Origin of the sequence: Plantactinospora alkalitolerans, assembly GCF_015690345.1 — a bacterium.
In the GTDB taxonomy this organism is placed as follows: Bacteria; Actinomycetota; Actinomycetes; order Mycobacteriales; family Micromonosporaceae; genus Plantactinospora; species Plantactinospora alkalitolerans.
This window is the reverse complement of the sequence record NZ_JADPUN010000102.1, coordinates 1-46,820: the sequence shown is the minus strand read 5'-3', so window position 1 is coordinate 46,820 and position 46,820 is coordinate 1. Positions and strand designations below refer to the sequence as shown.

Below are 46,820 nucleotides of genomic sequence, written 5' to 3'. Positions count from 1 at the left end.
GGTCAGGTCAGCGAATCCGACGCCCTCGGCATCCTGGCCGCCGCCGTCGACGCCGGAGTCACCTTTCTGGACACCGCCGACGTCTACGGAGACGGGCGCAGCGAGCAACTGATCGGCAGGTTCCGAAAGGAGCGGCCGGACGCCACGCTCACCGTGGCCACCAAGATGGGGCGCCGGGTACCGCAGGTTCCGGCCGCGTACGTGCTCGACAACTTCCGGGCCTGGACCGACCGGTCCCGCGCCAACCTCGGGATGGACGTGCTCGACCTGGTGCAACTGCACTGCCCGCCGACCCCGGTGTTCCACAGCGATGCCGTCTTCGACGCCCTCGACACCCTGGTGGCCGAGGAACGCATCGCCGCGTACGGAGTCAGTGTGGAGACCACCGACGAGGCGCTCGCCGCCATCGCCCGGCCCGGCGTCGCCAGTGTCCAGATCATCCTCAACGCACTGCGGCACAAGCCGATCGAGCGCGTACTGCCCGCCGCCGCCACCGCCGGAGTCGGCATCATCGCGCGGGTGCCGCTCGCCAGTGGCCTGCTCTCCGGCCGGTACGACGAGAACACCACCTTCCCGAGCGACGACCATCGCAACTACAACCGGCACGGGGAGGCGTTCGACGTCGGCGAGACGTTCTCCGGGGTCGACTACGAGACCGGGCTGCGGGCCGTACGCCGGCTCGGCGCGCTGGTGCCGCAGGGCGCCACGATGGCACAGTTCGCGCTGCGCTGGATCCTCGACCAGCCCGGTGTCACGGTGGTGATTCCGGGCGCCCGCAACGCCGAGCAGGCTCGGGCGAACGTTGCCGCCGCCGACCTGGCGCCGCTGTCCGCCGAGGCGACCGCCACGGTGAACGCCGTCTACGACGAACTGATCCGACCCGCGGTGCACGACCGCTGGTAGGCCGTCGACCGCCGGTAGACCACCGCTCGACCGTCGACCACCGTTCGACCGTCGCCGTACCGCTCGACCGTCGCCGTACCGTCGACCGCCGGCGGGGTGCCGTGACGGGAGCCGGGTGCCGCGCGTAGCGTCGCATCGGCTGCGATCGTTGAGACAGCGGGAGAACGGCGTACCGGATCGGGTCGTCGTACCGGATCGGGTCGTCGTGGAAAGGAGTAGCGGATGAAGGGCTGGCTTCCGCTCACGCTCGGCCTACTGGCCGTCGTCGTCGGCGCCGTGTGGACCCTGCAGGGGCTGGGTCGGTTGGGTGGCAGTGCGATGACCGGCGAGACGGTCTGGGCGGTCATCGGGCCGATCGTCGCGTTGGCCGGGCTGGTCCTGCTCGGCCTGGGCCTGCGCGCCCGGAACAGGCATACGCCGTCCTGAGCCCGGATACGCGTCGAGCCCCGCGGGGCGCGGGGCTCGACGTGGATCCAAAGGAATCGTCACTCTAGGCCGGCGGACCGGCCGTCACCGGAATCAGATGGGGCGAACCTGCTCAGCCTGCGGCCCCTTCTGGCCCTGAGCGATCTCGAACTCCACCCGCTGGTTCTCCTCCAGCGTGCGGTAGCCGCTGGTCTGGATGGCCGAGAAGTGGACGAACACGTCAGCACCCCCGCCGTCGACGGTGATGAAGCCGAAGCCCTTGTCTGCGTTGAACCACTTCACGGTTCCCTGCGCCATGTGTATCTCCTTCTAAAACTGGCGGCCGAGCACGCCGTGCGGCCGGTTGGCCGTTTTCGAGCAGCGGCGCCTTGAGTGGCCCCCACGAAGGAGGACTTCCCCTCGACCCACGCCATCTCTCAACAGCGTGGAACAGCAAACCACGTACGCAAAAACTTCGCATAGCCTAGCCGACGAAATTCTCCGACATGTGACCTGAGGAGCCCGGAAACCGGGTCCCACGCATCGACGAATCGGTGCGGTCACAGCACCGCCAACCGGGCAAAAACGGATCAGGCAGACGGATTTCGCGACGTGTCACCGGAGGCCGCACGACCGCCCAGTGCCATCGCCAACACCGCGCCCAGCAGGCAGAACAGGGCGGCACCGGTGAATATCTCCGCGTACTCGACCCGCAACGCCGTGCGTACGGCGTCGGCGTACTCGGCAACCCTGCGCGGGTATTCGGCACGGTCCACACCGAACGGCAACGGGGTCACCAGGTCGGCGGTGAGCCGCTGGAACCGGTACAGGCCCCAGGCCGTCAACCCGGCGACACCCAGCAGCATCCCCATCATCCGGGCCACCACCAGTGCGGCCGACGCGACACCGTGCTGCACCGCCGGAACCGCGCGCAGCACCGCGGCACTCAGCGGCGCGATGACCAGCCCCAGACCGGAACCGGCCAGCACCAGGTCGACATCGAGTCGGGACAGGCCGATCGGGCCGATCGCGTACCGGGCCGAGAGCGGATCCGCCGGCCAGCCCGCGATCAGCAGGTAGCCGAGCACCGCCAACGCCAGACCGCCGACGGTCAGTCCGCGTTCGCCGAGACGGCGGGCGAGCAGCCCACCGACGACCGCACCGACCGGCAGCGCCACCAGGAACCGGGTGAGCAGCAGCGCGCCGCCCACCGCGTCCCGGCCGAGCACCGTCTGGGCGAACAACTGCACGTCCACCAGCGTCACCATCAGGGCCGCGCCGGCCAGACCGCTGACCCCGAGCGCGACCAGGAAGGGCCGCATCCGCACCCCGGTCGGATCCAGCAGTCGGGTCCGGGACCGGGCCTGCCACCACAGGAAGGCGGCGAACACCGCGACCCCGCCCACGATGCTGGCCGGTCCCCAAGGGGGCAGCAGAGACCGCGCCGGATCGGGGTTGTAGAGGCCGACCACGAGCAGCCCGAGGGCGACGGCCAGCAGCGTCCCGCCGACGACGTCGACGCGTTGCCGCGCCGCACCGGTCCGCCCGCCCGCACCCGGCAGGGTCAGCCGGACCACCACGGCGGCCGCGAGCGCGAGCGGAAGGTTCACCCAGAACACCCCGCGCCAACCGACCAGGGCGGCGATTCCGGCACCGTAGAGCGGACCGAGCACGCTGCCCAGTTCCTGCGCCGCGCCGACCAGCCCCAGCGACAGTGCGCGGCGCCGGGCCGTGCCGAGATCGGAGACCAGGGCCATCGTCACCGGCAGCAGGGCACCACCGGCAAGGCCCTGCAACGCCCGACCGGCGACCAGCAGCGGCAGGGTGTCCGCGACGGCGGCCAGCACCGAACCGGCGGCGAATCCGGCCAGGCAGCATTCGATGACGATCCGTCGACCGTACCTATCGGACAGTCGGGCCAGCAGCGGCATTCCGGCGACGTATCCCAGCAGATAGCCGGTGACCACCGGGGTGGCCCGTTCGAGCCGGTTCACCGGCACCCGCAGGTCGCCGAGTATCTCCACCAGCAGGGTCACCACCACGTACGCGTCCAGCGCGGCGAGCAGCACCGCCGCGCCGCCGACGCCGATCGCGACCCGGCTACCGGTCCGACCCGACGTCGCCGCGCGAGCGGTCGGCGCCGCTGCGGATGTCACGCCACCGTCCGACAACACCGCCGGCACTCCACCGTCCGACGACACCGCCGGTCCTCCACCAGGCGTGGCGGAGTCAGGGGACACGGATGGTGACCGGCACGTCGTACTCCGAGAAGGTGACCGTCACGGTGCCGGTCTGACCCGGCACCGGGAACAGCGCCCGGTGCAGCAGCGGCCGGTCCGCGCCGATCCAGAGGGTGCCGGTGACGTCCTCGCTGACGCCCGGCACGAGGGAGCCGAGCGCCGAACCGGGCAGCGTCCCCTTGATCCGGTACGTCTCGACGCCGTCGAGGGTCTCCCGGGCCTCGGTCGCGCCGCTGGACTTGCTGACCAGATTGGCGATCCCGCGGTCCGGCGAGAGCAGCGCGGTCGGGTCGTAGATCGTCGCCGCGGTCGAGAGTGGCAGCTTCTGCCAGCCGCCGGTGAGCCCGTTGACGTGCAACGTGCCGTCCTTGACCACGAACTGGAGTTCGAGGGGCAGGCCACCCTGCTCGATCCGGGCGCTTCCCTGGGCCTCACCCGTCGCGGTGATCACCCCCTCGGCGCCGCTGATCCCGAGGGATTCGGCCGCGCCCTGGGTGGTGATGGCGAATCGGGCGGTCTTCACGGTGGCCAGTTCCGTCGCGGCCGAGCGGAGCAGCCCGGCCGCCTCGGGCAGCGGTGTGGAGCTTCCGGCGCCACCGGCCGGGTCACCGTCGGCACCCCGGTCGGTACAGCCAACGGATACGGCCAACAGCAGGCTCAGCACACCGGTGAGTACGAAGGGTCGACGCATACCCGAAGGGTACTCACGACCGTCGCCGGCCGGCGCTCATCCCGCTGCCCGTACCCGCCGTGCCCGCCACCGGTGCGGAGGTCGCGTCCGGTCAGTCGGGCCAGCGGCCGGTGACTCGACGGACCCCGATCGCGCCGCCCCGGTCCACCGCGGCCCGGACCACCGCGAAAATGGCTCCCTGCAACGCGGCGGCGGCCAGGATCTCGCCCCAGCCCCGGTCCTCGTCGATCGCGTCGGGCGCCTCGCCGTCCCCGGCGGTGAGTTTCCAGACCTGCCGGAACACCGCGCCGGCAGCCACACCGGCCGCCATGCCCAACAGGATGCCCACCGGACGGTAGGCAATCTTGCTAACTGCCCTGCTCACCCACGCCTCCCTCGCGCCACCAGTACCACGACCGCCAGAGCCAGTGCCCCGGCGGCGATCACGGCCCACGGCACCGGATGCCGCAACGCTACCGACCCGGCGTCGTGTACGGAGGACCGGACTGTCGCCGTCGTCTGTCCGGCCCGCTCACGCACCCGGTCCCGGGTCTGTGCGGCCGATCCCTTGATCCGGGCCTTCACGTCCGCCTTGGCGGCCAACGCCTGCACCGTCTCGCCGAGTTCGGCCCGGGTCTGCCGGATCTCCGCCCGGAGTGCCTCCGGATTGCCGGATCCGTTGCTGCGGGTCATGCCTGTCCCCTGTCCCGAACCGCCGACGCCACCGTACGCACGTCGGCGCGCACGCTGTCGGCCGTGGCGCTGGGCATCGGCGGTACCGCCCGGCGTACCTGCCGGCGACCGATCAGCGCGAGCACCCCGGCCATCAGGAAGAGCGCCCCGGCCACCACCAGCGCCGCCGCCCAGGCCGGAATCACCAGGGCGAGGGCCAGCACAGCCGCGGCCACCAGCACACCGAGCCCGCAAAGCGCCATCGCGCCGCCGCCGCCGAAGAGTCCGACCCCGATCCCGGCGTGCCGACCCTTCTCGGCCAGCTCGATCCGGGCCAGTGCCAGTTCGTCGCGTACCAGTCGCGAAAGCTGCTCGGTCGCGCGCTGTACCAGCTCCGCGGTGGACTGCTCGGTAACGGGTCGAGCGGAATCACGTACGACATCGGCCATGGTGTCCTCCTTCCCGGTCCCTGGGCTGTATGCCCCGGTCGCCCGCCGTTCAATCCTGTTCGTCGGGACCCGACACGCCCACGGGCGCACCGACCACCGCCCGAGGCCCCGGCGTCCCGGCAACGGCCCAGTCACCCGGAGGAACGGCACGGCGGGCGCACCGTCGGGCTCCGTTGTCGTTAGTGTCCGCCACCTGCCGGTCCGATGACGGCCGATCGGGCAGGTCAAGCGGGGCAAGGCGGTCCGAGGCGGTCCGACGCCGCCGGGGCACGCCGCCGGGGCACGCCGCCGGGGTGGCATCGCCGCTTCCGGCGGGCGGACTCAGCGCGGCGGGGCGTCGACCGGTTCGTCGGGGCCGACGAAGTCGTGGCTGCGGGCCTCGCCGTCGTCGTCGCCACCGAAGAGTCGGGCGTCGTCGGGGGGCTCGTGCGGCCCGGACCGGGAGGCGGCGGACGGGCGCTCCGGCCGACCCGGTGCCGGCCAGGTGGGCTCGACCGACTGCCAGGGCAGGGTGCCGGAGGCGTCACCGATCTCGGCACGCAGCCGGGGCAACGCCGTGGGTCGCTGGTCGCGCAGCCAGCCGACCAGATGCTCGCGCACCTGGCAGCGCAGGTCCCACAGTCTCGGCGCGTCGGCGGCACTGACCAGTGCCCGCAGCCGGACCATCCCACCCACGGCATCGGTGACCTGTAGTACGCAGGTCCGCCCGTCCCACAACTCGGTGCCCTCCACCAGCCGACGCAGTTCCTCCCGCATCGCCTGTACGGGCACCGACCAGTCGACCTCGAACTCGGCGGTACCGAGCACGGCGGCCTGGGTACGGGTCCAGTTCTGAAACGGCTTCGTGGTGAAGTACGAGGTGGGCAGGATCAGGCGCCGATCGTCCCAGATCTGCACCACCACGTAGCTGAGGGTCAGCTCCTCGATCCGCCCCCACTCCCCCTCGACCACCACCACGTCGTCGAGCCGGACCGCGTCGCTGAACGCCAGTTGCAGTCCGGCGAAGACGTTGCCGAGCACGCTCTGCGCGGCGAGTGCGGCGACCACGCCGATCACCCCGGCCGAGGCGAGCACGCTGGCGCCGACGCCCCGGACGCTGGGGAAGGTCATCAGCATCACGCCGCCGGCCAGCACCACGATGACGGCGATGGTGACCCGGCGCAGCATGACGATCTGGGTCTTGATCCGCCGGGCCTGCCGGTTGTCCGGCACGTCGACCCGGAACCGGGCCAGCGCGGTGTCCTCGCTGACCACGAGCAGGGAGGCGACCAGCCAGGCGGTCGTCGCGATGACGGCGAGGACGAGGAGGTGCAGCAGGGTCTGCCGCCAGGCGGTGCCGATGCCGTACTCGGTGCTGAACCGGACACCGAACTGCACGGCCAGTACGGTCGCGGCCACCTGGAACGGACGGTGCGAGTGTTCGGACAGCTCGCTGAGCAGGATGGACCGCCGGCCGAGCCGGCGCACGGTCCGGTGCACCACCTCCACGACGAGCAGCGCGACCGCCGCCGCGCCGACCGCGACGATGATGGTCCACAGATAGCTGTCCACCAATGTTCCTCCTCTCATGCCGAAGCCGGGCGTCGCCACGGGATGGTCCCGAGCGAGCCCGGCAGGGCGTGAATCGGTATGGGAGATATGGAGTAAAGAGCGGGTAAATGCCCAGATAGCCTCGAACTATCGATACTAGACCTTCCGGTACCTCGCCTGGACGAAGCAGAACACGCCGAACGCGCCGATGCCGAGCGCGACCAGGGTGAGCAGGATCGCCCCGTACGACTGCTCCCGCAGCGTGTGCAGTGCACCGTCCAGCCCCCGGGCCTGGTCCGGGTCGTAGTTGATCGCGGCGGTCAGCAGCAGCAGCCCGGCGATGCCGTACGCGACGCCCTTGGCGATGTAGCCGGCGACGCCGAGCCGACGGGAGACGTTCCGCATCCGGTGATCCATCTCGCCGGTCCGCAGATGCCGCTCGAACCGCTTGACGGCGCCGTACCAGATCAGCCCGACGCCGAGCGCGGCCAGGCCCAGGCCGGCCAGCCCGACCAGCAGCCGCCCGCCGGTGGATCCCATCAGCTGCTCGGTCAACGCCTGCTGCTTGTCCGCACTGGACGAGTTGGCCTTCTGGACCACCTGGTACGCGGTCCAGGCGAAGTAGAGGTAGACGAGGGTACGCCCGGCGGAGGTGAGGCGCTCGACCATCCGCTCCCGCCCCCGGTACTCCTGATGCCCGATCGCGGCCTCGAAGGCCTGCCAGATCGCCATCGCGAGCAGGCCGACACCGATCGCGCCGACCAGGAAGGTGCCCAGCGGTTGGGCGGCAAGGGTCCGCAACGCGCCGGACTGGTCACCGTCGTCGGCTGGCCGGCCGAACGCGATCTGCAGGGCCAGCCAGGCGAAGAGGAGGTGGACGAGCCCGTAACCGACAAAGCCGGCCCGGGCCAGAAGTTCGAGGGATCTGCTGTTGGCTGCGCGGGCTGCGCTGGCTCCGGCGGTATGAGTCGCTGACATGACCCTGTCAATGACCGATCGGCATGATTTCCAAACTTCCAGGCCCGCCGCCGCCGGTGCGCCGGGGCGGACCGGGGGGCGGGGCGGCGCCGGCCGATCGCCACCACCGCCCCTGGCTCCGGCTGCCGGCTATCCGGCGTTACGGCCGATCCGGACCACCACCTGCTTCTCGTCCGCGCTCTGGACCGTGGCGTACAGGCCGCCCACCTCGGTCGCCTGCTGGCCGACGGTGAGCGTCAACTGCTCGCCGCCCACCTCGATGGTCGCCTTGTCGCCGTCGACCCCGATCAGCTTGGCCTCCACGCCAAGGATGCTCGTCTGGGCATCGACACCACGGTCGAAGGTCACCGTGCAGGCGTCCAGCCCGCAGTCGGTGGTGGCGCCCTCGGAACTGCAGCCGGCCAGGACGGCCGCACCGAGGGCCAGGCCGGCGAAAAGACCGGCGGCGCGACGGACGGGGGTCAGGTGGCGGTACGCGGGGGGATTCGTCACCCGACCAAGGGTACCGGGGGTGATCCAGACAACTGATCTTGTCGAGTACGCGGGGGCGCCGGTTATGGTGCCCGGCATGCCGTTCGACATCGCCCGGGTCCGGGCCGCCTACCCCGCCCTCGCCGAGGAATACGCGCACTTCGACGGGGCTGCCGGCACACAGGTGGCGGCCGGCGTCATCGAGGCGGTGACGGCCACCATGCGTACCGCGGTGGCCAACCTGAGCGGCGCGCACGTCCCCGGCCGGCGTTCCGGCGAACTCGTCGCGGCGGCCCGCCAGGCGGTCGCCGATCTGGTCGGGGGGACGCCGGACGGCGTGGTCTTCGGGCCGAGCGCCACCGCCCTCACCTACACCGTGGCCCGGACCCTGAGCCGGAACTGGCGGCCGGGCGACGAGGTGGTGCTCTCCCGACTCGACCACGACGCCAACGTCCGGCCGTGGGTACAGGCGGCCGAGGCAACCGGCGCGGTGGTGCGCTGGGCCGCGTTCGAGCCGGAGACCGGAGAGCTACCGGCCGCGCAGTACGCCGAGTTGGTCGGCCCCCGCACCCGGCTGGTCGCCCTCACCGCCGCCAGCAACGCCATCGGAACCATGCCGGAGCTGGCCGAGATCGCCGCCGTCGCACACGGGGCCGGTGCGCTCGTGTACGTCGACGGGGTGCACGCCACCCCGCACGGCCGCACCGACCTGTCCACGCTCGGTGCCGACTTCTACGTGACCAGTGCCTACAAGTGGTCCGGTCCGCACCTGGCCGCCGTGATCGCCGACCCGGGCCGGTGGGAGGGGCTGCACCCGGCCAAGCTGCTGCCGTCGCCGGACGGGGTTCCCGAACGGTTCGAGGCCGGCACGCCGAGCTTCCCGCTGCTGGCCGGGGTCCGGGCCGCCGTCGACCACCTCGCCGGGCTCGATCCGGCCGCGACTGGCAACCGCCGGGACCGGGTGCTCGCCGGCATGGCCGCCGCGTACGCGCACGAGGAACGTCTCTTCGACCGGCTGCTGACCGGCCTGACCGGGCTGCCCGGGGTGACCGTCTACGGCGCGGCCCGGCGCCGGTGCCCCACGGTCTCGTTCCGGCTCGCCGGCCAGTCGCCCGCGCGGACCGCCTCGGCCCTGGGCGAGCGGGGCGTCTGCGTCTCGGCCGGCGACTACTACGCGTACGAGTACTTCACCGCGATGGGTCTACGGGACACGGGCGGTGCGGTCCGAGCCAGTATTTACCACTACAACACCGATTCGGACGTCGACCGGCTGCTGACCGAACTCGACCGGCTGATCACCGGCGCGGTCCCGCACGCCGCCGGGCTGACAGGTGGAGAATTGCTCCGGTGAACCTCCTCGTCGAAGACAATCCGGCCCGCCGACGCTTCGAGATCCTCGCCGACGACAGCCTGGCCGGCCACATCGCCTACCAGATCGAGTCCGGGACCATCGTGCTCGTACACACCGAGGTCGACGCCCGGTTCGAGGGGCAGGGGGTGGGCAGTACGTTGGCTCGGGGCGCCCTCGACCAGCTCCGTGAGCGGGGCGATCGGGTACGGGTGACCTGCCCCTTCCTGCTCCACTTCATCGAACGGCACCCCGAGTACGCCTCCGTGGTCGCCGACGCCTGACGCACCGCACCCGGGCCGCCCGCACCGCATCCGGTTCGGTTGCCGCCGACCGGCGGGCGTACGGGACGGTCGCCGGTACCGGGCGACGGACCCAGCGGCTACCTTCGTACCCGTGGCGGAGCCGGCGGTGCGCACGACGGGACGAACGGGTCGACTGGTCATCCTGGTGGCCGTGGTGGCGGCGCTGGTCGCCGCCGGAGTCGGGGTCGGGCTGTGGCGGGGGTGGTTCGCCGACCCCTCGGTCTCGGACGCGCCACGGGCCCGGGCCGGCACGGTGGAGACGGTGGTCGGCGACCTGGCCGCGCCCTGGGGGCTGGCCTTCCTGCCCGACGGATCGGCGCTGGTGACCGAGCGGGACACCCGGCGGATCCTGCGGGTCTCCGGCACGACCGCCCGCGAGGTGGCCCGGATCGACGAGGCGGCTCCGGCGGGCGAGGGTGGACTGCTCGGCATCGCCGTCTCCCCCGACTACGCCCAGGACCGCTGGGTCTACGTCTACTACACGGCGGCCGAGGACAACCGGATCGCCCGACTCCGCCTGGGTGAGCGCCCCGAGCCGCTGCTGACCGGCATCCCCCGGGGCAGCCGGACGCACAACGGTGGACGGCTGGCCTTCGGACCCGACGGGATGCTCTACGCGGGCACCGGCGACGCGGGGCAGCGTGACGCGTCGCAGGACCGGGACAGCCTGGCCGGCAAGATCCTCCGGATGACCCGGGACGGTCGGCCGGCGCCCGGAAACCCGTTCGGCTCGCTCGTCTACAGCTACGGCCACCGCAACGTGCAGGGTCTGGGCTGGGATGCCGCCGGCACGATGTACGCGTCCGAGTTCGGGCAGAACCACTACGACGAACTCAACCGGATCTCGGCCGGCGGCAACTACGGCTGGCCGGAGGTCGAGGGCGACTCCGACGACTCCCGGTACGTCGCGCCGATCGCGACCTGGGGCACCGACGAGGCATCGCCCAGCGGTATCGCGGTGGTCGGCGACCGGGTCTGGCTGGCCTGCCTGCGCGGCCAGCGGCTCTACCGGATCGGCGCCGGCGGGCAGGACCCGGAGGCGCTGCTGACGGACGAGTACGGCCGACTGCGGCACGTCGCCGCCGCCCCGGACGGATCGCTGTGGGTGCTCACCTCCAACCGCGACGGCCGCGGCTCGCCGAACGACGGCGACGACCGGATCCTGCGCCTGGTGCCGTGACGCCCGGCCCGGGTCGGACCGCCCGGGTCAGACCGCCCGGGTCAGACCGCCCGGGTCGGACCGCACGGGTCAGACCGCGTGTTCCGGGGCCGGTAGCTCGGTGAACGGAAACCGGAGCCGGAAGTCCGGCCACGGGACGGTGAGGCGCAGAGAGTCGTCGCCCCGGTCGACGTCCACCCGCAGATCCGCGATCTCACCCAGGTCGGCGAGTGACCGGCGGGCCTGCTCCACGGTGACTCCGGCGTTGCCGGCCAGGCTGGCCAGGCTGGTGCTGACCACCCGGCGGCGCCAGCGCCGTCGGGTCCGCAGGGCGAGCCGGCGGACCTCGATGGCCACCAGGACGGCCTGGTCGTCCCGCTGCGCCCGGACCTCCAGCTCCTGTTCCTCGATCGAGAGCGGCAGCACGTCCAGCGGGTCGCGGTCCAGCCGGGGCAGCACCCACGGATCCTCGTCGCCGGTCTCGGTGGGAACGTCCTCGGCCATCTCGAACAGTCCGAACCCGGCCAGGCAGAGCAGCAGCTCACCGACGGTGTGCGGGACGGGCAGCCCGCGTCGCCGGCACATCTCGGCGAACAGTTCGATCCGGGTCGCCCGTACCCGCACCATCCAGGCGTAGTGCTGGCGTGCGTGCAGTTCGGCCTCGTCCGCGTCACGTCCGGCGCGACGCCGTCGAGCACGGGCCACCCAATCGTCGACACTGCCCGGATCGCACCACGCCGAACTGTCCCAGGGCACCACGCTGGTCCAGGCCGAACGGCGGAACCGGGACTGCCCGGGAACGACGGTGAGGTAGACGAAGGCGCAGGGTAGCCACCGGGTCCAGGACGGCTTGAGGGAGGCCCGCTGCCAGCGAGGGGTCACCGGACGAACGATACCGCGACTAGGCGTACACGTGGGGGCACCCATGGTGACCCCGGTGGTACGGATCGTCCGGGCGAACGTCCGATCAGGACGGTCCGGCGAGCACCTCCGCGACCGCCCGCCCGGCGGCCCGGGACGCGCCGTACGTCGCCAGGTGGACCCGGCCCGCCACGGTCGACGGTACGCCGAGCTCGACCACGACGGCCTCCGGACGGCTCGCCAGGATCCGGCGTACCGCGTGGGTCATCCAGCCGTGCCGGTGCAGGTCCCGTACGACCAGCACCAGTGGTCGCCCGTCCGCCAGCCGCAGCGCGCCGGCCGGCACCTCGCCGTCCTCGCCGAGATCGTCGGCGGCCAGCCGCACGGTGGTGGTGCCGGGCAGCAGCGCGGCGAGTGGTGCTCCCACCCCCCACGGGGTCTCGGCGCCGATCGCGATGTTGCGCGGCGGCTCGAACTCCAGCACGTGCGCGGGACCGGTCAGCGGCAGACCGGTCGCCCCCGTGGCGGCGGTCAGCCGGACGGCACGCCGGGCGGCGGCCAGACCGAGTGCGGAACCGTCCGGAACGGAGCCTGCCCAGGCCGGCAGCTCGGCGCGGGCCGCCGCACTCCACCCGGCCAGCAGTCCGACCCGCTTGGCGGCCTCGACCAGCCGTTCCTCCGGCAGCACCCCGGTGGTCACCGCCTCGACGATCGCGTCCCGCAGCCGCAGGGCGTCCACCTCGGCCGCGTGCTCGCCGCCGACGCAGATCGCGTCCGCTCCGGCGACCAGGGCCCGCACCGTCGCCCCGGCCAGGCCGTAGCGGTCGGCGACCGCCCGCATCTCGATGGCGTCGGTGACCACGACCCCCTGGAAGCCCAACTCGTCGCGGAGCAGATCGGTCAGCACCCGCCGGCTCAGGGTCGCCGGCCACTCCTCGTCGATCGCCGGGACCAGCAGGTGACCGGTCATCACCGCCTGCACGCCGGCGTCGATCGCGGCCCGGAACGGCGGCAGCTCACAGCCGTCGAGCCGGGCCCGGGAGACCCCGATCCGGGGTACGTCGAGGTGCGAGTCGACGCTGGTGTCGCCGTGTCCCGGAAAGTGTTTGGCACAGGCGGCCACCCCGGCGGACTGCAGACCCCGGACCCAGGCGCCGGTGTGTCGGGCGACCAGCGCCGGGTCGGATCCGAAGGACCGTACGCCGATGACCGGGTTGTCGGGGTTGGCGTTGACGTCGGCGTCGGGCGCGTAGTTCAGGGTGATGCCGGCGGCGGCGAGTTCCGCCCCGAGGTCCCGGGCGACCGCCTCGGTCAGCTCGGGATCGTCGATCGCACCGAGCGCCAGGTTGCCGGGCCGGGAGCTGCCGGGTCCGGACTCGATCCGGGTGACGTCGCCGGCCTCCTCGTCGATCGCCACCAGTACGTCCGGCTTCTCCGCCCGCATGGCGGCGGTGAGCGCACCGACCTGTTCGGCGTCCACCACGTTGCGGGCGAACAGCACCACCCCGCCGAGGCCCTCACCGAGCCACCGGCGTACCCAGTCCGGCGGTCGGGTGGTTCCCACGAAGCCCGGCTGCAGTACCGCCGCCGCCAGGCTGGACAGGTTGTCCGTCGTTCCGCTCATCCCGCCGGTTCCCCCCGCATCTACTGTGGACCGCCAACACCACCGCCCTGGTCGCGGCGGGTGCTGCCATGGTCACACCAGCCCAGCAAATAGTCAAGAAACCTTCCTATTAACCGGAACGCGGCCCGACGTGCGAGAGTGCAGAGATGGAGCCCAGTACCTCCGGAGCCGGGCAGCACCTCGGCGAGCTGCCGTACCACCTCCTCGCCGCCGAGGGCACGAGCTGGTACGACATCCCGGGCGTCCGGTTGGTGGGAGCCGTCCTCGGCACCCTGCTGCTGATCGCGGCACTCCGGTCGATGTTCGGCCGCGGCGGCCGCTAGTCGGCGACCGCCCACGGACGTGTCCTGTGCACCCGGACCCGAGCCGGCGACCGGCGAACCCGACGCCCACGCGCCGGAGGTGGCCGGGAGGGGCCACCCCCTCCCGGCCGTCGATGTCGTTCCCTCCCGACTATCGAGCTAGGCGACTACGCCGTAACTGGGTTTGCCCGCCCACTCGTAGCTGGCGTACACGACGCCGGTGCCGGTGGTGGTCGACTCGGTGAGCCTCAGCCCGGCCGGGGTGGCCCCCTCGGCGAAGAGCCGCTTCCCCTCGCCGAGGACGACGGGGAAGATCAGTAGCTGGTACTCGTCGACCAGCTCGGCCTCCTGCAACGTACGGAGCAGGTTGCTGCTGCCCTGAACGAGGATCTCGCCGTTGGTGCTCTGCTTGAGTTCGGCGATCGTCTCCGCGGCCTCACCCACCAGCACCCGGGTGTTGTTCCACCCGGCGGTCATCGGCGTCCTCGTGGCGACGTACTTCGCCATACCGTTGATCTTCTCGCCGCCCTCCTCGTCCGGCACGTTGGGCCAGTGCGCGGAGAGGATCTCGTACGACCTGCGGCCCAGCAGCATGCCGTCCGCCCGGTCGAACACCTCGGTCATGATCTGGCCGAACTGCTCGTCCACGAGCGGGGGCAGCCATCCGCCGTGCGGGAAGCCGTTCGAATCGTCCTCGCCGACCCCGCCGGGGCCCTGCATGATCCCGTCCAGGGACAGGAAGGTGGAGACCACCAGCTTGCTTGTCATCGCCTGATTCCTCTTTTCGGTGAAACTGTCCTGAGGAACTCGACCCAACCGGCCGTGCCCGCGTCACGGGCGGCTCGGTGTCGTCGTGTCCCGCCTGCATCGACAGCCTCTCCGGCCGCGTTATCGATCGGTATTCGGCTCGTTATCCACCGGCCGGGCCGCCCTCGGCCCTGGTCAGCAGCTCGAGCGTCCTCGACACGAACGTGGGCGTGCCGATGTCCCGAAACAGCTCCAGCGCCCCGCGCAGGTACGTCGTCGCCGCTCGGGGCTCGTCCCGGGCCAGTTCGAGCTCGCCCAGTACGAGCAGTACGTGTGCCTCGCAGAGCCGGTCACCGACGCTGGTCGCCGCCCGCAGCGCGTCGTGCAGGGTTCTTTCCGACTCGGTCACGTTGCCGGTCCGAAGTTGCGCGGTGCCCAACCCGCACAGCGCGAATGCCCGGCCGATCGGGTCACCGGTGTCCTCGACCGTGGCCAACGCCGCCGCGTAGGCGTCGACGGCCGGCATTGGTTCGTCCCGGTGCAGGTGGGTCTCGCCGAGCCGGTGCAGCACCTGCGCCTCGATCCGGCGGCTGCCGCCACGCCGGCTGAGTTCCAGTGCCTCGGTCAGCACCCGGTGCGCCCCGTCCGGGTTCCCGTTCTGAAGTTCGATCGCCGCCAGGTTGTGTAGCGCGAAGGCCGAGTGAACCAGGTCGCCGGCACGCTGGAAGATCGCCAACGCCTGCCGGCACCGGGTCATGGCGTCGTCGATTCGGCCCGCCAACCGATCGATGACCGCGATGTGCAGGAGGACGTGGGCCCGCGCGCCCTCGTTACCGGTGGAGCGGAACAGGTCGAGCGCCGTGTCCAGGAACGGCCGGGCCTCGGTGAACCGCCGCTGCGCGTCGAACAGCGACCCGAACGAGTACGACAGCACCGCCTGGCCGTGCCGGTCCCCGGCCCGGTGGGCGGCGTCGAGGGCGATCGCGTGGGTCTCGCGCCAGTCGTCGAAGTAGCCCCGCATCTCGTACAGCGTGACGGCATGCTGGGCCAGGTCCCAGGACAGGGCGACGAGACCGGCTCCGGCCGCCTGGCGTACCGCGGCCAGCATGCTCAGCCGTTCCCGCTCCAGCCAGGTGATCGGCTCCGACACCAGTTGCCCGGTCAGCCGCTCCGGCACCGGCCAGCGCCGCGCGTCGCTGCGCAGGTGGCGATGCTCGGTGCCGTAGCAGGTCCGGTGTGCGGCGCTGGCGAGGAACAGCAGAGCCCCGAGCGCCCGCTCCAGCGCGGGCCCGTGTTCGGCGACCGGCTCCTCGTCGGCGAGCCGTTCCCGGGCGAACGCCCGGATCAGGTCGTGGAACCGGTACTGGCTGTGCACGCCGCGCCCGGACCCGGTGGTCTCCAGCAGGTGTGCGTCGGCGATGCCGTCGAGCACGTCCTGTGCCTCGGTACCGGGCTCGTCGAGCAGTGCCGCGGCGACCCAGCCGGAGAAGTGCGGGAAGTCGAGGAGGGCGAGCCGCCGGAACAGCCGGCGGGCCTGCTCCGGAAGGCTGTCGTAGGTAAGCGAGATGCTGGCCCGGATGCCGAGTACGCCATGGTTGAGTTCGTTCAGCCGGCGGGTCTCGTTGCGCAACCGCTCGGCGAGTTGACCCACCGTCCACTGGGGCCGGGTGGCGAGCCGGGCACCGGCCACCCGTAGCGCGAGCGGCAGATGTCCACACAGCTCGGCGAGTTCCTCGGCTTCGGCCGGTTCGGCGCGCACCCGCTCCGGACCGGCCACCTGGGACAGCAGCTCGACGGAGTGGAGCGGATCGAGCAGGCCGACCTCGACGTGACCGGCGCCGGGCAGCCCGGCCAGCCGGCTGCGGCTGGTGACCAGGACGGCGGCGGAGGCGGTGCCCGGCAGCAGTGGAAGCACCTGACCCTCGTCGCCGGCGTTGTCCAGCACCACCAGGATCCGCCGGCCGGAGAGCAGATGGCGGTACATCTCCGCGCGTTCCTCGAGCGTCTCCGGCAGCCCGGTGCCCGGTACCCCCAGGACCCGGAGGAAACGCTCCAGGACCCGGCTGGGATCCACCGGCCGGGTGGTCTGTCCGCGCAGGTCGATGAAGAGCTGGCCGTCGACGTACCGGTTCGCGAGGCGGTGTCCCACGTGTACCGCCAGGGTCGTCTTGCCCACTCCGGCCATGCCGCTCGCCACCAGGACCGGCACCGCCAACCGGGCCCGGTCCGGCGACGCCTCGGTGAGGTGCCGCTCGATCGTGTCGGCCTGGTCGGTCCGACCGGTGAAGTCGGCGATGTCGGTGGGCAGCAGCCCCGGCGCGGCGGGAACCGCCGGGACCGGCCCGATGGCCGTCGGTTGAACCGACTCCCTGCGGAGCGACTCGGCACCGACCGCCTCGGTAGGGGGCGGCTCGGTACGGACCGCTTCGGCAGGGGGCGGCTCGGCCGGTTCCGGCGGACGGACCCGGGCGTTCCCGGTGAGGATGTCCTGTTCGAGGCGCTGGAGTTCCGCGCCGGGCTCGATGCCGAGTTCGTCCACAAGCGTGCGTCGGGCCCGCCGGTAGACCTCCAGCGCCTCGGCCTGCCGCTGCGACCGGTAGAGCGCAAGCATCAGTTGCCCGTGCAGCCGTTCCCGCATGGCATGCTGCTCGACGAGCGCGGTCAGCTCCGCGACCAGGTCGCGGTGCCGGCCCAGGCGCAGCTCCAGCTCGACACAATCCTCGACCAGGCTGATCCGCTGCTCGTCCAACCGGTCCGCCGCCGGCCGGAGCATCGGGCTGACGAGGCCGTCCAGGGCCGGGCCGCGCCACTGCGCCAGGGCGCGGCGGTAGTACTCGACGGCCCGGTCCAGCCGGTGCTCGTCGCGCAGCCGCCGGCCCTGCGCCGCTAGGTCCGCGAAGCGCCGCAGGTCGACCCGGGTTTCGGGGATCTGGAGCGCGTACCCCTGGGGGCGGGTGGCGATGAGGTCGTTCCCACAGCCGTGCGCGGCGAACAGCCGGCGCAGCACCGACACGCAGATCTGCACCTGGACCCGGGAGGTCGACGGTGGATCCGCCCCGTAGACGGCGTCCATCAGCCGGCTGACCGGGACCGGCCGGTTCGCCTCCAGCGCGAGGACCGCCAGCACGACCTGTTGCCGTGGGCCGCCGAGGTCCACCGGGTTGCCGCCGACCATGACCTCGAGCGGCCCGAGTACGCCTATCTCCAGTTCGCCGGCAGGCAGCGAGACGCTCATCGCGTTCGGTCGGTCGCGGGCGCGGCACGCGGCGGCGTCGACGGTCGCATGATCCTCCTGGAGGAACGGGTTGGTGCGACGGAGTGGGACGGTTCGCGTGGTGGAGCAGGTGGGGCGTTGCCGGCAGAACCACCCTAACAACGACGCCGGACGGCCGGATCGGGTCACGCCCGCCACGGGCGAGGCCGATCCGGTCCGGGGAGGACAGCGCCCACCTCTCCGCCGCCCGGTTGACTTTGGACCGCACAGGCTCCAGTATTCCACTACTTGATTAGTGAAAGGGGGATGGCGGTGATCGACTTCCGTCTCGACGCCCGGTCGGGCGTCTCGACGTACCTGCAACTCGTGCAGCAGGTCAAGCACGCCCTGCGACTCGGACTCCTGCAGCCCGGCGACCGGTTACCGACGGCGGCGGAGGTGGTAGCCGCACTCGCGATCAATCCGAACACCGTGCTGAAGGCCTACCGCGAGCTGGAACGGGAGGGACTGGTCAGCGGACGGCCCGGCCTCGGCACCTTCATCGAGCGGAGCCTGGGACAGTCCTCACCGGCCGACCAGGCACGCCTGCGGCGCCAGCTGGCCGGATGGATGCGCTCCGCGTACGGGGCCGGCCTGGCCCGCGAGGACATCGAGGCGCTGTTCGCGGCCGCCCTGCGGGACACGGCCCGGGAGGGCGCCGCATGACGCCCGCCATCGAGTCGCGTGACCTGGGCCGGCGGTACAGGCGCACCTGGGCGCTGCGGGGATGCACGCTTGCGCTGCCGGAAGGCCGGGTGATCGCCCTGGTCGGCCCGAACGGGGCGGGCAAGAGCACCCTGCTGAACCTGGCCGCAGGGCTGCTACAGCCCTCCGAGGGCACCCTGCGGATCTTCGGAGAACCACTGGACGACCGGCCGGCGGCGCTCGCCCGGATCTCGTACATGGCACAGGAAACCGCGCTGTATCCCACATTCACCGTCGCCGAGTTGCTGACCTTCGGCCGCCGGCTCAATCCCGGTTGGGACGACCGGTGGGCCCGCGAGAGGCTGAGCAGGCTACGGCTGCCCAGCGACGTTCCGGCCGGACGCCTGTCCGGCGGCCAACGGGCCCAGGTCGCGCTCGTGCTCGCCCTCGCCAAGCGCCCTCGGCTGCTGTTGCTCGACGAGCCGCTGGCCAGCCTCGACCCGGTCGCCCGGCACGACGTGATGGCGCTGTTGATGGAGAGCGTCGCCGAGGCGGGCATGACGGTGGTGCTCTCCTCGCACATCATCTCGGACCTGGTCGACACGTGTGACTGGCTGGTGACCATCAACCAGGGACGGGTACAGGTCAGCGGCGACATCGACGAACTGCTGGCCACCCACCGCCTGCTCACCGGTCCACGAGAGGCACTCGACAGCCTGCCGCCGCGACTGCCGGTGGTCGCCCACACCGTCAACGGACGACAGGCGTCCGTGCTGGCCCGGATCGGCGCACACCGCCTCGCCCCGGTCTGGACCGTGAACGAGGTCAGCCTGGACGAGCTTGTCCTGTGCTACCTGCGCCAACCCGCGTCCAGCGCCCTGCCCGGCCCGACCTCGGTGCGCTGAACCGGATCTTCGATCCCCGATCCCACACCTCCGAAAGGGACTGTCCATGCTCTGGCTGACCTGGCGCCAGCACCGCTGGCAACTGATCGGTGTCGCGGTGGTGGTGGCCGTCTACTGCGGTTACCTGGTGTACGCGGGACTGCAGGCGCACCAGGCGTCGCAGGTACTGGACGCGTGCTCGTCCGGCAGCGGCGCCGGACTCCCGTCCCCGTCCTGCGAGAGCGCCAGCAGCACCGTGAACGACGTCCATAGCTCGATGATCAACGTGGTGACGTTCGGCAACCTCCTTCCCCTGGCCGTCGGCATGTTCTGGGGCGCGCCGCTGATCTCCCGCGAGCTGGAGCAGGGCACGTACCGGCTGACCTTCACCCAGACCGTGAGCCGGCGCCGGTGGCTGGCCGTCAAGCTCGGCATCCTCTCCGGCGCGGCCGCGCTCCTCGGCACGGTCACCGGCGCGGTGGTGAGCTGGTCACAGCAGGGCGCGAACGAACCGTTCGGGGACGATCGCCTGTTCAGCCAGGCCGGGGCCGTACCCGCGGCGACCTGGGTGTTCGCGCTGCTCACCGGCGCCACCCTCGGGCTGCTGCGCCGTACGACCGCCGCCATCGCCGTCACGCTGGTCGCGTTGCCACTGGTCTTCGCCGGACTGCTGTTCCTGCGCCCGCACTACCTGCCGCCGGCCGAGAGACTCGTCGGCGGCTCTGCCATGATCCAGGGCGAAGCGCCCAGCAACGACCCACGGGGCTGGCTGTTCAGCGTCTCCTACCTGGACCGGACAGGTCGTGAGCTGAGTCCCTCGGCGGCCGGCACGGTGTGTGCCGACCCGGCCAACACGTTCCCGAGCCCGCAGTGCCTGGACCGCACCGGCCTGCGGCAACGGATCGTCTACCACCCCACCGACCGCTACCCCTGGTTCCAACTGATCGAGATGGGGATACTCCTGACGGCAGCGGGAGCGATGGCGCTGGTCATCCGGTGGCGGGTCAGCCGCCATCTCGTCTGAGTGACCCACCGGCGGGGGCGGGCGGAGCCGGCGGCGATCTCCTCGTCGACTGTGTCTGCGTGGACGACGGGGTGGCCGTCAGATGGTTCGACTACGCCTCCGAGGACGCCTGGCTCCGCCGCGCGGTTTCGGTTTCCCGCACCGGGGGTACCTCCGGCCTCCGATGAAGCTGCCACCTCTGCACGCCACCCGACTCCGCCGGGCCGCCCGGCACCGGTTCGGCTGGCGCTCGCTGCGCCCCGACCAGCTCACCGCCATGCGGGCGGTGATGAAACGCCGGGACACCCTCGTGGTGCTGCCGACCGGAGCCGGCAAGTCCGCCGTCTACCAGGTGCCCGCGACACTGCTGCCCGGACCGACCGTGGTGATCTCCCCACTGCTGGCCCTGCAACAGGACCAGATAGCCGCGCTCAACGAACGCGGTCGGCCGGAGCTGCGCGCGGTCCGGATCAGCTCGGCCGAAAGCCCCAGCCAGCAGGCCGCCGCGCTGGCCGACATCCGGCAGGGTCGGGCACGGTTCCTGTTCACCACGCCGGAGCAGCTCAGCAATCCGGACCGGCTCACCGAGGTACGCGCACTGCGCCCGGCCCTGGTCGCGGTCGACGAGGCACACTGCATCTCCGCCTGGGGGCACGACTTCCGTCCCGACTACCTGGCGCTCGGGCATCTCATCCGAGGACTGGGTCGGCCACCGGTGGTCGCGCTGACCGCCACCGCCTCGCCACCGGTCCGCGACGACATCATCGCCCGGCTCGGGCTGCAGAAGCCCCGGGTCGTCGTGTCGGGGCTGGACCGCGCGAACCTGTTCCTGGAGGTGGCGAACTGTGCCACCGAGGACTACCGGTGGCGACGACTGGTCACGGTGCTCCGGGCCGACGAGCGCCCCGGGATCATCTACGTACCGACCCGGCGGGCCGCCGAGGAACTCGCCGACCGGCTCACCACCGCCGGCTTCGAGGCGGAGTTCTACCACGGCGGGATGCCGGCCGGCGCCCGCGAGGAACGACACGAGCGGTTCATGGCCGACCGGGTGCCGGTGATGGTCGCCACCTCGGCCTTCGGGATGGGCATCGACAAGCCGAACATCCGCTGGGTGGTACATCTGGCGCTGCCCGACGCGCCGGACAGCTATCTGCAGGAGATCGGCCGGGCCGGTCGGGACGGCGAGCAGGCCCGGGCGCTGCTGCTGTGGCGGGCCGAGGACGTCGGCCTCCGCCGCTACTTCACCGGCGGCACCCCGGACCCCGACGAGCTGCGTGACCTCGCCGCCCTGCTCCGCAGCGGCCCGCTCACCCGGACCGCGCTGCGCGAGCGCACCGGCCTCGGCGCCCGCAAGCTCGGACAACTCGTCGCACTCCTCGAACAGGTCGGCGCGGCGAGCACCCTGCCCAACCACCGGCTCGGCAGCCCGCCGTACGCCCCGGAACCGGTCGACGCGGCCACGGCGGCGCTCGCCGAGGCGGAACGGCAGCAGACCGTCCAACGGTCCCGGACCGACATGATGCGCGCATTCGCGGAGACCCGGAGTTGCCGGGGACAGACCCTGCTCGCGTACTTCGGTGAGCAGATGACCCGGCCGTGCGGACACTGCGACAACTGCCACGCCGGCGACGCTGTTCCGGGCGACGGAACGACGGCCGCCGCCGGGCGCGACCCGGACGACACACCGTTCCCCGTGCACAGCTCGGTACGACACCAGGAGTGGGGCTCCGGACTGGTGCTCGGCTACGAGGCGGACAAGATGACGGTGCTCTTCGACGAGGTGGGGTACAAGACCCTCTCCGTACCGGTGGTCAGCGAGCAGGGCCTGCTCGCCCCGGCGACCGACTGATCTACGGTGTGCGGGCGTACGACCCACGTCGTCCGCCGAGGTTGTCCGGGTCGCCTCCGGCGATTCGGTTTGCGGTGCGGCACGCCGTGCCGTGGGATGTGATGGTTTGCCATCTGTGAAGGGAGGTTGCCGTGACCGAGCAACCGCTGTATGCGAGCGAGTTCGGTTTTTCCGACGACGAGTGGGGTCTGCTCGTCGGTTTGCCGCAGTCGGTGCTGACCGCGGCCAGTGCCGCGGAATCGGACGGCAGCCGCCGGACCAGGACCGAGAACGCCGCCGGGCTGGAGTCGATCGCCGGCGGCCGCGAATCGGCCAGTCCGCTCGTGGCCGCCGTCGCCGGTGAACTCATCGCCAGGGTCGGCGACCCGGAGGCGGGCGAGGAACTGCCGGTGATCGAGCCGGCCGACCCGAGGGCGCTGATCGCCGACGTGCTCGACCGGGCCGCGAAGGCGTCCACGCTGCTCACCAACCGGGTTACCGAGGGCGAGGCCGGGGCGTACCGGCACTGGCTGCTCTCGATCGCCGAGCATGTGGTGACCGCGGCGTCGACCGGTGGCCTGCTGGGCCTCGGCGGCGACGAGGTGACCGAGTCCGAGCGCCGGTTCCGCGACGAACTGGCCCACGTACTCAACGACTGAAATCAGCAGCCGGCGGCCGGGCCGCGTCGTGATCCACGCCGCGGTCCGTCACCGTTTCGTTCGCAGCAGTTCCAGCACGGCGGCCTCGGCGTTGCGCCGGTCCGGGTCCGGGGCCGCGTCGAGGACCACGCCGTCGTGGTAGAGGTCGACGATCCTCGGATGCACGTAGGAGGCCCGGGCCACGGTCGGCGTGTTGCCCAGCAGCCCGGCCACCTCGCGCATCGCCGCCGCCACCGTACGTCGCCGCCCGCTGGTTGAACGTTGTGGGTCGCTGCGCGCCAACCAGGTGGCGGCCAGCACGGTGGCGTGCCAGGTACGAAAGTCCTTGGCCGTCATCTCACCCCCGCTCGCCCTCCGCAGGTAGTCGTTGACCTCGTCGCTCCGGACGTCCCGCCAACACCGGCCGTCCCAGTAGCCGAACAGCCGCTGCGCGGTGCGCCGACGCCGACGCAGGTCACGCAGTACCCGGCAGACCTGGGCGTCGTCGATCCGCCGCACCTGCGCGATCCCACCCTTGGCCGGGAACTCGAACACCACCGCGCCCTGACGGGTCCGGGTGTGCTCGGGACGCAGCGTGGCCACCCCGAACGTCGGGTCGTCGCCGGCCGCGTACTGGTCGCTGCCGATCCGGAAGGTCCCCATGTCCAGCAGGCTGGCCACGGTCGCCAGCACCCGGGGTCGGCCCAGGCCCCGCCCGGCCAGGTCCGCACCGATCCGTTCGCGCAGGATCGGCAGCCGGGTGGCCACCTCCAGTACGTGGTCGAACTTCGCCTGGTCCCGCCGGAGCCGCCAGGTCGGGTGGTAGAGGTACTGCCGCCGCCCGGCCGCGTCGGTGCCGACCGCCTGGACGTGCCCCGCCGGATGCGGACAGATCCAGACGTCTTTCCAGGCAGGGGGAATGACCAGGTCACGGAGCCGGGTCAGCTCTTCCCGGTCCCGGATCGGCCGGCCTTCCGTGTCCAGGAAGACCACGCCGCGACCGTGCCGACGCCGCCCGTACCCCGGTGCCGACAGGTCACTACGTCGTAGCCGCACCGCAGCTCCGTCCCGCCCGCTCCACCTCACCCACCACCGTCAACACCTCGTCCACCTCGATCGCCGCCAACGAAGGGTGCATCCCGGCCAGGTCCGCACCCGCGACGACCGACGCCGGCCCGGCCGAAACGGCAGGGTGCATCCCGGCCCTTGCGGGATCGGCACCGGCAATGACCGACGCCGGTGCCGACCGGGCCGGGGTGACGCTGGCGTGCAGCGCCCGGTGCCAGGGGCGGTCCGGTGGCGGCCCCCAGAACTCCGGTCGGACGGGCCCGAACAGAACGACGGAGGGGACCCGGTAGGCGGTCGCCAGGTGGGCGATTCCGGTGTCCGTACTGACCACCAGGCGGGCGTGCCCCACCACGGCAGCCATCTCCACCAGGTCGAGTCGACCGGCGAGCACCGCCGTGTTCGGCAGGCCGGCGCCGGCCACGATCCGCTCCGCCAGATCCCGCTCGTCCGGCGAGCCCGTCACCACCACCCGATGCCCGGTCCGGGCCAGTTCCCGGGCCAGCGAGGCGAACCGGCCCGGGGACCAACGGCGCGCGGTGCCCTTGCCGCCCGGATGCAGCACGCTCACCCCGACCGGTACCCGACGGGGTGCCGGGCGGCGCAGGTCCAGGTCGTCCGGATCGGCCGGAACGCCGTACCAGGTCAGCATGCGGCACCAGCGATGCACCTCGTGCTCGTCCTGTCGCCACTGTGGACCGTCGAGATGCCCGGCCTCGGAACACTGGAAGGCGCAGAGGCGTTCCGGGTCGGCGGAGCCGAGCAGCCGGTGCGACTGCGGCCCCCGCCCGTGCAGGTTGACCGCCCAGTACGGTGCCGGCCCGGCCCAGTCGACCGGGTCCAGCCCGTTGGCGGGAATGACGTTGTCGACGTCGCCGATCAGCTCCGCCAGCGGGGTCAGCCAGTCCGGCGCGGCAATCGACAGGGTGTGTCCGGGGAACGCGGCGCGCAACCCGCGCAGCGCCGGGACCGCTGTCGCCAGGTCGCCCACCCCGAGCGCACGCAGCACCAGGATCACGGGTACGACGATTCCCGGTCGGCGCAGACCACCATCTCCCGGATCGCGCATCCGGCCGGCTGGCGCAGCGCGAACAGTACGGCCGAGGCAACGTCGGCCGGCTCGTTGAGTACGGCGTCGGCCCCGGGACGGTACTGCGGATCGCGCTCGTCGAAGAATGCCGTACGCATGCCGCCCGGAACCAGCAGTGTCACCCCGACCACGCCGGCCAGCTCGGCGGCGAGGGCCCGGGTGAAGCCCACCACGCCGAACTTGGCGGCACAGTAGGCGGTCGCGTCCCCGACCGCCTTCACGCCGAGGGTCGAGGCCACGGTCACCACCGTGCCGCCCGAGCGCTCCAGGTACGGCAGCGCGGCCCGGATCACCGCCGCGGTGGCCAGCAGGTCGATCGTGACGACCCGCTCCCAGGTCTGTGCCGGTACGTCGCCCAGCCGCCCCGGTACGTCGACACCGGCGGCGGTGACCACGCCGACCAGTCCGCCCGCCTGCTCGGCGAGTTCCCGGGTGGCCGCCTCGGCGGCGCGGGTGTCGGCCAGGTCGCATTCGAGCCACGGCACCCCGGCGGTCGGGGCCTGCCGGTCCAGTACGTACGGCCGACCGCCCACCCCGGCGACCGCGCTCGCCACCGCCGCGCCGAGCCCACTGGCGCCACCGCTGATCAGCACCGCGCCGCCGGAGGCCAGGAGATCGTCGGCAGCCGTCCTCCCGGCGCTCACCGGGCCCGTCCTCCCGGTCGGCCACCGGCCCGGGCAGCGGCGATCATCTCGCTGGTCGAGCGGCCGTCCAGGTACGGCACCACCACGGTGTTCCCACCCCAGCGGTGCAGGATCTCCGCCTCCGGCAGGTCCGGCCCGTCCGCACCGGTGCCGTAGTCGCCGCCCTTGACCCAGACGTCCGGGCGCAGCCAGGACAACGCCGCGTGCGGGGTCGACTCGTCGAAGATCAGTACGGCGTCCACGCAGCCGAGGGCGGCCAACAGGCGGGCCCGGTCGGCGTGCCGGACCAACGGCCGGTCCGGCCCCTTCAGCCCGGTCACGCTGTCGTCGGAGTTGACGCACACCACCAGGCAGTCCCCGAGTTGCCGGGCCGCCTCAAGCGTCGCCACGTGACCGGCGTGCAGCAGGTCGAAACAGCCGCCCGTCGCCACGACCGTGCCGCCGGCGGCCCGGACCCGGGCGACCACGTCACCGGCGGCCCGAGCGCCGATCCGGTCACTCCAGCCCACCGCCGTGACCGGCGCACCGGACCGGTCCTGGACACGGGTCCGTCCCTGCCCGGATGCTCCGGACCGGGTGCGGCCCGCCGAACCGGGCCGGATCGTGCCGGCCGACGAGGGCGCCTCACCGGCCGCTCGTACCGGCCCGGGGGCCGACCCGCCGACCGCTGGCACCGACCCGGGCGCCGTTCGTACCGGCCCGGGTGCCGACCCGCCGACCGCTGGTGTCGATCCGGGTGCCGGCCTGCCCACCGCTGGTGTCGACCTGGACGCCTTGCCGGCCGGGTGCACCGGTCCCGCCACCGAGGCGGCGGGCACGGCGGTCGCGACGCCACCGTCGGCCACGTACCCGGAAGCCTCGGCCACCGCCTGCTGCACGGCCTCGGAGACCAGCGCCCCGTCCGCAAGCGCCAGGGTCGCCGCGGCGGCGAACCGGTCACCGGCACCGCAGGTGTCACCGTCGGCGCAGGTCGGCGAGGCGACCGCCAGCGGCGTGGCGCCGGCGTGCGAGAGCAGGGCGCCCTCGCCGCCCAGGGTCACCGCCACCGCACCGACCCGCCACCGCTGGCGCAGGGCCTGGGCGCACCGCGAGGCGATCGCCAGCCGCGAGCCACCGCTCGCCAGCCCGGCCAGTTCCCGCGCCTCCACCTCGTTCGGGGTGGCCAGTCGTACGCCGGGAACCGCTGCCGGTCCCCGCGGATGTGGATCCCAGACGATCGGTGCGGTGGTGTTCGCCAGCGCCACCCGCAGGGCCGGCAGCCGAGCCACTCCCCGCCCGTAGTCGCTGACCAGGATCCCCGCCGCACCGGCCAGCAACTCCAGTACGGCGTCGCTCGGCTCACCGGGCGGCCCGGCCGGTCCACCCCGGTCGTGACGCAGCAGCACCCGCCCCCGGGTCCGCAGCCGGATCTTCTCCGGGGTGGCACCGGGCAGCGGAAGCCCGTATATCTGCACCCCGGCTGCGGTGAGCAGGGAACTCAGCCGCGCTCCCCCCTCGTCGTCGGCCAACGCCGTGACGAGGGCGACCTCGAATCCCCGTCCGACGGCGAAGAGCGCTGCCAAACCCGCCCCACCGGGTCGGTCGACGCTGTTGTTCTCGTCCAGCACCGGGACCGGTGAGTCCGGGCAGAGCCGGTTCACCACGCCCTCCACGTCCCGATCGAGCAGCGTGTCGCCCACGACCACCAGTTTTCTGGTCACGGCCCCTCCTCGCCCCGGTGAAGGTCCAGGGTTCCCGGCACCCGCAGCACGAGTTCGTCCTCGACACCGGACGGTCGTACCTGCCCGGTGGTGGAGTGCGCCGGAGCGGATCCGGGACGGGCCGGAGCCGAGTCGGCGTACGGGGTGGCGGCGGGCAGGCGCTGGCCGGTGCCGTACCCGCCGGCCGGCCCGAACAGCACCGGCAGGTACGCGTCGACGTAGGCACAGAGCACGTGCGCCGAGACCAGGTGCAACTCCTGTACGACCTGGCTGTCCTGCGACGGCACCGCAAGGACCTCGGTGCAGGCGTCGGCGAGCGGGTTCGGGGTCGGGCCGGTGAACGCCCAGCACCGCATCCCGAGTTCCCGGCCGGCGCGCGCCGCCCGGACCAGGTTCGCGCTGCGGCCACTCGTGGAGAGCAGCAGCAGGATGTCTCCGGATCGCCCGTGTGCCCGTACCTGCCGGGCGAAGACCTCGTCGAAGCCGTAGTCGTTGCCGATCGCGGTCAGCGACGAGGTCTCGGCGCAGAGCGCGATCGCGGACAACGGTGCCCGGTCGTCGCACAACTTGCCGACCAGTTCGGCCGCCAGGTGCTGTGCCTCGGCCGCGCTGCCGCCGTTGCCGGCGACCAGCAGCCGGCCGCCCCCGGCGAGCAGTCGGGCCAGTTCGTCGCCCCAGCGGTCGAGCCGACCCGCCTCCGTCCGGTACGGCAGCAGCGCGGAGGCGAGTCCGGCGAGGTGGCTGTCCAGCACGTCCGTCGATCCGGTCATCAGGCGACCACCCCGCTCGGCCGTCGTACCTCGCTGACTGTCGCGTAGACGGCGGCGATCTGGTCGGCGGTACGGGTCCACGAGTACCACCGCCGGGCCCGGTCGAGGGCCGCACCGGCGTACGCGAACCGGCGTACCCGGTCGGCCAGCAGGTCCCGGACGGCGGTGCCCAGCGCGGTGGGATCGCGGGGCGGCACCAGGTCGCCGGTGCTGCCGTCCACCACCGTGTCGGTGAGCCCGCCGACCGCGGTGCCGATCACCGGCACTCCGCACGCCATCGCCTCCAGTGGGGTGAGCCCGAACGGTTCGTACCAGGGAGCGGCGACGAGCACGTCGGCGGAGCGGTACCAGTAGGGCATCTCCTCGCGCGGCACGGCGCCGATCAGCCGTACTCGGTCGGCCACCCCGACCTCCTCGGCCAGCGCCCGTAGCCGTCGCACCTGTGGGTCGTCGTCGACCTCGCCGGCCGGCGGTCCGCCGACCACCACGCACTCGGCGTCCGGGATCATCGGCATGGCCCGGATCAGGTCCTGGTAGCCCTTGCGCTCCACCAGCCGGCCCACGGTCAGGATCCGGGGCCGACCCGGTACCCGGGGCACGGCCGGGCCGTCGGGTGAGAAGGTCTCGTCGTTGACCCCGGACGGGATCACCGTCATCCGGGACTGGGGCACACCCATCCGGACCAGTTCCCGGACCTCGTCCTGACTCTGCGCGATGACCCGGTCCACGGCCCGGCCCAGGGCCCGTTCGTAGCCGACCCGGCGGGCCGGGCTGGTGTCCATCGCGCCCTGGTGCCGCCGCTTGACGGTGCCCAGCGCGTGGTAGGTCTGCACGACCGGAATTCCGGTCTGCCGACCGGCGGCGATCCCGGCCAGCCCGCTCATCCAGAAGTGCGCGTGGGCCACGTCGGGCACCCAGCCGTCGCCGCGCCACTGTGCGACCAGCCACCGGCTGAAGTCCTTCATGTACGGCAACATCTCGTCCTTGGCGATCGGCTCCGGCGGCCCGGCGGGTACGTGCACCACCTCGACGCCGTCGCGCATCCGTACCGCCGTCGGCCCGGCCGAGTTGTCCCGCCGGGTGTAGACCCGGACGTCGTGTCCGGCATCGGCGAGTGCGGCGGAGAGTTCGGCCACGTGGGTGTTCTGGCCACCGGCGTCCTCGCCGCCGAGCACGGCGAGCGGGCTGGCGTGCTCGGAGATCATCGCGACGCGCATAGTTCCTCCTCCAGCAACCGATCCCAGTCCGTCAGGAACCGATCCAGGCCGTAGCGGGCCTGCGCCGCCTCGCGGGCCCGGGCACCGAGCCGGCGGGCCGTCGCCGGCTCCTCGAGAAGCCGTCGGGCGGCATCGGTCAGGGTGTCGATCCGGGTGGACAGCGCCCCGGCGTCCGGCGGTACGGCCGCGACGGCCTCGGTCGCGGCGAGCACGACCACCGGCATGCCCATTGCCATCGCCTCGATCAGGCTCAGCCCCAGCGAGGTCCACCGGCACAGGTGCAGGTACGCCCGCCGCCGCCCGATCTCCGCCTGCATCCGGCTCTGCGGCAGGTCGTCGTAGACGGTCATCCGGTCGGCCGGCAGTCCCAGCCGGTCCGGCAGCCCGGCCACACCCATCCCGAAGACGTCGAGCGGAGCGATCTCGGCGAACCGGGGCAACAGATCGGTCCCGGTCACCCGCCACCGGCGGACCGGCTCGTTGACCACCACCGCGAGCCGATCCAGTTCGCCGGTGTAGTGCGCGGTCGGTGCCACGATTCCGTGCTCTACCACGGCCGTCCGGGTCCCGCCGGTGTCCCAGTACAGCGCGTTGAAGTGTGTGACGTGTGCGATCAGCAGATCGTCGCGGTCCGCCATCGGGTGCCGGCTGTTCGGCACGTCCCCCTGTTTCGGCGTGTTGTGCTCGACGAAGATCGCCGGTACGTCCCCGCCGACCCGCCGGCCCAGCCACTCGGACGCGAGGTCGAGTTCCTCGGGCCGTTGCAGGATCACCAGGTCGACGTCCGCGTCGGCCAGCTTCTCCGGGGACACCTCGTCGACGGTGTCCGGCCACTGGTAGGTGCGTGCCCGCCCCAGCCCGTACGGGCCGCGGTCCGGGGTCACCGGGACGAGGTACCGGTGCTTGCCGTGCACGAATGCGGTGGTCCATGATCCGTGCACGTGCCAGAGCAGGATGTTCACGGTCGGACCTCCCGGACGTCGGACCGGGTCGGCCCGACGGGTACCACCAGGCCGCCCGAGGTGCCGCTGCCGGTCAGAGCCGGGGTCGAGTGACCAGCGGCAGAAGCTGCGGCAGAAGTAGGAGCAGGACCAGCGGCAGAAGCAGCGGCGGGACCAGCGGCAGAAGCAGGAGCAGGACCAGCGCCGGAAGTAGGAGCAGGACCAGCGGCGGGTGCGCCGCGACGGAGCAACCGGACCGCCTCGACCACCTGACGCGGATCGATCTCGGACAGGCACGGATGATCGGGCACCGGACAGGCGCTGGCCCGGCTGTCCCGGCAGCCGGCGTCGGCGTCGCCGAGGCGTACGGTGGGCACCCGGTACGGCCCCCATTGTCCGAACGGGACCGTCGGGGCGAAGAGGCTGACCACCGGGATGCCCAGTGCGGCGGCCAGGTGTGCCGGGCCGGTGTTGCCGACCACCAGACAGCCGGCCCGCGCGATGATCCCGGCCAGCCCGGTCAGCGAGGTCTGCCCGCCGAGGTCGATTCCGGTACGGCCGGCGACCTGCGCGGTCAACGCCCCCTCGCCGGGTCCGCCGGTGACCACCACCCGGTGCCCGGCGGCGGCCAGTGCCCGGACGAAATCCGCGCAAAGTTCGGGTGGGCAGGCCCGGGCCGGCACCGACGAGCCGGGATGCACCACCACGTAGCCCGGCTCGGGCAGTTCGTCGCCGGCCGGCTCGGCGTACGGTCCGCCGGCTCGGACGACTGGCGGAGCGTCGGCCCGCCGCAGCCGGAGCACCGGCTCGTCGCCGAAAGGTAGCTGGAATCCCGCCGCCGCGGCGAGCGACAGCGCCCGCTCGGTCTCCGGGATACCGGGTGGTACCCGGTGCCGTACGTCGAGCAGCGATCCGGGATAGTCGTCGCTGATCGCCGAGATCCGCCCCACTCCGGCCATCCTCAGCACCAGCGCGAGCGGCAGTGCGGACTGGTGGAACGAGGTGAACAGCACGGCCTCGTCCGCGCCGACTCCGGCCAGTCGAGCCGTCAACCGGTCCACTTCGGCCCGGTCGATCCGGTCCGGTTGTGGGTCGATCCAGGGCAGCCGCCACTCGATCAGTTCGTCGATGCCGGGCAGCAGTTCGGCGGCGGCCCGGCCACGCGGTCCGCAGAGCATCACCACCCGGTCCGCCCCGGCCGCCACCGCCCGGATCGCCGGGCCGGTGACCAGCACGTCCCCGGCCGAATCCGGTCGGGCGACGAGCACACAGCGGGGGCGCCCCCGTGGGACGTCCCCGGGTCGAGCGGTGTCGGCCAATCGGTGACGGTGGAGGATCAGGTCGACCGCGTCCAGTAGAGTTCCGGCGACCGCCGGTGCCGCCGCCACCTCGTCGGCCCGGGTGACGGGCGTGGGGACAAGTATTCCGCTGGCCCCGGCCGCGCCGGCCGCCGTCATGTCGGTACCGATGTCGCCGACCACGATGCACCGGGTGGGATCGGTACGCAGCGCCCGGGCCGCGTCCCGGATCAGTCCGGGAGCGGGCTTGCGGCAACGGCACGACTCCGCGCCGGGGTCCGGCTCCGCGTGCGGACACACCTGCCAGGTGTCGAACGGACCCAGGATCTCGTCGACCCGGGCGTTGACCCGGGCCAGATCGGCGGCGGTGAACCGGCCGCGTGCGATGCCGGACTGGTTGGTCACCACACCCAGGCGCAGGCCGGCGGCCCGGAGCCGGTCCAGGGCCTCTGCCGCGCCCGGCATGGCGCAGACCCGGGCCGGGTCACCGTTGTACGGCACGTCGTACACCAGGGTGCCGTCCCGGTCGAAGAGCACCGCGTCGAACAGACCGGGTCTGGCCCACACCCCGGCCGGGCCACCGTGCGGTGCCCCTGACCTGCACTGATGCGGGTCGACCTGGTCGTTTCGCACGGCGGGCGGGTTCCCTGGAGCAGGAGGAGTAAACATCACCTCCGCCCGGCGGACGGGCACGGCGGGTACGCCCGGCGTCACCCACCGAACGGCGCTTCCGCCCGCGACACCGGATCCTCGTCCTCATACCCCGGGCCCGTCCCGATATCCGGCCGATCCCGGTGCTCCCGTGCAGCTCCGGGGCGCTGCGCCAACGCTGGTGGATCGATGGAGGAGGCCGTTGTGGCGTGCCGTCCGAGGTGACGGCTGGTTTGCACCGTTCGGCCCGTGTTGTGGCCCGCGCTCTACGTCAAGTTACGCTTTGCCCCTGACCGCTGTCGGCCAACCGAGGATGCCCCGATGATCGAACCCGTACAGCTGCCCTCCCCCTGGCGGGACGCTCGCCTGACCGTCGTCGTTCCGACCTACAACGAAGCGGGGAACATTCCGGTGCTGGTCGAGCGGCTGCTCGCCCTGCCGCTGCCCGGGCTGAGCATCCTGATCGCCGACGACAACTCACCGGACGGCACCGGCGAGATCGCGGACAAACTGGCAATCGAGCACCCGGACCGGATCCAGGTCGTACACCGACCGGGCAAGGAAGGGCTCGGGCGGGCGTACGTCGACGGCATAAGCCGGGCGCTGGACAGCGGGGCGGAGTACGTCGCACAGATGGACGCCGACCTGTCCCACCCGCCCGAGGCGCTGCCCGGCATGCTCGGCTCGTTGCTGTCCACCCGGGCCGGTGTCGTGATCGGCTCCCGATACGTACCCGGCGGACAGCTCGACGAGGCGTGGCCGTTCTACCGGCGCGCGCTCAGCGGGTGGGCGAACTTCTACGTCCACACGCTGCTCCAGGTGCGGATCCGGGACCTGACCGCCGGTTTCAAGATCTGGCGTGCCGACGCCCTCCACGACATCGGCCTGGAGCGGGTCCAGTCCAACGGATACAGCTTCCAGGTCGAGATGCACTACCTCGCCACCAAGCTCGGGCACACCATCCTGGAGGTGCCGATCCGGTTCCAGGAACGCCTGGAGGGCGACTCGAAGATGACCACGGCCACCAAGATCGAAAGCGCGCTGATGCCCTTCAAGCTGCGCGGCCGGCACCGCAACATCACCCGGACGGACGGCAGGTCGGCGACGTTGCGGGGCGGCCCGACCAACCCGGCGGCCATCCCGGCTCACCCGGCGACCACCCCGACCGACCCGGCGACCACCCCGGCCGACCCGGCAGCGACCAGCCCGGCCGACGCCCTGACCACCCCGGCCGACCCGGCGACCACCCGGCCCGACACGGCAGCGACCGCGGTCCCGGATGCCGCGCCGCCGGTCACGGCGGAAGCCCCGACGGTCACCGAAGAATCCGCCACAGTCACGCCGCCGGCCTCCGCACTCGCCGAGGCAACCGCGACCGCTCCCTCGATCGAGGCGACGACGAAGGAGACCCCGGACGCCGCTCCCTCGATCGAGGCGACGACGAAGGAGACCCCGGACGCTCCGGAGCGCCCGACCGCGGGCAAGAAGGCCCCGGAGAACAAGTCCGGCGCGGCGGACCGGACGACCGTGCCGGCGAGCCGGACGACCAAGCGCCGCCCCAAGGTGCCGAAGGAGTCGGCGAGCTGACAGAGGTGTTAGGAAGGGCCCCTTCTTATGCAAAAAGCGATAAGAAGGGGCCCTTCCTTACATTCAGGAGTAGATGGCGCGGTGGGCTGCTGCCAGGGCGGCGGCGTACGCCCGGCCCGTGAGGGCCCGGTCCCGGGCCAGTGCGGCCCGTGCGGCATTCGCTCCGGGCCCGCCGTGCACCCCACCGCCGGGATGCGCCGACGAGCTGGCCAGGAACAGCCGGTCGACCGGCGTGTCCGCCCGGCCGAGACCGGGCACCGGGCGCAGAAAGAGCTGTTGGTACGCGGCGGACGTGCCCCCGCCGAGCGCCCCGCCGACCAGGCTCGGATTGCCGGCCGCCAGCTCGCCCGGCCCGGCCACGTGTCGACCCCGGACGAGCTTGCCGAAGCCGGGCGCCGCCTGTTCGAGGACCGCCTCCACCGCCTCGACCCGCTCGCCGATCTCCTCCGCCGACCAGTGCCGGCGGAACGGCAGATGGGTGTACGCCCAGAGTGACTCCGTACCGGCCGGCGACCGGCTCGGGTCCGCCACACTGAGCTGCCCGGCCAGCACGAACGGTTCGGCGGGCAGTTCGCCCCGGTGCAGCGCCGAGGCGTACCGGCTGAGTCCGTCCAGGTCGGCACCAAGATGGACCGTGCCGGCGCCGGCCACCTCGGGATTCCGCCACGGCACCGGGCCGGCCAGTGCCCAGTCCACTTTGACCGTGGAGCCGTCCCAGCGGAAGTGCGCCAGATCCTCCACCAGCCGGGTGGGCAGCCGGGCGGCACCGACCAGGTCCAGGAAGAGTGCCGGGGCCGGTACGTCGGCCAGCACCGCGCGACGGGCCCGCCACAGTAGGCCGTCCGTCGAGCGGGCACCCATCGCCCGGTTCCGGGCGACCAGTATCCGATCGACCGGGGTGCGGTAGTGGATCCGTCCGCCGCGCTCCCGTAGCCGGGCGACCAGGGCGTCTGTGATGCGTTGTGCGCCGCCGACCGGTACCGGCCAGCCGACCTGCTGGCCCAGCATCGCCAGCAGCCAGCCGTACACCCCGGAGCCCGCCTCGTCCGGGGACAGGTCGGTGTGCAGTGCGCAGCCCGCCATCAGGGCGGTGGCGCCCGAGCCGGCGAACATCTCGGCACCCAGTCTGCGGATCGGCAGGACCAGGCGACGGCCCATCCGCAGCGTTCCCGCGGTACGCAGCCGGCGGGCCAGGGCGAGTCCGCCGCGTACCGGTGGAAAGGGCGTGAACAGCGCGTCGAGCAGGGGGTCGGAGATCTGCCGCCATTCGTCGTACGCGCTCAGCCAACGCTGGCCGTCGCCGGCCCCGAACCGCTCGACGGAGGCTGCGGTCACCTCCGGATCGCGGTGCAGCAGCACGGCCCGATCGTCCGGAAACAGGTGGGCCAGTACGTCCGGCGCGTGCCGCCAGGCCAGTCCGTAGCCGTCCAACTCCAGCCCACGCAACACCGGCGAGGCGTATCCGAGCGGGTAGAAGGCGCTGTACAGGTCGCTGAGGTAGCCGGGCGCGGTCACCTCGGCCGACCGCACGGCACCACCGGGATCGGCGGTCGCCTCCAGGACCAGTACGTCCCATCCGGCGTCCGCGAGCAGGTTCGCCGCGACCAGCCCGTTGTGTCCCGCGCCGACGACGACCGCGTCGGCGGTGTCCCCGACGGTCACCATCCGTGCACCCTATCGGGTCCATCGGTTGACCGCCGATGGTCCAGGCAGTGCTCCGCCCTGGGGCACGATCGGTAGCCCACCTGTCCTCCGGGGGGTAGGCGGCCGTGGCAGGCCCGGACCATCACCGGGCAGGACGGCATCACCATCATCAGGTCGGACGGCACAGGTTTCAGTGGCGCGGAGAATCCGTTATTCGCCGGTGAAAGCGTGAAACGGGATAGTTTGGCCGGCCCTGTCCCGGGCAAACTGCCCTTCATGTACCAGATCCAGCAACTGATCGGCGGGGTGTGGGGCGCGGACGGCGACGCGGGGCGGCTGACCGTGCTCGACCCGGTCGACGGCACACCCGTCAGCGAGGCGCCGGTGGCCACCGAGGCGGAGGTCGGTGCGGCGGTCAAGGCGGCCCGGTCGGCGGCACCCGGCTGGGCCCGGACCGCACCGGCGGAGCGGGCGGCGGCACTGCGCCGCATGGCGGACGCGATCGAGGCGGTCGCCGACCAGCTCGCCGAGGCCCAGACCGCCGAGCTGGGACGACCTCTGGCGCTCGCCCGGGGCGGGGTCGAGGCCGGCGTGTCGACCCTGCGCCAGTACGCCGAACTGGGTCCGGTACGCGGCGGCCGGAGTCTCGCCGGTGACGCCGGGGCGATCGATCTGATGGTGCCCCAGCCACGGGGAATCGTCGCGGTCATCACGCCGTGGAACGATCCGGTGGCGGTCTCCTGCGGCCTGCTCGGTGCCGCCCTGGTGACCGGCAACGCGGTCGTCTACAAGCCGAGCGAGCGGAGCCCGGCCTGCGGTTTCCTGCTCGCCCGACTGCTCGACGAGCACCTGCCGTCCGGAGTCCTGTCGATGCTGACCGGGGACGGCGGGGTGGGTGCCATCCTGGCCGGCCAGGATGTCGACGTCGTCGCCCACGTCGGCTCGACCGCCACCGGTCGTTCCATCGCCGCCGCCTGCGCCCGGACCGGCGCCAAGGCGCTGTTGGAGAACGGCGGCAGCGATCCACTGATCGTGGACGGCGACGTCGACCCGCGTTGGGCCGCCGAGCAGGCCGCGATCGGCGCGTTCGCGAACTCCGGGCAACTCTGCGTGTCGGTGGAGCGGATCTACGTCCTCCGGCCCATCGCCACCCGGTTCCTCAGTGCGCTGGTGCAGTCCGCCGGCGCCATGCGGGTCGGGCCGGGCCGGGATCCGCGTACCGAGATGGGACCGCTGGTCGACCGGCGGCACCGGGACCACGTGGACAACCAGGTTCGGGCGGCCGTGGCGGACGGCGCGTCGGTCCTGCTCGGCGGGGCGGTCCCCGACGGGCCGGGCGCCTTCTACCCACCGACCGTGCTCGGCGAGTGCACCGACCAGATGCTGGTGATGCGGGAGGAGACCTTCGGACCGGTGGCCCCGGTGATGGTCGTGGAGTCGTTCGACGAGGCTCTCTCCCGGGCGTCGAACTCCCGGTACGGCCTGGCGGCAACCGTACTGACCGCCTCGATGAGCAACGCACAACGCGCCTGGCGGGAGCTGCCGGTCGGAACCGTGAAGATCAACGCGGTCTTCGGAGGCGCGCCCGGCGGTGCGGCCGAGCCGCGCGGGGGTAGCGGCCAGGGCTTCGGGTACGGCCCGGAGCTGCTGGACGAGCTGACCGTCACCAAGGCGGTGCACATCGGCGCGCCGGGCGGTGAGTCCGGACGGTGGTGAGTGCGACACGGTGGTGAGTCGACCGCCGACACCGCTCCGCCCGACCCGCCGCCCCGGATCACCGCCGGTTTCGGCCCTTCTCCCGGACCCGACTCTCGCCGGTGCTCCGGGCGTTCGCCTTCTGGATCGCGCCGACGAGTTCGGCCTTGGTCATCCGGGACCGGCCCCGCACGTTCAACCGCTTCGCCACGTCGAGCAGGTGCTCCTTGGGTGCGTTGGCGTCCACCCCACCGGCGGTCGGTGCGCGGCGTGCCGGCCCACCCCCGGCGGCCTGGGCGTCACTCGGGCCCTTCCGGCCCTTCGGCTCCCAGTGGTCGCCGACCTTCTCGAACGAGTGCTTGAGCGCGGCGAACGCCGTCCGGTGCGATCGCTGTCCCTCGCCGTACGTCTCGACCGCCGAGTCATGGGTCTTCGCCCACGTGTCCTGGGCCTTCTCCGGCGAGCGTCGCAGCGTGCTCGGCAGAACCTCGCGTCCGGGCATGACTCTTCCTCCCCTGCCATCGGTGCTGCCTGAAGTGGTGTGGTTTCCCGGCCCACCGACGGCAAACCCGGCACCCACCCGTGGGCGGCCGCGCCGCCCGGTGTCGGCGTTTGTCCGGTTCCCGCCCGGGGTACGGGGCACCGCAACTCCAGCCGAACCGAGGGATCCGTACGACGCCGGAGGCGCGAGTCGGGCGTCACCCCGGCACGCACAGACATCATCCGGCTGACACGCCGCCGACGAGGGAGCCATCATGGCGTCGACCACGGATCCGGCCCCCGGGGTACGCGACCGCGACCACCGGTTCCCCGGCCACCTGCGACAACTGCACTGGTCGACCTGGCGTGGTGTGCTGTTCCGGAGCGTGCGGAACTTCGTGTCGGACAACTGCGCCGACTGGGCCGCCGCGCTGACCTATTACGGGGTGCTGGCGCTGTTTCCGTCCGCGATCGTGATCGTCGCGCTGGTCGGCCTCGTCTCGAACGGCGAGCAGACCATCGACACGATCGCCGGGCTGGCGAAGGACGTCGGGGCCGGTTCGGTGGTGGCCAACGACACGGTGCTCACCGTACTTCGGGACGTCGTCGCGGGTCAGGAGTCGGCGAAGGCCCTGCTGAGCTTCGGTCTGCTGGCGGCACTCTGGTCGGCCTCCGGCTACGTCGGCGCGTTCACCCGGGCCTCCAACGCGATCTACGGGGTGGCGGAGGGGCGGCCGTTCTACCGGCTGCGTCCGCTGCAACTGGGCCTGTCCGCGATCGCGTTGGTCCTGCTCGCGGTGGTGGCCACCGGGCTCATCATCAGCGGTCCGGTCACCGACGCCGTCGGCAACGCGCTGGACATCGGCGACGCTCCACGGACCGCCTGGAGCGTGGCGAAGTGGCCCGTCCTGGTGGCGATCATGATGCTGCTGCTCTCGCTGCTGTTCTGGATCGCGCCAAACGTGCAGCAGCCCCGGTTCCGCTGGTTGACCGTCGGCGGCACGGTCGCCCTGGTCTCCTGGGCCGTCGTGTCCTTCGGTTTCGGGTTCTACGTGTCCCGGTTCAGCTCGTACGACGTGACCTACGGCAGCCTGGGTGCGGTCATCGCGTTCCTGATCTGGCTGTACCTGTCGAACTGCGCCGTGATGCTCGGTGTCGAGATCAACGCCGAGTTGCAGCGTGGTCGTGCCCTTCAGGGCGGTGCCGACTCCCCGGTGCAGCCGGCGCTGCCGCCGAAGTCACCCACCGACTCCTGATTGCGTCGGATGGCCCGTCGAGCCCGACCTGCTGGGCACGGTGCGCGGCACCGGAGACCGGTTTAGGCCGATCCCCGTCGGGTAGCGCAATAGGCATGGAACGAGGCAACAGTAAGCACGGCCCGCGTCTCGACGAGGAGATGGACCGGGAGGTGAGGGGCACGGTGCACGGCACCGCCGGAGGGCGGGCCGAGGAGTGGCGTGAACTGGAACCGTCCGGCGAGGACCAGCCCGCCTCGACCAGGGCGCCCAGCCACGACACCCGGTCGGGGGCGCCGCAGGGCATGACCTCCGAGGAGGTCGAGCAGCGTAGTCGGCTGGGCCGCTTCATCCCGTTGTCGGCGCTGCCGGGCGACCGGGAGAGCCTGCGCCGCAGTGCGGCGGGAAACGAGGCTCCGGACGAGGTGCTGGCCCAACTGGACCAACTGCCCCCGGGTACCCAGTTCCAGACCGTGTCCGAGGTGTGGGCCGCCCTCGGACACGCGAACGAGACCCAACGCTGGTGACGCGAAACCGACTCGCCAGAGGAATGGCCGTGGAAGCGGAGCGGTCGGACGAGAAGGAGGATGTCAGATGAGTGGCGTGACCAAGTCTGTTGATGTTGCGGTGCCGATCCGGACCGCATACGACCAGTGGACCCAGTTCGAGGAGTTCCCGCATTTCATGGAGGGCGTCTCGGAGGTCCGGCAGATCTCGGACACGATGACCCACTGGAAGGTCGAGGTCGGCGGAGTCAACCGCGAGTTCGACGCGAAGATCACCGAACAGTTGCCCGACGAGCGGGTGGCCTGGACGTCCACCGACGGCACCCGGCAGGCCGGGGTCGTGACGTTCCACCGGCTCGACGAGAATCACACCCGGGTCACCGCGCAGATGGAGTTCGAGCCGCACGGGATCGCCGAGAAGGCCGGCGACAAGCTGGGGCTGGTGGACCGGAGGATCTCCGGCGACCTGACCCGGTTCAAGGAGTTCATCGAACGGCGCGGTAGCGAGAGCGGCGCCTGGCGCGGCACGGTGGACCGGCCCCAGCCGTAGTCCCGTCCCGCGAAGCGAACCAGACCCTGCGGTGGCCGCCGGAAGAATTCCTCCGGCGGCCACCGCCGTTCGGTTCGCCGGCACCGTTCGGCGTTTGCCGGTCCGCCGTGCGGGTAGGGGCAGGTACATGACCGACAACGACAGGCACGTCTGGCGGGACGAGGAGCGGTTGCCGCTACGCGATCTGGAGCGGGCGATGTCCAGTTCGACCCCTGACGGGCAGGTCGACGACGTGACCGGTAACGATGCGGGTGCGGAGTCGGCGTTCGGCCACGGGCCGGAGGCGGCCGAGGAGGACGTGGCCAGCAGCGCTCGGGCGGCCGAGGATCGCGCCAGCCAGGCCACGGACGACCAGCGCCAGTACCGGCCGTCGACCACCGGCCGGTCGGGACCACACTGATCCCCCACGCCGCCGGGCAGGTCCCGTCGGCCGTCGCCGCCCCGCAGACCTGGTCAGCCGGTCGTCCCGGCCGGTTGACCAGGTCGTTCCGGCACTGGACCTGAGCGGGGCCGGTTGGACGCCCAGTAGAGCGCCAGCATGGCCAGCGACGCCACCACCAGGGCGGGTCCGAGCGCCGCGACCGAGGTACGGCCGATCAGCACTCCGAGCGCGGCCGGTAGCAGCGCTCCGCCCAACCCCGCCGCACCGATCTGCACCCCGATCGCACGGTCGGCATGCTGCTGGCCCACCCGCTCGGCCGTGGTGAGGGTGAGCAGCGGAAAGACCGCGGCCGCACCGAACCCGATGATGGCGAGGCCGAGCACCGCCAGCCAGGCCGGTCCCGGCACGGCGACGAGGGCCGAACCGGCGGCCATCCCGAGCATGCTGCCCAGCAGCACCGACCGGGTGCCCAGCCGATTGGCGAAGAGGCCCTGCACGACCCGCCCCACGAAGAGGCTGCCCCAGTAGAGCGACACGCCCAGGCCCGCCGCGGTCGCGCTCATCCCCCGGTTCTCGGTGAGCAGCAGGAACGCCCAGAGCCCGGCAGCAACCTCGATCGCGACGTAGACCGCGAAGGTCAGCGCGCCGAACCACACCGCCGGCAGCGCCAGGGTGGCCCTGATCCGTACCGGACCGGCCGGTGGGACGGGAACGCCGGGAACGCCGGGAACATCGGGAACCCCGGGATCGCCGGAAACGTCGGTCGGAGTCGGACCGTCCGGGACCGCCCGGTGCTGCGCCCAGTTCCGGGCGGTGAGGACGAAGGCCAGCGCCAGTACGGCCTGCGCGGCGGCGACGATGCCGTACCCCCAGCGCCAGGCCAGGCCGGCACCGAGGGCCGTGGTCATGATCAGCGGCCCGATGGCGACGCCGAGCCCGAAACAGGCGTGCAGCCAGTTCATGTGGCGCGGACCGAACGCTCCGGCGGCGTACGCGTTGAGCCCCGCGTCGATGGCACCGGAGCCGAGTCCCAACAGCAGCGCGCAGCCGACCATCAGGGGCAGGCCCGGCGAGCCGGCGTAGCCGGTGAGCGCGAGGCTTGCCAGCGCGGTACTGCCGGCCAGCAGCCAACCGACGCCGAGCCGGGCGATGGTGAAGCCGGCGACGACACTGGAGACCAGGTAGCCGACGGTGCCCGAGGTGAGCAGCAGCCCGACGGCCTCGGTCGAGACCGTGAAGTCCGACCGGATCGACGGCCAGCCGACGCCCAGTAGACCGTCGGGAAGGCCGAGACTGACGAAGGCCAGGTAGGCGAGGACCAGCAGGGAGGTCCGGGTGGTACCGGGAGTGGTGGCGGCGGGGGTGGTGGACACGCTGATCGATCATGCCGGAGCGGCCGTCGGGTTTCCACCGGGATGCGGACCGGTGGCGGCAGAGATGGATCAAGCGGACAGGTCACCCACAAATCGTCCGAACGGGCGACGGCGGTCGGCGCCACCGTCAGGGCAGAATTTCGGGATGCATCAGGCTCCTGGTTTTCTCTCGACGCGGCATCGCCGGCTCGCCTGGCTCGGCTTCGTGCTCACCGCGCTCCAGGCTCCCGTCTCCGCCCGGCTGGTCGACGACGGTTCCTGGCTGTTCAGCCTCTGCGTCGCCCTGATGGTCGCCACGGTGATCCTGGCCGACGACGCGTTGCGGCGTCGCCCGGCCGACGCCAGCTCGGTCGAGTAGGCACCCGGGCGACCACCGGGCCCCACCGAGCCCGACCGAGCCCGACCGAGCCCGCCAGCCCGGGCGCTGACCAGTGCCGCAGCCCAACGGCAGTTCTTCCGATCCGGTCCAGCGGCTCCTCCGACATGGTCCAGCGGGCGGATTCTGCGGTTCCGGTTAGGCTGCTGACATGCCAGGCACGGTCGGGCGGATCCCCGCTCTCCCCTCCGCCGTGGCCGGAGCGATGCCGACCGCCGATCCGACGGTCGCGCCTCCGGCCGGCCTTCGCTGGCTGGACACCCCGCTCGGTGCCCCGGAGCACTGGGATCCCGCCGTACGGGCGGTCGTCGACCTGGTGCTCTCCGCCCCGGTTGCGATGGCCCTGGCGTACGGCGACGAACTGGCGCTGATCTACAACGACGGCTTCGCCGAACTCATCGCGGCCAAGCATCCGGGCGCGTTCGGCCGACCCGCGGCCGAGGTGTTCCACGAGGTGTGGCACGTGCCGGGCGTCGGCGACGTGCTCGAACGGGTCTACCGGACCGGCGAGGCCTTCCTGGCGAAGGAGGCCCCGCTGCCGATCGTCCGGGAGGAGCCCGGGCTGTCGGAGCAGTCGGTCTTCACCCGGGGCTACTCCGCCATCCGGGACTCGGTCGGCCAGACCATCGGCGTACTCACCGTGACCGCCGAGACGACCCAGGTCACCCAGCGGTTGCAGAACCTCAGCGAGCTGGCGTCGGCACTGTCCGGCACGCTCACCCTCGACGACGTCGCCCGGGTCGCGCTGCGCAGCGCCGTGTCGACGTTCGGCGCCGACCAGGCCGAGTTCGGCGTGGACGACGGCGCCGGCTGGCGGGTGGTCCGGCGGCTCCGCGGCGAAGTGCTGGACGAGGCCGACGAACGCCTTCCCCCGTTGTGGCGTCGGCACGACGCGGGTTCCAGCGCGCCGCTGGTGCGCACGGCCGACAGCGGTACCCCGATGTTCGCCAGCGACGGTCAGCCGCTGCTGCACAACGCGGTCGACCGCCACGACGAGAAGATCCGCGCGCTGGCCGCGTTCCCACTGCGTACGCCGTCGCTGCGGGGCGGGCTCGCGGTCGCGTACCGGCAGCCGCACCGCTGGCCGCCTCCGGAACGCGCCCTGTTGACCGCGTCCGCGGAACTGGTGGCCCAGGCCGCCGAGCGGGCCCGGCGGTTCGAGACGCAGCACGGCACGGCGCAACTGCTCCAGCGCAGCATGTTGCCGGAGCACCTGCCCGACCTGCCACTGCTACGGATCGCCGCCCGCTACGACGCGGGCGTCGACGGCAACGCGGCAGGTGGCGACTTCTACGACGCGTTCGCGCTCCCGGACGGTCGGCTGGCCGTGGTTCTCGGCGACGTCGCCGGGCACGACGTACAGGCCGCCGCCCTGATGGGGCAGGTACGCGCGGCGCTGCGGGCGCTCGCGCTGAGCGACCCCGATCCGACGCAGGTGCTGGCCGGGTTGGACCGGCTGGTGACGAGCCTGAGCGCGGAGGCGCACAGCGACGAACTCTTCGTCACAGTGGTCTACGGACTGATCGAGCCGGGGGGCGAGCGGCTGACGATCGCCAGTGCCGGTCATCCCCCGCCACTGATCCGGCGCGGTTCCCCTGGTCAGCCGGCCGCCGTCCGGTACGTCGACGTGCCGCCGGGCGTGCCGCTCGGGCTCGACGGGCCGCGGGCGACTGTCACCGTGGACTTTCCGCCGGGCGACACCCTGCTGCTGTTCAGCGACGGGGTCGTGGAGCGCCGGCAGCGGAGCCTGAGCGAAGGATTCGACCTCCTCGCCACCGCCGTGGCCGGTGCGGCCACCGGTGATCCCCGTACCCTCTGCGCGCTGGCCACCGGCGCGGTTCCGGGCAGCACCGAGGACGACGTCGCGGTGCTCGCCGTCGAGCACGCCACCACCCCCAGCCGGTCGGCGAGCATGGAGGTTCCGGCGGAACCGACCGCGCCCGGCCGGGTACGGCACTGGATGAGCGCCCAACTGACCCTCTGGGCGGTGCCCGAGCAGGTGGTCAGCGGGGCGGTGCTCTGCACGAGCGAGTTGACCACCAACGCGCTGCTGCACGCCGGCACCGCCGCCCGGGTGGAGATCGACCTCAGCCCGGAGCGGTTGCTGGTCTCGGTCGCCGACAGCGGTACCCGGGGCGCGGTGACCCGGACCCGGACCGAGAAACTCAGCAGCCGGGGTCGCGGGCTGGGGCTGATCGAGCAACTCAGCGACGCCTGGGGCACCGATCCGACGGTCCGCGGCTCCACGGTCTGGTTCGAGATGCTGATCCCATCCGGGTCGACGGAATCGGACTGACCGCCGCGCGCCGCTGACCTGGGTCGGGATGCACGATCGGGCCGGGGCGGCCGGCGCGACACCGGGGTCGCCCAGCACCTGTTCCGGCGCCGGAGGCGTGCGAACCGGCCCGGCAGGGAAAGGGTGGCGGCGTGGATCTCTCCGCTACCGCGTACGCGTTGATCGGGTTCGGCGCTCTGCTCGCCGGCATCCTCCCCCGGGTGCTGGAGCGTCGGCCGCTCTCCATGCCGATCGCCTTCCTCGGCCTCGGCATGCTCGTGTTCCTGCTGCCGCTCGGTCTGCCGGAACCGGATCCACTGCGCCATGCCGAGATCGCCACCCAACTCACCGAGATCGGGGTGATCGTGGCGCTGATGGGCGCCGGCCTCAAGATCGACCGCCCGCTCGGCCGTCGCCGGTGGTCATCGGCCTGGCGGCTGCTGGCCATCGCCATGCCGCTCTGCATCGCCGTGGTCGCGGTCCTGGGCTGGTGGTGGATGAGCCTGGTGCCGGCCGCCGCACTGCTGCTGGCCGCCGCGCTGGCACCGACCGACCCGGTGCTCGCCGCCGACGTGCAGGTCGGCGAGCCGACCGACGTCGAGGATTCCGAGGACGAGGTGCGGTTCGCCCTGACCGCCGAGGCGGGACTCAACGACGGGCTCGCCTTCCCCTTCGTCTACGCCGCCATCGCCATCGCCGCGGTGGGCCTGGCGCCCGGGAACTGGCTGGGCGAGTGGCTGAGCATCGACGTCGGCTACCGGATCGTGGTCGGGGTGGCCGGCGGCCTGCTGGTGGGATGGCTGCTCGGCAAGCTCTTCTTCCGGGCCCGGTCGGAACACCTGCGGCTGGCCCGGCATTCGGAGGGCTTCCTCGCGCTGGCCGCCACCTTCCTGTCGTTCGGCCTGGTCGAACTGGTCGGCGGGTACGGCTTCATCGCCGTCTTCGTGACGGCTCGGGCGATCCGGGCGGCGGAGCGGTCGCACGAGTACCACCAGGTGCTGCACAACTTCGCCGAGCAGGTCGAACGGCTGCTCACCGTGTTGTTGCTGCTGCTCCTCGGCGGCGCGGTGGTCACCGGGCTGCTCGCCCCGCTGACCTGGCCGGCGGTGGCGGTGGCCCTGGCTCTGGTCTTCGTCGTACGTCCACTGACCGGCTGGCTGTCGCTGCTCGGTACCCCGGGCCGGCCCGCCGAGCGCTGGGTGATCGCCCTGTTCGGCATCCGCGGCGTCGGGACGTTCTACTACCTGGCGTACGCCACCACGCACGCCTCCTTCCCCGGAACCGAGTTGCTGTGGGCGACGGCCGGTCTGGCGGTGATCGTCTCCGTGGTCGTGCACGGGGTGGCGGCGACGCCGGTGATGCAACTCCTCGACGGCGAGGCCCCGGGAAGTTCCGACGACTCCGCCGGGGCGCGGGTGCCCCGGGCCCGCCGTGCACCCGCGGCGGCTCGGGAGTGAGACCCGGCCGGGAGCGCCCGGGTCACAGGTACATGTGCAGCCGGACGGCGGTGGAGGTGTCGTCGGTGTGCACCTGCACCAGGTCACACAGGTAGTTCAGCAGGAGCAGGCCCCGACCGCTGTCGCTGACCGGCGACGGCGGGATCCGGCCGGCCAGCCGGTCGGTGAGCACGCTGGATCCGGTGATCTCGCAGACCACGCCCTCCTCGTCGAGCCAGGCCCGCACCATCGCCGGCCGCCCGGAGTGCAGGACGGCGTTGGTGGCGATCTCGTTCGCCGCGACCCGCAGGTCCTCGACCCGGTCGGTCGACAGTCCGGCCCGCCGGGCCAGCGCGGCGACCATCGCGCGTATCTCGGAGAGTCCCGAGGCGTCGAAGAACAGCGTGGCGGCGGAGGGCTCCGGTGCGGGAAACGGCAGGTTCAGGGCGTCGACGACGTTCTCGGGGTGGCCGTAGCCGGCGCTGGGCTGCCGGTCGCCGGCCCTGACGAGATAGGGATGGGTGCTCGCGGCATCGGCGATGGCGTCGACGTCCAACCGGGTCGAGTCGTACGGACAGAGGATGCTGACCGGCCGGTCGGCGAGGGCGATGTTGATCAGAGCCTCGTGCTGTACGCACCGGGGATAGGCGGTTGCCGACCGGCCCGGCCAGATCGGCTCCCCGACGATGCGTACCCGGGCCCGGCCGTTCTCGGCGACGAAGGCGTGCAGGACGCCCGGAATGATCCACCCGGGGTTGCGACCGTCCCGGGCCATGTCGACGAACCGCAGGTCGGTGCTGCTGGCATGGAGGGCCGTCCGGAGCAGGTCCAGCCGGGTCCCGGGCACCGCGATCAGCACCGGCTCGTCGGCGGCGAGTCCGGTTTCGACGAAGGTGCGGATGCCGGTCACGTAGTCGTCGTCGTCCCGGTAGAAGAGCGCGTCGTGGCGCAGCGACCCCGCGTCCGGCCCCGTGTCCGACTCGAATG

The 46,820-nt window shown here is 72.3% G+C and carries 43 protein-coding genes and 2 pseudogenes; 20 read left to right on the top strand and 25 right to left on the bottom strand.

The window, feature by feature from the left end:
- Both I0C86_RS08780 and I0C86_RS08775 read left to right on the top strand, forming a co-directional pair.
- A partial coding sequence (locus I0C86_RS08780) for an aldo/keto reductase (RefSeq protein ID WP_196200715.1) occupies nt 1-903 on the top strand: 903 nt, incomplete at its 5' end.
- A gap of 222 nt (nt 904-1,125) precedes the next feature.
- A complete protein-coding gene (locus I0C86_RS08775) occupies nt 1,126-1,329 on the top strand; it encodes a hypothetical protein (protein WP_196200714.1) in 204 nt (67 codons plus the stop codon).
- A gap of 93 nt (nt 1,330-1,422) precedes the next feature.
- On the opposite strand, the gene I0C86_RS08770 is transcribed toward I0C86_RS08775, so the two are convergent.
- The 9 genes from I0C86_RS08770 to I0C86_RS08730 all read right to left on the bottom strand — a co-directional run bounded on the left by I0C86_RS08770 (nt 1,423) and on the right by I0C86_RS08730 (nt 8,339).
- On the bottom strand, nt 1,423-1,626 hold the full coding sequence (locus I0C86_RS08770; RefSeq protein WP_007075740.1) for a cold-shock protein: 204 nt from the start codon (nt 1,624-1,626) through the stop codon (nt 1,423-1,425).
- A gap of 272 nt (nt 1,627-1,898) precedes the next feature.
- Nucleotides 1,899-3,509, bottom strand: coding sequence for an MFS transporter (locus tag I0C86_RS08765; protein WP_323373540.1), 1,611 nt, complete (start codon nt 3,507-3,509; stop codon nt 1,899-1,901).
- 28 nt (nt 3,510-3,537) lie between these two features.
- Complete coding sequence (locus I0C86_RS08760) at nt 3,538-4,239, bottom strand: LppX_LprAFG lipoprotein (protein WP_196200713.1); 702 nt, start codon at nt 4,237-4,239, stop codon at nt 3,538-3,540.
- A gap of 91 nt (nt 4,240-4,330) precedes the next feature.
- Nucleotides 4,331-4,603 carry a DUF4235 domain-containing protein gene (locus I0C86_RS08755; protein WP_196200712.1) on the bottom strand — a complete coding sequence of 91 codons (273 nt, stop codon included), beginning with the start codon at nt 4,601-4,603 and terminating at the stop codon, nt 4,331-4,333.
- A complete protein-coding gene (locus I0C86_RS08750; protein ID WP_196200711.1) occupies nt 4,600-4,911 on the bottom strand; it encodes a DUF3618 domain-containing protein in 312 nt (103 codons plus the stop codon). The genes I0C86_RS08755 and I0C86_RS08750 overlap by 4 nt, the downstream gene beginning before the upstream one ends.
- Entirely contained in the window at nt 4,908-5,339 is a 432-nt protein-coding gene (locus I0C86_RS08745; protein WP_196200710.1) for a phage holin family protein, read from the bottom strand. The genes I0C86_RS08750 and I0C86_RS08745 overlap by 4 nt, the downstream gene beginning before the upstream one ends.
- A gap of 321 nt (nt 5,340-5,660) precedes the next feature.
- On the bottom strand, nt 5,661-6,890 hold the full coding sequence (locus I0C86_RS08740) for a mechanosensitive ion channel family protein (protein ID WP_196200709.1): 1,230 nt from the start codon (nt 6,888-6,890) through the stop codon (nt 5,661-5,663).
- Nucleotides 6,891-7,025: 135 nt separating this feature from the next.
- On the bottom strand, nt 7,026-7,847 hold the full coding sequence (locus I0C86_RS08735; protein ID WP_196200708.1) for a DUF1206 domain-containing protein: 822 nt from the start codon (nt 7,845-7,847) through the stop codon (nt 7,026-7,028).
- Between the two features lie 129 nt (nt 7,848-7,976).
- Entirely contained in the window at nt 7,977-8,339 is a 363-nt protein-coding gene (locus I0C86_RS08730; RefSeq protein ID WP_196200707.1) for a hypothetical protein, read from the bottom strand.
- A gap of 76 nt (nt 8,340-8,415) precedes the next feature.
- Here I0C86_RS08730 and I0C86_RS08725 point away from each other — a divergent pair, with 76 nt between their 5' ends.
- The 3 genes from I0C86_RS08725 (at nt 8,416) to I0C86_RS08715 (ending at nt 11,151) form a co-directional block, all read left to right on the top strand.
- Nucleotides 8,416-9,669: a cysteine desulfurase-like protein gene (locus I0C86_RS08725; RefSeq protein WP_196200718.1), complete on the top strand. Its 1,254-nt coding sequence runs from the start codon at nt 8,416-8,418 to the stop codon at nt 9,667-9,669.
- Entirely contained in the window at nt 9,666-9,950 is a 285-nt protein-coding gene (locus I0C86_RS08720) for a GNAT family N-acetyltransferase (protein ID WP_196200706.1), read from the top strand. Before I0C86_RS08725 ends, I0C86_RS08720 begins: the two co-directional genes overlap by 4 nt.
- Nucleotides 9,951-10,116: 166 nt before the next feature.
- Entirely contained in the window at nt 10,117-11,151 is a 1,035-nt protein-coding gene (locus I0C86_RS08715) for a PQQ-dependent sugar dehydrogenase (protein ID WP_407676279.1), read from the top strand.
- Nucleotides 11,152-11,220: 69 nt separating this feature from the next.
- Here I0C86_RS08715 and I0C86_RS08710 read toward each other — a convergent pair whose 3' ends face one another.
- Nucleotides 11,221-12,012, bottom strand: a complete 792-nt coding sequence (locus I0C86_RS08710; RefSeq protein ID WP_196200704.1) for a DUF6042 family protein — start codon at nt 12,010-12,012, stop codon at nt 11,221-11,223.
- 85 nt (nt 12,013-12,097) lie between these two features.
- Nucleotides 12,098-13,615 carry a glycoside hydrolase family 3 protein gene (locus I0C86_RS08705; RefSeq protein WP_196200703.1) on the bottom strand — a complete coding sequence of 506 codons (1,518 nt, stop codon included), beginning with the start codon at nt 13,613-13,615 and terminating at the stop codon, nt 12,098-12,100.
- A gap of 146 nt (nt 13,616-13,761) precedes the next feature.
- On the opposite strand from I0C86_RS08705, the gene I0C86_RS08700 reads away from it, so the two are divergent.
- Nucleotides 13,762-13,938, top strand: a complete 177-nt coding sequence (locus tag I0C86_RS08700) for a hypothetical protein (protein WP_196200720.1) — start codon at nt 13,762-13,764, stop codon at nt 13,936-13,938.
- A gap of 138 nt (nt 13,939-14,076) precedes the next feature.
- Here the strand turns inward: I0C86_RS08700 and I0C86_RS08695 are convergent, their stop codons facing one another.
- Both I0C86_RS08695 and I0C86_RS08690 read right to left on the bottom strand, forming a co-directional pair.
- Nucleotides 14,077-14,685, bottom strand: a complete 609-nt coding sequence (locus I0C86_RS08695; RefSeq protein ID WP_196200702.1) for a dihydrofolate reductase family protein — start codon at nt 14,683-14,685, stop codon at nt 14,077-14,079.
- Between the two features lie 142 nt (nt 14,686-14,827).
- On the bottom strand, nt 14,828-17,899 hold the full coding sequence (locus I0C86_RS08690; RefSeq protein ID WP_196200701.1) for an AfsR/SARP family transcriptional regulator: 3,072 nt from the start codon (nt 17,897-17,899) through the stop codon (nt 14,828-14,830).
- A 291-nt stretch (nt 17,900-18,190) separates the two neighbouring features.
- Here I0C86_RS08690 and I0C86_RS08685 point away from each other — a divergent pair, with 291 nt between their 5' ends.
- The 5 genes from I0C86_RS08685 to I0C86_RS08665 all read left to right on the top strand — a co-directional run bounded on the left by I0C86_RS08685 (nt 18,191) and on the right by I0C86_RS08665 (nt 22,939).
- Nucleotides 18,191-18,583 carry a GntR family transcriptional regulator gene (locus I0C86_RS08685; RefSeq protein ID WP_196200700.1) on the top strand — a complete coding sequence of 131 codons (393 nt, stop codon included), beginning with the start codon at nt 18,191-18,193 and terminating at the stop codon, nt 18,581-18,583.
- Nucleotides 18,580-19,467, top strand: coding sequence for an ABC transporter ATP-binding protein (locus tag I0C86_RS08680; protein ID WP_196200699.1), 888 nt, complete (start codon nt 18,580-18,582; stop codon nt 19,465-19,467). The genes I0C86_RS08685 and I0C86_RS08680 overlap by 4 nt, the downstream gene beginning before the upstream one ends.
- A gap of 46 nt (nt 19,468-19,513) precedes the next feature.
- Nucleotides 19,514-20,470 carry an ABC transporter permease subunit gene (locus tag I0C86_RS08675; protein ID WP_196200698.1) on the top strand — a complete coding sequence of 319 codons (957 nt, stop codon included), beginning with the start codon at nt 19,514-19,516 and terminating at the stop codon, nt 20,468-20,470.
- A 163-nt stretch (nt 20,471-20,633) separates the two neighbouring features.
- Nucleotides 20,634-22,301, top strand: coding sequence for a RecQ family ATP-dependent DNA helicase (locus tag I0C86_RS08670; RefSeq protein ID WP_196200697.1), 1,668 nt, complete (start codon nt 20,634-20,636; stop codon nt 22,299-22,301).
- A 131-nt stretch (nt 22,302-22,432) separates the two neighbouring features.
- Nucleotides 22,433-22,939 carry a hypothetical protein gene (locus I0C86_RS08665; RefSeq protein WP_196200696.1) on the top strand — a complete coding sequence of 169 codons (507 nt, stop codon included), beginning with the start codon at nt 22,433-22,435 and terminating at the stop codon, nt 22,937-22,939.
- A gap of 48 nt (nt 22,940-22,987) precedes the next feature.
- On the opposite strand, the gene I0C86_RS08660 is transcribed toward I0C86_RS08665, so the two are convergent.
- The 8 genes and pseudogenes from I0C86_RS08660 to I0C86_RS08620 all read right to left on the bottom strand — a co-directional run.
- Nucleotides 22,988-23,974: a DNA topoisomerase IB gene (locus I0C86_RS08660; RefSeq protein ID WP_196200695.1), complete on the bottom strand. Its 987-nt coding sequence runs from the start codon at nt 23,972-23,974 to the stop codon at nt 22,988-22,990.
- Entirely contained in the window at nt 23,958-25,001 is a 1,044-nt protein-coding gene (locus tag I0C86_RS08655) for a glycosyltransferase family 9 protein (protein ID WP_196200694.1), read from the bottom strand. The genes I0C86_RS08660 and I0C86_RS08655 overlap by 17 nt, the downstream gene beginning before the upstream one ends.
- Nucleotides 24,998-25,684, bottom strand: coding sequence for an SDR family oxidoreductase (locus tag I0C86_RS08650; protein WP_196200717.1), 687 nt, complete (start codon nt 25,682-25,684; stop codon nt 24,998-25,000). The genes I0C86_RS08655 and I0C86_RS08650 overlap by 4 nt, the downstream gene beginning before the upstream one ends.
- Nucleotides 25,685-25,713: 29 nt before the next feature.
- A complete protein-coding gene (locus I0C86_RS43085) occupies nt 25,714-27,402 on the bottom strand; it encodes a PfkB family carbohydrate kinase (protein WP_407676278.1) in 1,689 nt (562 codons plus the stop codon).
- Between the two features lie 11 nt (nt 27,403-27,413).
- Nucleotides 27,414-28,187, bottom strand: coding sequence for a D-sedoheptulose-7-phosphate isomerase (locus tag I0C86_RS08635; RefSeq protein ID WP_196200693.1), 774 nt, complete (start codon nt 28,185-28,187; stop codon nt 27,414-27,416).
- A complete protein-coding gene (locus I0C86_RS08630) occupies nt 28,187-29,404 on the bottom strand; it encodes a glycosyltransferase (protein ID WP_196200692.1) in 1,218 nt (405 codons plus the stop codon). Before I0C86_RS08630 ends, I0C86_RS08635 begins: the two co-directional genes overlap by 1 nt.
- Nucleotides 29,389-30,366: a glycosyltransferase gene (locus I0C86_RS08625; protein ID WP_196200691.1), complete on the bottom strand. Its 978-nt coding sequence runs from the start codon at nt 30,364-30,366 to the stop codon at nt 29,389-29,391. The genes I0C86_RS08630 and I0C86_RS08625 overlap by 16 nt, the downstream gene beginning before the upstream one ends.
- A 179-nt stretch (nt 30,367-30,545) precedes the next feature.
- Nucleotides 30,546-32,276 (bottom strand): annotated as a pseudogene (locus I0C86_RS08620) (HAD-IIIA family hydrolase); the annotation flags it as partial.
- A 339-nt stretch (nt 32,277-32,615) separates the two neighbouring features.
- Here I0C86_RS08620 and I0C86_RS08615 point away from each other — a divergent pair.
- A pseudogene (locus I0C86_RS08615) lies at nt 32,616-33,380 on the top strand (polyprenol monophosphomannose synthase); the annotation flags it as partial.
- 564 nt (nt 33,381-33,944) lie between these two features.
- Here the strand turns inward: I0C86_RS08615 and I0C86_RS08610 are convergent.
- The gene (locus I0C86_RS08610) at nt 33,945-35,546 is read right to left on the bottom strand and encodes a phytoene desaturase family protein (RefSeq protein WP_196200689.1); all 1,602 of its coding nucleotides are present in this window, start codon (nt 35,544-35,546) and stop codon (nt 33,945-33,947) included.
- A gap of 255 nt (nt 35,547-35,801) precedes the next feature.
- Between I0C86_RS08610 and I0C86_RS08605 the strand changes: the two genes are divergently transcribed.
- Nucleotides 35,802-37,241 carry an aldehyde dehydrogenase family protein gene (locus I0C86_RS08605; RefSeq protein WP_196200688.1) on the top strand — a complete coding sequence of 480 codons (1,440 nt, stop codon included), beginning with the start codon at nt 35,802-35,804 and terminating at the stop codon, nt 37,239-37,241.
- Between the two features lie 58 nt (nt 37,242-37,299).
- On the opposite strand, the gene I0C86_RS08600 is transcribed toward I0C86_RS08605, so the two are convergent.
- Nucleotides 37,300-37,722, bottom strand: a complete 423-nt coding sequence (locus tag I0C86_RS08600) for a ChaB family protein (protein WP_196200687.1) — start codon at nt 37,720-37,722, stop codon at nt 37,300-37,302.
- A 253-nt stretch (nt 37,723-37,975) separates the two neighbouring features.
- Between I0C86_RS08600 and I0C86_RS08595 the strand changes: the two genes are divergently transcribed.
- The 4 genes from I0C86_RS08595 (at nt 37,976) to I0C86_RS08580 (ending at nt 40,391) form a co-directional block, all read left to right on the top strand.
- The gene (locus I0C86_RS08595; RefSeq protein ID WP_196200686.1) at nt 37,976-38,956 is read left to right on the top strand and encodes a YihY/virulence factor BrkB family protein; all 981 of its coding nucleotides are present in this window, start codon (nt 37,976-37,978) and stop codon (nt 38,954-38,956) included.
- A gap of 95 nt (nt 38,957-39,051) precedes the next feature.
- On the top strand, nt 39,052-39,462 hold the full coding sequence (locus I0C86_RS08590) for a DUF2795 domain-containing protein (protein WP_196200685.1): 411 nt from the start codon (nt 39,052-39,054) through the stop codon (nt 39,460-39,462).
- Between the two features lie 67 nt (nt 39,463-39,529).
- A complete protein-coding gene (locus tag I0C86_RS08585; RefSeq protein WP_196200684.1) occupies nt 39,530-39,991 on the top strand; it encodes an SRPBCC family protein in 462 nt (153 codons plus the stop codon).
- Between the two features lie 127 nt (nt 39,992-40,118).
- Nucleotides 40,119-40,391, top strand: a complete 273-nt coding sequence (locus I0C86_RS08580) for a hypothetical protein (RefSeq protein WP_196200683.1) — start codon at nt 40,119-40,121, stop codon at nt 40,389-40,391.
- Nucleotides 40,392-40,444: 53 nt separating this feature from the next.
- On the opposite strand, the gene I0C86_RS08575 is transcribed toward I0C86_RS08580, so the two are convergent.
- Nucleotides 40,445-41,746 (bottom strand): MFS transporter, encoded by a 1,302-nt coding sequence (locus I0C86_RS08575; RefSeq protein WP_196200682.1) that lies wholly within the window; start codon nt 41,744-41,746, stop codon nt 40,445-40,447.
- Between the two features lie 145 nt (nt 41,747-41,891).
- Between I0C86_RS08575 and I0C86_RS08570 the strand changes: the two genes are divergently transcribed.
- From I0C86_RS08570 to I0C86_RS08560, 3 genes are all read left to right on the top strand, one after another.
- Nucleotides 41,892-42,104, top strand: coding sequence for a hypothetical protein (locus I0C86_RS08570; RefSeq protein ID WP_196200681.1), 213 nt, complete (start codon nt 41,892-41,894; stop codon nt 42,102-42,104).
- A 169-nt stretch (nt 42,105-42,273) separates the two neighbouring features.
- The gene (locus I0C86_RS08565) at nt 42,274-44,418 is read left to right on the top strand and encodes an ATP-binding SpoIIE family protein phosphatase (RefSeq protein ID WP_196200680.1); all 2,145 of its coding nucleotides are present in this window, start codon (nt 42,274-42,276) and stop codon (nt 44,416-44,418) included.
- Between the two features lie 131 nt (nt 44,419-44,549).
- The gene (locus I0C86_RS08560) at nt 44,550-45,854 is read left to right on the top strand and encodes a cation:proton antiporter (protein ID WP_196200679.1); all 1,305 of its coding nucleotides are present in this window, start codon (nt 44,550-44,552) and stop codon (nt 45,852-45,854) included.
- A 22-nt stretch (nt 45,855-45,876) separates the two neighbouring features.
- Here the strand turns inward: I0C86_RS08560 and I0C86_RS08555 are convergent.
- Nucleotides 45,877-46,820 (bottom strand): sensor histidine kinase (locus I0C86_RS08555; protein ID WP_230393805.1); only part of this gene is annotated, 944 nt, incomplete at its 5' end.

Excerpts from the sequence above, each read along its gene's own strand:
- I0C86_RS08585 (WP_196200684.1), top strand. The coding sequence starts at position 39,530 with ATGAGTGGCGTGACCAAGTCTGTTGATGTTGCGGTGCCGATCCGGACC.
- I0C86_RS08775 (WP_196200714.1), top strand. The coding sequence starts at position 1,126 with ATGAAGGGCTGGCTTCCGCTCACGCTCGGCCTACTGGCCGTCGTCGTC.
- I0C86_RS08725 (WP_196200718.1), top strand. The coding sequence starts at position 8,416 with ATGCCGTTCGACATCGCCCGGGTCCGGGCCGCCTACCCCGCCCTCGCC.
- I0C86_RS08690 (WP_196200701.1), bottom strand. The coding sequence starts at position 17,899 with ATGAGCGTCTCGCTGCCTGCCGGCGAACTGGAGATAGGCGTACTCGGG.
- I0C86_RS08675 (WP_196200698.1), top strand. The coding sequence starts at position 19,514 with ATGCTCTGGCTGACCTGGCGCCAGCACCGCTGGCAACTGATCGGTGTC.
- I0C86_RS08705 (WP_196200703.1), bottom strand. The coding sequence starts at position 13,615 with ATGAGCGGAACGACGGACAACCTGTCCAGCCTGGCGGCGGCGGTACTG.
- I0C86_RS08610 (WP_196200689.1), bottom strand. The coding sequence starts at position 35,546 with ATGGTGACCGTCGGGGACACCGCCGACGCGGTCGTCGTCGGCGCGGGA.
- I0C86_RS08750 (WP_196200711.1), bottom strand. The coding sequence starts at position 4,911 with ATGACCCGCAGCAACGGATCCGGCAATCCGGAGGCACTCCGGGCGGAG.
- I0C86_RS08695 (WP_196200702.1), bottom strand. The coding sequence starts at position 14,685 with ATGACAAGCAAGCTGGTGGTCTCCACCTTCCTGTCCCTGGACGGGATC.
- I0C86_RS08745 (WP_196200710.1), bottom strand. The coding sequence starts at position 5,339 with ATGGCCGATGTCGTACGTGATTCCGCTCGACCCGTTACCGAGCAGTCC.
- I0C86_RS08770 (WP_007075740.1), bottom strand. The coding sequence starts at position 1,626 with ATGGCGCAGGGAACCGTGAAGTGGTTCAACGCAGACAAGGGCTTCGGC.
- I0C86_RS08680 (WP_196200699.1), top strand. The coding sequence starts at position 18,580 with ATGACGCCCGCCATCGAGTCGCGTGACCTGGGCCGGCGGTACAGGCGC.
- I0C86_RS08570 (WP_196200681.1), top strand. The coding sequence starts at position 41,892 with ATGCATCAGGCTCCTGGTTTTCTCTCGACGCGGCATCGCCGGCTCGCC.
- I0C86_RS08590 (WP_196200685.1), top strand. The coding sequence starts at position 39,052 with ATGGAACGAGGCAACAGTAAGCACGGCCCGCGTCTCGACGAGGAGATG.
- I0C86_RS08760 (WP_196200713.1), bottom strand. The coding sequence starts at position 4,239 with ATGCGTCGACCCTTCGTACTCACCGGTGTGCTGAGCCTGCTGTTGGCC.
- I0C86_RS08670 (WP_196200697.1), top strand. The coding sequence starts at position 20,634 with ATGAAGCTGCCACCTCTGCACGCCACCCGACTCCGCCGGGCCGCCCGG.
- I0C86_RS08605 (WP_196200688.1), top strand. The coding sequence starts at position 35,802 with ATGTACCAGATCCAGCAACTGATCGGCGGGGTGTGGGGCGCGGACGGC.
- I0C86_RS08565 (WP_196200680.1), top strand. The coding sequence starts at position 42,274 with ATGCCAGGCACGGTCGGGCGGATCCCCGCTCTCCCCTCCGCCGTGGCC.
- I0C86_RS08635 (WP_196200693.1), bottom strand. The coding sequence starts at position 28,187 with ATGACCGGATCGACGGACGTGCTGGACAGCCACCTCGCCGGACTCGCC.
- I0C86_RS08595 (WP_196200686.1), top strand. The coding sequence starts at position 37,976 with ATGGCGTCGACCACGGATCCGGCCCCCGGGGTACGCGACCGCGACCAC.
- I0C86_RS08735 (WP_196200708.1), bottom strand. The coding sequence starts at position 7,847 with ATGTCAGCGACTCATACCGCCGGAGCCAGCGCAGCCCGCGCAGCCAAC.
- I0C86_RS08580 (WP_196200683.1), top strand. The coding sequence starts at position 40,119 with ATGACCGACAACGACAGGCACGTCTGGCGGGACGAGGAGCGGTTGCCG.
- I0C86_RS08630 (WP_196200692.1), bottom strand. The coding sequence starts at position 29,404 with ATGCGCGTCGCGATGATCTCCGAGCACGCCAGCCCGCTCGCCGTGCTC.
- I0C86_RS08700 (WP_196200720.1), top strand. The coding sequence starts at position 13,762 with ATGGAGCCCAGTACCTCCGGAGCCGGGCAGCACCTCGGCGAGCTGCCG.
- I0C86_RS08600 (WP_196200687.1), bottom strand. The coding sequence starts at position 37,722 with ATGCCCGGACGCGAGGTTCTGCCGAGCACGCTGCGACGCTCGCCGGAG.